General features: G+C 72.0%; 53 protein-coding genes and 1 pseudogene (1 of these 54 cut by a window edge). 37 read left to right on the top strand and 17 right to left on the bottom strand.

Features of this window, described 5'->3' with window-relative positions; translation table 11 throughout:
• On the top strand, positions 1–383 hold the final stretch of the coding sequence (gene holA, locus ABZ854_RS20610; RefSeq protein WP_361212719.1) for a DNA polymerase III subunit delta. It extends 607 nt beyond the left edge of the window; 383 of the gene's 990 nt are visible here — the last part of the coding sequence; its start codon lies beyond the left edge, outside the window; it ends in the stop codon at positions 381–383.
• 374 nt (positions 384–757) lie between these two features.
• Here holA and rpsT read toward each other — a convergent pair whose 3' ends face one another.
• Positions 758–1024, bottom strand: coding sequence for a 30S ribosomal protein S20 (gene rpsT / locus ABZ854_RS20605; protein WP_129309226.1), 267 nt, complete (start codon positions 1022–1024; stop codon positions 758–760).
• A gap of 226 nt (positions 1025–1250) precedes the next feature.
• Here rpsT and lepA point away from each other — a divergent pair, with 226 nt between their 5' ends.
• From lepA to hemW, 4 genes are all read left to right on the top strand, one after another.
• Positions 1251–3125 (top strand): translation elongation factor 4, encoded by a 1875-nt coding sequence (gene lepA / locus ABZ854_RS20600; RefSeq protein ID WP_361212716.1) that lies wholly within the window; start codon positions 1251–1253, stop codon positions 3123–3125.
• 272 nt (positions 3126–3397) lie between these two features.
• Positions 3398–5272, top strand: coding sequence for an AMP-dependent synthetase/ligase (locus ABZ854_RS20595; protein ID WP_361212713.1), 1875 nt, complete (start codon positions 3398–3400; stop codon positions 5270–5272).
• Positions 5273–5488: 216 nt separating this feature from the next.
• Positions 5489–7300, top strand: coding sequence for a SpoIIE family protein phosphatase (locus ABZ854_RS20590; protein ID WP_361212872.1), 1812 nt, complete (start codon positions 5489–5491; stop codon positions 7298–7300).
• Positions 7301–7546: 246 nt separating this feature from the next.
• Positions 7547–8779, top strand: coding sequence for a radical SAM family heme chaperone HemW (gene hemW / locus ABZ854_RS20585; RefSeq protein ID WP_361212710.1), 1233 nt, complete (start codon positions 7547–7549; stop codon positions 8777–8779).
• A 21-nt stretch (positions 8780–8800) separates the two neighbouring features.
• Here the strand turns inward: hemW and ABZ854_RS20580 are convergent, their stop codons facing one another.
• Both ABZ854_RS20580 and ABZ854_RS20575 read right to left on the bottom strand, forming a co-directional pair.
• Positions 8801–9610, bottom strand: coding sequence for a DUF3097 domain-containing protein (locus ABZ854_RS20580; RefSeq protein WP_361212707.1), 810 nt, complete (start codon positions 9608–9610; stop codon positions 8801–8803).
• Between the two features lie 45 nt (positions 9611–9655).
• Positions 9656–10378 (bottom strand): MBL fold metallo-hydrolase, encoded by a 723-nt coding sequence (locus ABZ854_RS20575; RefSeq protein ID WP_361212704.1) that lies wholly within the window; start codon positions 10376–10378, stop codon positions 9656–9658.
• A gap of 161 nt (positions 10379–10539) precedes the next feature.
• Between ABZ854_RS20575 and hrcA the strand changes: the two genes are divergently transcribed.
• The 5 genes from hrcA (at position 10540) to ABZ854_RS20550 (ending at position 15051) form a co-directional block, all read left to right on the top strand.
• Entirely contained in the window at positions 10540–11556 is a 1017-nt protein-coding gene (hrcA, locus tag ABZ854_RS20570; RefSeq protein WP_129309232.1) for a heat-inducible transcriptional repressor HrcA, read from the top strand.
• Positions 11557–12693 carry a molecular chaperone DnaJ gene (dnaJ, locus tag ABZ854_RS20565; RefSeq protein WP_361212700.1) on the top strand — a complete coding sequence of 379 codons (1137 nt, stop codon included), beginning with the start codon at positions 11557–11559 and terminating at the stop codon, positions 12691–12693.
• A 135-nt stretch (positions 12694–12828) separates the two neighbouring features.
• The gene (locus tag ABZ854_RS20560) at positions 12829–13899 is read left to right on the top strand and encodes a nitronate monooxygenase (RefSeq protein ID WP_361212697.1); all 1071 of its coding nucleotides are present in this window, start codon (positions 12829–12831) and stop codon (positions 13897–13899) included.
• Complete coding sequence (locus ABZ854_RS20555; RefSeq protein ID WP_361212694.1) at positions 13896–14639, top strand: 16S rRNA (uracil(1498)-N(3))-methyltransferase; 744 nt, start codon at positions 13896–13898, stop codon at positions 14637–14639. Before ABZ854_RS20560 ends, ABZ854_RS20555 begins: the two co-directional genes overlap by 4 nt.
• Positions 14640–14658: 19 nt before the next feature.
• On the top strand, positions 14659–15051 hold the full coding sequence (locus ABZ854_RS20550) for a VOC family protein (RefSeq protein ID WP_361212692.1): 393 nt from the start codon (positions 14659–14661) through the stop codon (positions 15049–15051).
• Here ABZ854_RS20550 and ABZ854_RS20545 read toward each other — a convergent pair.
• Positions 14993–15370, bottom strand: coding sequence for a hypothetical protein (locus ABZ854_RS20545; RefSeq protein ID WP_361212689.1), 378 nt, complete (start codon positions 15368–15370; stop codon positions 14993–14995). The genes ABZ854_RS20550 and ABZ854_RS20545 overlap by 59 nt on opposite strands.
• Before the next feature lie 92 nt (positions 15371–15462).
• Here ABZ854_RS20545 and ABZ854_RS20540 point away from each other — a divergent pair, with 92 nt between their 5' ends.
• The 5 genes and pseudogenes from ABZ854_RS20540 (at position 15463) to ABZ854_RS20520 (ending at position 21688) form a co-directional block, all read left to right on the top strand.
• Positions 15463–16020, top strand: coding sequence for a hypothetical protein (locus ABZ854_RS20540; protein WP_361212686.1), 558 nt, complete (start codon positions 15463–15465; stop codon positions 16018–16020).
• Between the two features lie 112 nt (positions 16021–16132).
• Positions 16133–19276 carry a S41 family peptidase gene (locus tag ABZ854_RS20535; RefSeq protein WP_361212869.1) on the top strand — a complete coding sequence of 1048 codons (3144 nt, stop codon included), beginning with the start codon at positions 16133–16135 and terminating at the stop codon, positions 19274–19276.
• Positions 19277–19393: 117 nt separating this feature from the next.
• The gene (locus tag ABZ854_RS20530; protein WP_361212683.1) at positions 19394–19747 is read left to right on the top strand and encodes a histidine triad nucleotide-binding protein; all 354 of its coding nucleotides are present in this window, start codon (positions 19394–19396) and stop codon (positions 19745–19747) included.
• Between the two features lie 6 nt (positions 19748–19753).
• A complete protein-coding gene (locus ABZ854_RS20525) occupies positions 19754–20659 on the top strand; it encodes a ribonuclease Z (RefSeq protein ID WP_361212680.1) in 906 nt (301 codons plus the stop codon).
• A 20-nt stretch (positions 20660–20679) separates the two neighbouring features.
• Positions 20680–21688 (top strand): annotated as a pseudogene (locus ABZ854_RS20520) (adenosine deaminase).
• Here the strand turns inward: ABZ854_RS20520 and ABZ854_RS20515 are convergent.
• The gene (locus ABZ854_RS20515; protein WP_361212677.1) at positions 21640–22887 is read right to left on the bottom strand and encodes an MFS transporter; all 1248 of its coding nucleotides are present in this window, start codon (positions 22885–22887) and stop codon (positions 21640–21642) included. The pseudogene ABZ854_RS20520 and the gene ABZ854_RS20515 sit on opposite strands and share 49 nt — an antisense overlap.
• Before the next feature lie 268 nt (positions 22888–23155).
• On the opposite strand from ABZ854_RS20515, the gene ABZ854_RS20510 reads away from it, so the two are divergent.
• The 8 genes from ABZ854_RS20510 to ABZ854_RS20475 all read left to right on the top strand — a co-directional run bounded on the left by ABZ854_RS20510 (position 23156) and on the right by ABZ854_RS20475 (position 31128).
• A complete protein-coding gene (locus ABZ854_RS20510; RefSeq protein ID WP_361212674.1) occupies positions 23156–24112 on the top strand; it encodes a 5-dehydro-4-deoxyglucarate dehydratase in 957 nt (318 codons plus the stop codon).
• The gene (locus tag ABZ854_RS20505) at positions 24109–25401 is read left to right on the top strand and encodes a glucarate dehydratase family protein (RefSeq protein WP_361212671.1); all 1293 of its coding nucleotides are present in this window, start codon (positions 24109–24111) and stop codon (positions 25399–25401) included. The genes ABZ854_RS20510 and ABZ854_RS20505 overlap by 4 nt, the downstream gene beginning before the upstream one ends.
• 66 nt (positions 25402–25467) lie before the next feature.
• Entirely contained in the window at positions 25468–26613 is a 1146-nt protein-coding gene (locus ABZ854_RS20500; RefSeq protein ID WP_361212668.1) for a PfkB family carbohydrate kinase, read from the top strand.
• A gap of 187 nt (positions 26614–26800) precedes the next feature.
• Positions 26801–27883 (top strand): PhoH family protein, encoded by a 1083-nt coding sequence (locus tag ABZ854_RS20495; RefSeq protein ID WP_361212665.1) that lies wholly within the window; start codon positions 26801–26803, stop codon positions 27881–27883.
• A 12-nt stretch (positions 27884–27895) separates the two neighbouring features.
• A complete protein-coding gene (ybeY, locus tag ABZ854_RS20490) occupies positions 27896–28393 on the top strand; it encodes an rRNA maturation RNase YbeY (RefSeq protein ID WP_361212662.1) in 498 nt (165 codons plus the stop codon).
• 9 nt (positions 28394–28402) lie between these two features.
• On the top strand, positions 28403–29710 hold the full coding sequence (locus tag ABZ854_RS20485) for a hemolysin family protein (RefSeq protein ID WP_361212659.1): 1308 nt from the start codon (positions 28403–28405) through the stop codon (positions 29708–29710).
• Positions 29707–30066, top strand: coding sequence for an MmcQ/YjbR family DNA-binding protein (locus tag ABZ854_RS20480; RefSeq protein WP_361212656.1), 360 nt, complete (start codon positions 29707–29709; stop codon positions 30064–30066). The genes ABZ854_RS20485 and ABZ854_RS20480 overlap by 4 nt, the downstream gene beginning before the upstream one ends.
• A 42-nt stretch (positions 30067–30108) precedes the next feature.
• Positions 30109–31128 (top strand): S66 peptidase family protein, encoded by a 1020-nt coding sequence (locus tag ABZ854_RS20475; RefSeq protein ID WP_361212654.1) that lies wholly within the window; start codon positions 30109–30111, stop codon positions 31126–31128.
• An 18-nt stretch (positions 31129–31146) separates the two neighbouring features.
• On the opposite strand, the gene ABZ854_RS20470 is transcribed toward ABZ854_RS20475, so the two are convergent.
• Positions 31147–32610 carry an MFS transporter gene (locus ABZ854_RS20470; protein ID WP_361212651.1) on the bottom strand — a complete coding sequence of 488 codons (1464 nt, stop codon included), beginning with the start codon at positions 32608–32610 and terminating at the stop codon, positions 31147–31149.
• Between the two features lie 90 nt (positions 32611–32700).
• Here ABZ854_RS20470 and ABZ854_RS20465 point away from each other — a divergent pair, with 90 nt between their 5' ends.
• The 5 genes from ABZ854_RS20465 (at position 32701) to ABZ854_RS20445 (ending at position 37307) form a co-directional block, all read left to right on the top strand.
• Positions 32701–33576 (top strand): helix-turn-helix transcriptional regulator, encoded by an 876-nt coding sequence (locus ABZ854_RS20465; RefSeq protein WP_361212648.1) that lies wholly within the window; start codon positions 32701–32703, stop codon positions 33574–33576.
• Positions 33577–33604: 28 nt separating this feature from the next.
• Complete coding sequence (locus ABZ854_RS20460) at positions 33605–33958, top strand: cytidine deaminase (RefSeq protein ID WP_361212645.1); 354 nt, start codon at positions 33605–33607, stop codon at positions 33956–33958.
• A gap of 213 nt (positions 33959–34171) precedes the next feature.
• A complete protein-coding gene (locus tag ABZ854_RS20455) occupies positions 34172–34648 on the top strand; it encodes a hypothetical protein (protein ID WP_361212642.1) in 477 nt (158 codons plus the stop codon).
• A 190-nt stretch (positions 34649–34838) separates the two neighbouring features.
• Positions 34839–36167, top strand: coding sequence for a beta-xylosidase (locus ABZ854_RS20450; RefSeq protein ID WP_361212640.1), 1329 nt, complete (start codon positions 34839–34841; stop codon positions 36165–36167).
• A gap of 111 nt (positions 36168–36278) precedes the next feature.
• Entirely contained in the window at positions 36279–37307 is a 1029-nt protein-coding gene (locus tag ABZ854_RS20445; RefSeq protein WP_361212637.1) for a DUF916 domain-containing protein, read from the top strand.
• On the opposite strand, the gene ABZ854_RS20440 is transcribed toward ABZ854_RS20445, so the two are convergent.
• Together ABZ854_RS20440 and ABZ854_RS20435 are read right to left on the bottom strand one after the other, a co-directional pair.
• Positions 37201–37539 carry a P-II family nitrogen regulator gene (locus tag ABZ854_RS20440; RefSeq protein ID WP_361212634.1) on the bottom strand — a complete coding sequence of 113 codons (339 nt, stop codon included), beginning with the start codon at positions 37537–37539 and terminating at the stop codon, positions 37201–37203. The two genes, ABZ854_RS20445 and ABZ854_RS20440, sit on opposite strands and share 107 nt — an antisense overlap.
• On the bottom strand, positions 37536–38849 hold the full coding sequence (locus ABZ854_RS20435; RefSeq protein WP_361212631.1) for an ammonium transporter: 1314 nt from the start codon (positions 38847–38849) through the stop codon (positions 37536–37538). Before ABZ854_RS20435 ends, ABZ854_RS20440 begins: the two co-directional genes overlap by 4 nt.
• 175 nt (positions 38850–39024) lie before the next feature.
• Between ABZ854_RS20435 and era the strand changes: the two genes are divergently transcribed.
• Complete coding sequence (gene era, locus ABZ854_RS20430; protein ID WP_361212628.1) at positions 39025–39978, top strand: GTPase Era; 954 nt, start codon at positions 39025–39027, stop codon at positions 39976–39978.
• A 48-nt stretch (positions 39979–40026) separates the two neighbouring features.
• Here era and ABZ854_RS20425 read toward each other — a convergent pair whose 3' ends face one another.
• Complete coding sequence (locus tag ABZ854_RS20425) at positions 40027–40917, bottom strand: helix-turn-helix transcriptional regulator (protein ID WP_361212625.1); 891 nt, start codon at positions 40915–40917, stop codon at positions 40027–40029.
• A 152-nt stretch (positions 40918–41069) separates the two neighbouring features.
• Between ABZ854_RS20425 and ABZ854_RS20420 the strand changes: the two genes are divergently transcribed.
• On the top strand, positions 41070–41918 hold the full coding sequence (locus tag ABZ854_RS20420; protein WP_361212622.1) for an NAD(P)-dependent oxidoreductase: 849 nt from the start codon (positions 41070–41072) through the stop codon (positions 41916–41918).
• A gap of 9 nt (positions 41919–41927) precedes the next feature.
• Here ABZ854_RS20420 and ABZ854_RS20415 read toward each other — a convergent pair whose 3' ends face one another.
• Entirely contained in the window at positions 41928–43217 is a 1290-nt protein-coding gene (locus ABZ854_RS20415; RefSeq protein ID WP_361212619.1) for an MFS transporter, read from the bottom strand.
• Entirely contained in the window at positions 43214–44530 is a 1317-nt protein-coding gene (locus ABZ854_RS20410; RefSeq protein WP_361212616.1) for a GH1 family beta-glucosidase, read from the bottom strand. Before ABZ854_RS20410 ends, ABZ854_RS20415 begins: the two co-directional genes overlap by 4 nt.
• 86 nt (positions 44531–44616) lie before the next feature.
• Between ABZ854_RS20410 and ABZ854_RS20405 the strand changes: the two genes are divergently transcribed.
• The gene (locus ABZ854_RS20405; RefSeq protein ID WP_361212613.1) at positions 44617–45219 is read left to right on the top strand and encodes a GNAT family protein; all 603 of its coding nucleotides are present in this window, start codon (positions 44617–44619) and stop codon (positions 45217–45219) included.
• Between the two features lie 7 nt (positions 45220–45226).
• On the opposite strand, the gene ABZ854_RS20400 is transcribed toward ABZ854_RS20405, so the two are convergent.
• Together ABZ854_RS20400 and ABZ854_RS20395 are read right to left on the bottom strand one after the other, a co-directional pair.
• Positions 45227–45493, bottom strand: a complete 267-nt coding sequence (locus ABZ854_RS20400; RefSeq protein WP_361212610.1) for a protealysin inhibitor emfourin — start codon at positions 45491–45493, stop codon at positions 45227–45229.
• 20 nt (positions 45494–45513) lie between these two features.
• Complete coding sequence (locus ABZ854_RS20395) at positions 45514–46584, bottom strand: M4 family metallopeptidase (protein ID WP_361212607.1); 1071 nt, start codon at positions 46582–46584, stop codon at positions 45514–45516.
• 360 nt (positions 46585–46944) lie between these two features.
• Here ABZ854_RS20395 and leuA point away from each other — a divergent pair, with 360 nt between their 5' ends.
• The 5 genes from leuA (at position 46945) to ABZ854_RS20370 (ending at position 51746) form a co-directional block, all read left to right on the top strand.
• Positions 46945–48666 carry a 2-isopropylmalate synthase gene (gene leuA, locus ABZ854_RS20390; RefSeq protein WP_361212604.1) on the top strand — a complete coding sequence of 574 codons (1722 nt, stop codon included), beginning with the start codon at positions 46945–46947 and terminating at the stop codon, positions 48664–48666.
• A 185-nt stretch (positions 48667–48851) separates the two neighbouring features.
• Positions 48852–49547, top strand: a complete 696-nt coding sequence (locus ABZ854_RS20385; RefSeq protein WP_361212601.1) for a TerB family tellurite resistance protein — start codon at positions 48852–48854, stop codon at positions 49545–49547.
• Positions 49548–49654: 107 nt separating this feature from the next.
• Positions 49655–49891 (top strand): hypothetical protein, encoded by a 237-nt coding sequence (locus tag ABZ854_RS20380; protein ID WP_361212885.1) that lies wholly within the window; start codon positions 49655–49657, stop codon positions 49889–49891.
• 239 nt (positions 49892–50130) lie between these two features.
• Positions 50131–50880, top strand: a complete 750-nt coding sequence (gene recO / locus ABZ854_RS20375) for a DNA repair protein RecO (RefSeq protein ID WP_129309267.1) — start codon at positions 50131–50133, stop codon at positions 50878–50880.
• 26 nt (positions 50881–50906) lie between these two features.
• Complete coding sequence (locus ABZ854_RS20370) at positions 50907–51746, top strand: isoprenyl transferase (protein WP_361212597.1); 840 nt, start codon at positions 50907–50909, stop codon at positions 51744–51746.
• Between the two features lie 131 nt (positions 51747–51877).
• On the opposite strand, the gene ABZ854_RS20365 is transcribed toward ABZ854_RS20370, so the two are convergent.
• From ABZ854_RS20365 to ABZ854_RS20350, 4 genes are all read right to left on the bottom strand, one after another.
• A complete protein-coding gene (locus ABZ854_RS20365) occupies positions 51878–52288 on the bottom strand; it encodes a transcriptional repressor (RefSeq protein ID WP_129309269.1) in 411 nt (136 codons plus the stop codon).
• A gap of 104 nt (positions 52289–52392) precedes the next feature.
• Positions 52393–53295: a metal ABC transporter permease gene (locus ABZ854_RS20360; protein WP_361212594.1), complete on the bottom strand. Its 903-nt coding sequence runs from the start codon at positions 53293–53295 to the stop codon at positions 52393–52395.
• Complete coding sequence (locus tag ABZ854_RS20355; protein ID WP_361212591.1) at positions 53295–54074, bottom strand: metal ABC transporter ATP-binding protein; 780 nt, start codon at positions 54072–54074, stop codon at positions 53295–53297. Before ABZ854_RS20355 ends, ABZ854_RS20360 begins: the two co-directional genes overlap by 1 nt.
• A gap of 23 nt (positions 54075–54097) precedes the next feature.
• A complete protein-coding gene (locus ABZ854_RS20350; RefSeq protein ID WP_361212588.1) occupies positions 54098–55066 on the bottom strand; it encodes a metal ABC transporter substrate-binding protein in 969 nt (322 codons plus the stop codon).
• Between the two features lie 171 nt (positions 55067–55237).
• Between ABZ854_RS20350 and ABZ854_RS20345 the strand changes: the two genes are divergently transcribed.
• Positions 55238–56620 carry a glycine--tRNA ligase gene (locus ABZ854_RS20345; RefSeq protein WP_361212586.1) on the top strand — a complete coding sequence of 461 codons (1383 nt, stop codon included), beginning with the start codon at positions 55238–55240 and terminating at the stop codon, positions 56618–56620.
• Positions 56621–56683 lie beyond the last annotated feature (63 nt).

Genomic DNA, 56683 nt, shown 5'->3' with positions numbered 1-56683 from the left:
CGAGCTTCACCGTCGCCGACCGGGCGGTGGAGGGGCGTACGGCGGAGGCGCTGGAGGCCCTGAGGTGGTCGCTGGCGACCGGGGTGGCGCCGGTGCTGATCACCAGCGCGCTGGCGCAGGGGGTCCGGGCGATCGGGAAGCTGGCGTCCGCGCGTGGGGGGCGGCCGGCGGATCTCGCGCGGGAGCTGGGGATGCCGCCGTGGAAGATCGATCGGGTGCGGCAGCAGATGCGGGGATGGACGCCGGACGGGGTGTCCGTGGCGTTGCGGGCGGTCGCCGAGGCGGATGCGGGGGTGAAGGGTGGGGGCGATGATCCTGAGTACGCGTTGGAGAAGGCGGTCGTGGTGATCGCCCGGGCCGCCCGGTCCCGGGGGCGCGGGTAGGCCCGCCGGGGCTCCGCCTCAGGCCCCGCCAGGGGCTCCGCCCCTGGACCCCGCCTCGCCCGCCCACCACCCGACTCGGTGGGTCGAGCCCTGAACGAACGGCCGCGCCCGCTCGGTGAGCTGAGAGGTGGCGGAGGGCCGCGCCCGCTCGGGGGGCGAGACCTGGACCAAGGGTCGCGCCGGCTCGGTGGGGCGGGGAGTGGCCGAAGGCCCCGTCCCTCCCCGGGGAGGGGAGGCGGCGGGGCCTTCGGTTACAGATGGTGGCCTCGCACCCGCGTGGCGAACGCAGGCCGCGTGCGAGGTCGGGGTGCCGGACGGGAGCGGATGAGAGAGGGCCCGCTCTGGGTCCTTCCGGCGGCAGATCAGAAAGGTGTTCAGCCCTTGAGGGTCGCGACCTTGGACGCCAGCGCCGACTTCTTGTTGGCGGCCTGGTTCTTGTGGATGACGCCCTTCGAGACGGCCTTGTCGAGCTGACGCGCGGCAGCGCGCTGGTACTCGGTGGCCTTCTCGACGTCACCCGCGGCAGCGGCCTCACGGGCCTTGCGGATCGCGGTCTTCAGAGAGGACTTGACGGCCTTGTTGCGCAGCCGGGCCTTCTCGTTGGTCTTGTTCCGCTTGATCTGGGACTTGATGTTCGCCACGAAGGAGCCTTTTCAGGTTCGAGTGCGGGGCCGTGAAGGTCCCGTACCGGTGATCCAAAATTTCTCTGACGTGCCTCGCGCTGAGAGGGCATGAGGCACAGCCCCCCACAGTACCAGCGGCCCTCCGGACGGCCCAAAACGGTCCCCGGTCCCTCCGCGTGGGACCATGGAGGCTACGTATCGATCCGACCCGAGGCATAAGGCGCCTCAAGAGACAGGACCCTGCGTGCCCGCGACCCCTAACCATGTGCCCGAGCCGAGCCGTACCGCCCCGGCTCTGATCCGCAATTTCTGCATCATCGCGCACATCGACCACGGCAAGTCCACGCTCGCCGACCGGATGCTCCAGCTGACCGGTGTGGTCGAGCAGCGGCAGATGCGTGCTCAGTACCTCGACCGGATGGACATCGAGCGCGAGCGCGGCATCACGATCAAGTCCCAGGCGGTGCGTCTGCCCTGGGCCCCGACCGAGGGCCCCGACCAGGGCGCGACCCACATCCTCAACATGATCGACACCCCCGGGCACGTCGACTTCACGTACGAGGTCTCGCGGTCGCTGGCCGCCTGCGAGGGCACCATCCTCCTCGTCGACGCCGCCCAGGGCATCGAGGCGCAGACCCTCGCCAACCTCTACCTGGCGATGGAGAACGACCTCACGATCATCCCCGTATTGAACAAGATCGACCTTCCGGCGGCCCAGCCCGAGAAGTTCGCCGAGGAGCTGGCGAACCTGGTCGGCTGCGACCCCGCCGACGTGCTCAAGGTCTCCGCGAAGACCGGTCTCGGCGTGGACGCGCTGCTGAACCGGGTCGTGCAGGAGATCCCGGCCCCGGTCGGTGTCGCCGACGCGCCCGCCCGCGCCATGATCTTCGACTCCGTCTACGACTCCTACCGGGGCGTCGTGACGTACGTCCGTGTCATCGACGGCCAGCTCAACAAGCGCGAGCGCATCAAGATGATGTCCACCGGCGCGACCCACGAGCTGCTGGAGATCGGCACGAACTCCCCGGAGATGCTGCCGGCCGACGGCCTCGGCGTCGGCGAGGTGGGCTATCTGATCACCGGTGTGAAGGACGTCCGCCAGTCCAAGGTCGGTGACACCGTCACCAGCCAGAACAAGGGCGCCACGGAGGCGCTCGGCGGGTACAAGGACCCCAAGCCCATGGTGTTCTCCGGGCTGTACCCGCTGGACGGGTCCGACTACCCGGAGCTGCGTGAGGCGCTGGACAAGCTCCAGCTCAACGACGCCGCCCTGGTCTACGAGCCGGAGACCTCCGCCGCGCTCGGCTTCGGTTTCCGCGTCGGCTTCCTCGGCCTGCTGCACCTGGACGTGATCCGGGAGCGGCTGGAGCGCGAGTTCGGCCTGGACCTGATCGCCACCGCCCCCAACGTGGTCTACCGCGTGGTCATGGAGGACGGCAGCGAGCACACGGTCACCAATCCGAGCGAGTTCCCCGAAGGCAAGATCAACGACGTCTACGAGCCGGTCGTGCGGGCCACCATCCTCGCGCCGACCGAGTTCATCGGCTCGATCATGGAGCTGTGCCAGACCCGGCGCGGCACCCTGCTCGGCATGGACTACCTCTCGGAGGACCGGGTCGAGATCCGCTACACCCTGCCGCTGGCGGAGATCGTCTTCGACTTCTTCGACCAGCTGAAGTCCAAGACGCGCGGCTACGCGTCCCTGGACTACGAGCCCACCGGCGAGCAGACCAGCTCCCTGGTGAAGGTCGACATCCTGCTGCACGGCGACAAGGTGGACGCCTTCTCGGCGATCACGCACAAGGACGCGGCGTACGCCTACGGCGTCCGGCTCGTCGCCAAGCTGCGCGAGCTGATCCCGAGGCAGGCCTTCGAGGTGCCCATCCAGGCAGCCATCGGCTCCCGGGTGATCGCCCGCGAGACCATCCGCGCCATCCGCAAGGACGTCCTCGCCAAGTGCTACGGCGGTGACATCTCCCGCAAGCGGAAGCTGCTGGAGAAGCAGAAGGAAGGCAAGAAGCGGATGAAGATGGTGGGTTCCGTGGAGGTTCCGCAGGAGGCCTTCATCGCCGTCCTCTCCAGCGATGACAGCGCGGGGTCGGGCAAGCCCAAGAAGTAACCGACGGTAAGAGCGGTCGGTGCCCGTAAACCGGGCGCAAACCGGGCGTAAGAGGGGCTCGTCGTGCCAAAGCGCGGCGGGCCCCTACGCGCGCGTAGCGTCGCTCTGAGTGGAAAGTGACAGGCCGAAGCCCCTTACGCAGCGGCCGGTCGCCCCTTACCCTGATGCCTGCTCGATAGTTACTCGCGAGTTAAACAACGAACCCAGCCCCACCCGTGAGTCAACCCCGCCGCACTGAGCCAGCCGCACTGTCGCGGGCCCCGGAGGATGTCGTGAGCGACACACAGACCCTGATCGAGAACCGTCCGCCGTCCGTCGCGGCCCTCTTCCTGGAGCGCGTGGCGGCCACACCGGACGCCGAGGCCTACCGCTATCCGGTGCCTCCGGCTTCCGGCGAGGGCCCCGACGACTGGAAGTCCCTGAACTGGGCCCAGGCCGCCGCACGGGTGTTCGCGATCGCGGCCGGACTCATCGAACTGGGCGTCCAGCCCGAGCAGCGCGTCGCGCTCGCCTCCTCGACGCGCGTCGACTGGATCCTCGCCGACCTCGGCATCATGTGCGCGGGCGGTGCCACCACCACCGTCTACCCGCAGACCAACGCCGACGAGTCCGCGTTCATCCTCTCCGACTCCGAGAGCCGGGTGCTGATCGCCGAGGACGCCGCCCAGCTCGCCAAGGCCGTCGAGAAGCGCGCCGAGCTGCCCGAGCTGACCAAGGTCGTCGTCATCGACGCGGCCGGAGTCGAGTCGGGCGACTGGGTGATCACCCTCGCCGAACTGGAGGAGCGCGGCACCGCCTACCTCCAGACGCACCCCGAGCTGATCAAGGAGCGGGTCGGCGCGATCACCGGCGACCAGCTCGCCACCCTGATCTACACCTCCGGCACCACCGGCCGGCCCAAGGGCGTGCGCCTGCCGCACGACAACTGGTCGTACATGGCGAAGGCGATCGCCGCGACCGGCCTGGTCACCATGGACGACGTGCAGTACCTCTGGCTGCCGCTCGCCCACGTCTTCGGCAAGGTGCTCACCTCCGGGCAGATCGAGGTCGGCCACGTCACCGCCGTCGACGGCCGCGTCGACAAGATCATCGAGAACCTGCCGGTCGTCCAGCCCACCTACATGGCGGCCGTCCCGCGCATCTTCGAGAAGGTCTACAACGGCGTCGCGACCAAGGCCCGCGAGGGCGGCCCGGCCAAGTACAAGATCTTCCAGTGGGCCGCCGAGGTCGCCCGCGAGTACGCCAAGGTCACCCAGGACAACTTCCGGCGCACCGGCGTCCACTCCGCGCCCTTCGGCCTGGCCGCCAAGCACAAGGTCGCCGACACCCTCGTCTACGGCAAGCTCCGCGAGGCCTTCGGCGGCCGGCTGCGCGCCTGCGTCTCGGGCGCCTCCGCGCTCGCCCCGGACATCGGCTACTTCTTCGCCGGCGCCGGCATCCACATCCTGGAGGGCTACGGCCTCACGGAGACCTCCGCCGCCTCCTTCGTCAACCCCGGCGAGGCCTACCGCACCGGCACGGTCGGCAAGCCGCTGCCCGGCACGGAGGTGCGGATCGCGGAGGACGGCGAGATCCTGCTGCGCGGCCCCGGCGTCATGCAGGGGTACCACCAGCTGCCCGAGAAGACGACCGAGGTGCTGGAGTCCGACGGCTGGTTCCACACCGGCGACATCGGCGAGCTGTCCAACGACGGCTATCTGCGCATCACGGACCGCAAGAAGGACCTCATCAAGACCTCCGGCGGCAAGTACGTCGCCCCGGCCGAGGTCGAGGGGCAGTTCAAGGCGGTGTGCCCCTACGTCTCCAACATCCTCGTGCACGGCGCCGACCGTAACTACTGCACCGCCCTCATCGCCCTCGACGAGATCGCGATCCTGCAGTGGGCCAAGGAGAACGGGCTGGACGGCAAGGCCTACGCCGAGGTGGTGGCGGCGCCGCAGACCGTGGAGATGGTCGACGGGTACGTCAGGCAGCTCAACGAGGGCTTGCAGCGGTGGCAGACCATCAAGAAGTTCCGGCTGCTGCCGCGGGACCTCGATGTGGAGCACGGGGAGATCACGCCGTCGCTGAAGCTGAAGAGGCCTGTGGTGGAGCGGGAGTATCGGCATCTGATCGATGAGATGTATTCCGGGGCGCGGGAGGCGTAGCGCCGCTTCGGGAGGGTGGCGGGGAGCGTTGGCGGCTGCGGGTGCGTTGTGGCTTGTCGCGCAGTTCCCCGCGCTCCCATAGGGGGTTTGCGGCCGACCTCGTTCGAATGGTGACTGCTTCTGGTGCTGCCGTAGCACAGTTCGCGGGCATCGGTGTCCGGAATCGTGACTCAACGCTCATGTGTGGGGCCTGTCTGTCACGCTGGCCGCATGGACATGGCTGCCATACCGGTGCAGCGGGAGAGCGGTGCCCCCGGGCGTGAGGTGCGGGGGCACGCCGGGCTGCCCGGCAGTCCTCTCGCGCCGGGGGCCGCCCGGACGCTGGTGCGGGCCGCTCTCGCCGACGCGCCCGGGGTGTCCGGGCGGCTCGTGGACGATGCCATGGCCGTCGTCAGTGAGCTGGTCACCAATGCCGTCGTGCACGCCGGGACCGACGTGGAGGTGGACTGGCGCCTGGAGGGGAGCGGCGCGTTCGTCGTCGAGGTGCGCGACCACCACCCGGCGCGGGCCCCGCGTGACGCCGCCGGCGGCGAGGTGTCGTACGAGACGGCCGAGTACGGGCGGGGGCTGCGGCTGGTCGGCTCCCTCGCGGAGTCCTGGGGGGTCACCTACCGCACCGGTGCCAAGACGGTGTGGGCCAGGATCACCGGCGAGGGCGGCGTGCCCCCCGACGGGGCCGCGCTGGACGTCGCCGAGATCCTCGCCCCGCGCCCGCAGGGCCCCGGACGCGACCGGGACTGGCTCGGCCGGGGCGCGCTGTCCTTCCTCGCCGAGGCCTCCGACCTGCTCGCCGGCCAGCTCGACGAGAACCTCGTCGCCGCCCTCACCGGCCAGCTGCTCGTGCCCCGGCTCGCCGACTGGTGCGCGATCTGGCTGGAGGACGAGGCGACCGCGCGCGGCGGCGACGGCACCGGACCCGCCCGCGTCTGGCACGCCAGCGAGAACCTCATCGAGGAACTGCACCGGGCCCTGGAGAAGGAGCCGCCCCAGCACGGCGACGGTCTGCTCCGCTCGGGCCCGGAGCCGTACGCCTGGCCCGGCGACGCGCTCGGCCCGCAGCACGCCGACGGCACGGCGCTGGCGTACCGGCTGATCGCGGGGGGCCGTCCCCTGGGCACGCTGGTCATCGGCCGCTGTGGGCTGTCCCGCTTCCCCGACGAGGTCACCGGGCTCGTCGAGGACCTCGGCCGCCGGGTGGCCCTCGCCATCGGCGCGGCCCGCCAGTACGCCCGCCAGGCCACCATCAGCGCCGTCCTGCAGCGCGGCCTGCTGCCCGGCGCGGTGGCGGAGATCCCCGGGCTGCGCAGCGCGCTCGTGTACGAGCCGTGTGACAAGGGCGGCCCCAGCGGCGACTTCTACGACCTGTTCCCGGCGGGTGACGGCCGCTGGTGCTTCGCCGTCGGTGACGTGCAGGGAAAGGGACCGGAGGCCGCCGTCGTCATCGGGCTCGCCCGGCCCTGGCTGCGGCTGCTGGCCCGCGAGGGGTACCGGGTCGCCGATGTGCTGGACCGGCTCAACCAGCTCCTCCTCGACGACGCGACCGAGGCGGCCGACGCCGCCGCCCGCGCGCTGGTCACTGCCGGTGGGCGGCCGCTGATCGCCGGGGACGGGCCGCAGACACGGTTCCTGTCGTTGCTGTACGGGGAGCTGACGCCGTACGAGGGCGGGGTGCGCTGCACCCTGGCTTCCGCGGGGCATCCGCTGCCGCTCGTCCTCAGCCCGGACGGGTCCGTCCGTACGGCCGCGCGCCCCCAGACGCTGCTCGGTGTCGTCGAGGACGAGTCGTATACGAGTGAAACCGTCGAACTGCGGTCCGGTGACAGTCTGCTGTGCGTCACCGACGGGGTGACCGAGCGGCGCTCGGGCTCTCGGCAGTTCGACGACGGTGATGGGCTGGCGCGGGCGCTGGCCGGCTGCGCGGGGCTTGGCGCGGAGAGGATCGCTGAGCGGATTCGGCGCCTGGTGCATGACTTCGGCGGGGGTCTGCCGGAGGATGATCTCGCTTTGCTGGTGCTGCAGGCGGAGTGACGCCTCGGGCGCCGGGTCGTGTGCCGTCCGCGGGCGGGTGGGGCTTCTCGCGCAGTTCCCCGCGCCCCTTCGGGGCCCGCCGGGTCGTGTGCCGTCCGCGGGCGGGTGGGGCTTCTCGCGCAGTTCCCCGCGTCCCTTCGGGGCCCGGTCTGAGCCGTTGTTGTCTGCGGCCGGTGGGGGTTCTCGCGTCGTTCCCCGCTTCTCTTTGGGGCACGGGCAGTCCGGGCGTGCTGGACAATGGGGGGTATGCCTTCCGCACTTCCCGATGGTGAGCCTGTTCCCGGTGATGGGGCGCTGCCGGACTCCGCGCTCGCCGGGGCCGGCGGGCGGCCCCTCGGGTTCTATCTGCATGTGCCGTACTGCGCGACCCGCTGCGGCTACTGCGACTTCAACACCTACACGGCGACCGAGCTGCGCGGCACGGGCGGGGTGCTGGCGTCCCGTGACAACTACGCGGACACGCTGATCGAGGAGGTCCGCCTCGCCCGGAAGGTGCTCGGTGACGACCCGCGCGCGGTGCGTACGGTGTTCGTCGGGGGCGGTACGCCGACCCTGCTGGCGGCCGGGGACCTCGTACGGATGCTGGGGGCGATCCGCGACGAGTTCGGACTGGCGCCGGACGCCGAGGTCACCACGGAGGCCAACCCCGAGTCGGTCGACCCGGCGTACCTCGCCACCCTCCGCGAGGGCGGCTTCAACCGGATCTCCTTCGGAATGCAGAGCGCCAGGCAGCACGTGCTGCGCGTGCTCGACCGCACCCACACCCCGGGCCGCCCCGAGGCCTGCGTCGCGGAGGCTCGCGCGGCCGGGTTCGAGCACGTCAACCTCGACCTGATCTACGGCACCCCGGGGGAGAGCGACGACGACTGGCGCGCCTCCCTGGAGGCGGCCCTCGGCGCGGCCCCGGACCACGTCAGCGCCTACGCCCTCATCGTCGAGGAGGGCACCCAGCTCGCCCGCCGCATCCGCCGGGGCGAGGTCCCGATGACCGACGACGACGTCCACGCCGACCGGTACCTGATCGCCGAGGAGGCCCTCGCGGCGGCCGGCTTCGACTGGTACGAGGTGTCCAACTGGGCCACCTCCGAGGCGGGCCGCTGCCTGCACAACGAGCTGTACTGGCGAGGCGCCGACTGGTGGGGCGCCGGACCGGGCGCACACAGCCACGTCGGCGGAGTTCGCTGGTGGAACGTGAAGCACCCGGGGGCGTACGCGGCGGCCCTCGCCTCCGGCCGTTCCCCGGGAGCCGGACGCGAACTGCTCTCGGCGGAGGACCGGCGCGTGGAGCGCATCCTGCTGGAGCTGCGGCTCCGGGAGGGCGCCCCGCTGGACCTGCTACGCCCACAGGGCCTCACCGCGTCCCGCAAGGCCCTCGCGGACGGGCTGCTCCAGCAGGGGCCGTACGACGACGGCCGGGCCGTGCTGACCCTGCGCGGCAGGCTGCTGGCGGACGCGGTGGTGCGGGACCTCGTGGACTGACGGGCCCAGGTCCCGGGCCGTTCAGGGCACGGTCACGAAGTCGATGAGGCGTTCCACCGACCCCAGCAGCTCCGGTTCCAGGTCCCGGTAGGAGTTCACGCGGGCCAGGATCGCCTGCCACACCGCGCCGGTGTTGTCCGACGGCCAGCCCAGGGCCCGGCACACCCCCGTCTTCCAGTCCTGGCCGTGCGGGACACGGGGCCAGCCGGGGATGCCCAGGGACGACGGCTTCACCGCCTCCCAGATGTCGATGTACGGGTGGCCCACGACCAGCGCGTGCTCGCTCGTCACCGACTCGGCGATCCGCCACTCCTTCGTGCCCGGCAGCAGGTGGTCCACGAGAACTCCGAGGCGGGCGTCCGGGCCGGGGGCGAACTCGGCGACGATCATCGGCAGGTCGTCCACGCCCTCCAGGTACTCCACGACCACCCCCTCGATGCGCAGGTCGTCGCCCCACACCTTCTCGACCAGCTCGGCGTCGTGCCGGCCCTCCACGTAGATGCGGCCGGCGCGGGCCACCCGGGCGCGGGCACCGGGCACGGCGACCGAACCGGACGCCGTACGGGTGGGACGCACCGGAGCGGAGGACGACGACGGGCGTACGAGCGTCACCACGCGCCCCTCCAGCAGGAAGCCGCGCGGCTCCAGCGGGAACACCCGGTGCTTGCCGAAGCGGTCCTCCAGGGTCACCGTGCCCGCCTCGCAGCGGATCACCGCCCCGCAGAAGCCGGTGCCGGGCTCCTCCACCACCAGACCGGGCTCCGCCGCGACCTCCCGGACGGGCGTCGGCTTCTTCCAGGGGGGAGTGAGGTCGGCGGAGTACTGGCGCATTCGGATGACGATAGGAGAAGCGGTGCGTCCGTACTCACGACACGCTCACGACACGCCGAAACGCGCCGCCAGCGCGTCCCGTTGACGTCGCACGAAGGCCGCGTCCACCACCGCTCCGTGACCGGGCACGTACAGCGCGTCCGGGCCACCCAGGGCCAGCAGCCGGTCCAGGGCGTCGGGCCAGCGGGACGGTACGGCGTCCGGGCCCGCCTGCGGCTCGCCCGACTCCTCGACCAGGTCGCCGCAGAACACCACCTCCGGGTCGCCCGGCACCAGCACCGCGAGGTCGTGCGCCGTGTGGCCGGGGCCGACGTTGGCCAGCAGCGCCTGCCGGCCCTCGCCGAGATCGAGGGTCCACTCACCGGACACCGGGTGGCGGGGCGCGGCGAGGGCGGTCACCGCCGCGTCGGCGTCCTCGGCCGGCAGGCCCTCCCGGACCGCGTCCGCGCGCAGCTGCCCGCGCCCGGCGGCGAACACCGCGTCCGTGCCGACCGCCGCGTACACCTCCGCTCCCGCGAACGAGGCCGCGCCGAAGACGTGGTCGAAATGGGGATGCGTCAGCGCGAGATGAGTCACACGGCCGCCGGCCAGCACCTCGGCCTGCGCGCGGATCCGCGTGCCCTCGGTGAGGCTCGACCCGGCGTCCACCACGAGCGCCGCGCCCGCCCCGACGACCAGCCCCGCCGTGCAGTCCCAGCCCGGCAGCCGGCACCGCCCGACCCCCGCGCCCAGCCGTTCCCACCCGAGCCCTTCCCAAGTCAAGGTCATACCGCGACGCTAACGGCAGCACTCCCGGAGCAGCACCGACCTTGCCCGGGGACCACCCCACGGCCGTACACTGGGCCCGGGAATGCTGGCACTCGCATGCGCAGAGTGCCAGGCGGAAGACCTGAAGGGCCGCGGGGACGACATGCTGGAGGTGTGCGCGGGTGCTGAGTGAACGCAGGCTGCAGGTGCTGCGCGCCATCGTCCAGGACTATGTCGGCACCGAGGAACCGGTGGGGTCCAAGGCGCTCACCGAGCGGCACAGCCTCGGCGTGTCCCCGGCGACCGTCCGCAACGACATGGCGGTCCTGGAGGACGAGGGGTACATCGCCCAGCCGCACACCAGCGCCGGGCGGATCCCCACGGACAAGGGCTACCGGCTGTTCGTCGACAAGCTCGCGGGCGTCAAGCCGATGACCGGGCCCGAGCGGCGGGCCATCCAGAACTTCCTGGAGGGCGCCGTCGACCTCGACGACGTCGTGGCCCGCACGGTGCGGCTGCTCGCGCAGCTGACCCGGCAGGTCGCCGTCGTGCAGTATCCCTCGCTGACCCGGTCCACCGTGCGGCACGTGGAACTGCTGGCGCTCGCGCCCGCGCGCGTGATGCTCGTGCTGATCACGGACACCGGGCGGGTCGAGCAGCGGATGATCGACTGCCCGGCCCCGTTCGGCGAGGCGTCCCTCGCGGACCTCAGGGCGCGGCTCAACAGCCGGGTCGCCGGCCGCCGGTTCACCGACGTGCCCCGGCTGGTCGAGGACCTGCCGGAGGGCTTCGAGGCCGAGGACCGCGGCACGGTCTCGACGGTGCTCTCCACGCTGCTGGAGGCGCTCGTCGAGGAGAGCGAGGAGCGGCTGATGATCGGCGGTACCGCCAACCTCACCCGCTTCGGGCACGATTTCCCCCTCACGATCCGGCCCGTCCTGGAGGCCCTGGAGGAGCAGGTCGTGCTCCTCAAGCTCCTCGGCGAGGCGAAGGATCCGGGCATGACCGTGCGCATCGGTCACGAGAACGCCCATGAGGGACTCAACTCAACCTCAGTGGTGTCGGTCGGCTACGGTTCGGGCGGCGAGGCAGTAGCCAAGCTCGGCGTGGTCGGACCGACCCGCATGGATTACCCGGGAACGATGGGAGCGGTACGAGCGGTGGCACGGTACGTCGGACAGATCCTGGCGGAGTCGTAAGTGGCCACGGACTACTACGCCGTTCTCGGCGTGCGCCGCGACGCGTCGCAGGATGAGATCAAGAAGGCGTTCCGTCGGCTCGCGCGCGAGCTGCACCCGGACGTCAACCCGGACCCGAAGACCCAGGAGCGGTTCAAGGAGATCAACGCCGCCTACGAGGTGCTGTCGGACCCGCAGAAGAAGCAGGTCTACGACCTCGGCGGCGACCCCCTCTCCCAGTCGGGCGGGGCGGGCGCGGGCGGCTTCGGAGCCGGCGGCTTCGGCAACTTCTCCGACATCATGGACGCGTTCTTCGGTACGGCGTCGCAGCGCGGCCCGCGCTCGCGCACCCGGCGCGGCCAGGACGCGATGATCCGCATCGAGGTCGAGCTGGACGAGGCGGCCTTCGGGACGACCAAGGACATCCAGGTCGACACCGCGGTCGTCTGCAACACCTGCAACGGCGAGGGCGCCGCTCCGGGCACGTCCGCGCAGACGTGTGACATGTGCCGCGGCCGCGGCGAGGTCTCCCAGGTCACCCGGTCGTTCCTGGGCCAGGTCATGACCTCCCGGCCCTGCCCCCAGTGCCAGGGCTTCGGCACGGTCGTGCCCACCCCGTGCCCGGAGTGCGCCGGTGACGGCCGGGTCCGCTCGCGGCGGACGCTGACCGTGAAGATCCCGGCCGGTGTCGACAACGGCACCCGCATCCAGCTCGCCGGCGAGGGCGAGGTCGGTCCGGGCGGCGGTCCGGCCGGCGACCTGTACGTGGAGATCCACGAGCTGCCGCACAGCACCTTCCAGCGGCGCGGCGACGACCTGCACTGCACGGTCACCATTCCGATGACCGCGGCGGCCCTCGGCACGAAGGTGCCGCTGGAGACGCTGGACGGCCTGGAGGAGGTCGACATCCGGCCCGGTACCCAGTCCGGCCAGTCGATCCCGCTGCACGGCCGGGGCGTCACGCACCTGCGCGGCGGCGGGCGCGGCGACCTCATCGTGCACGTCGAGGTGACCACGCCGACCAAGCTGGACCCCGAGCAGGAGCGGGTGCTGCGCGAACTGGCCAAGCTGCGGGGCGAGGAGCGGCCGACGGGGCAGTTCCAGCCGGGCCAGCAGGGCCTGTTCTCCCGGCTGAAGGACGCCTTCAACGGCCGCTGAGGACCGGCCCGAAGCAGTGCGGGGAACCGGCCGGGGGCGGTGCCGCGAAGGCGCCCGCCCCCGCCTGCCTGAGGCGCATGTGCCAGGGGAAAGGCCCGATTCGGACTTGTTCGGAGGACGTGACAACATGCGGTCATGTCCTCCGCACTGACCGATCTCTTCCCCCAGCCGATCGTGCAGGCCCCCATGGCGGGCGGCGTCTCCGTCCCGCTGCTCGCCGCCGCCGTCTGCGAGGCCGGCGGCCTCGGGTTCCTCGCCGCCGGCTACAAGACCGCCGACGGCATGTACCAGGAGATCAAGCAGCTGCGGAGCCTCACCGCCCACCCCTTCGGCGTCAACGTGTTCATGCCCCAGCCCGAGCACGGCGAGTCCGGGGCGGTCGAGGTCTACGCCCACCAACTCGCCGGGGAAGCCGCCTGGTACGAGACGGAACTGGGCGACCCCGAAAGCGGCCGGGACGACGGCTACGACGCCAAGCTCGCCGTCCTCCTCGACAACCCGGTTGCGGTGGTCTCCTTCCACTTCGGCGTGCCTGACCGGGAGGTCCTCGACGCGCTGCGCAGGGCCGGCACCTACACGCTGGTCACCGCCACCACCGCCGAGGAGGCCCGCGCGGTGGAGCGGGCCGGCGCCGACGCGGTCATCGCCCAGGGCGCGGAGGCCGGCGGCCACCAGGGCACCCACCGCGACCTCGCGGAGAACGGCGGCGGCACCGGGCTGCTCTCGCTGATCGCCCAGGTCCGCGAGGCCGTCAGCCTCCCCGTCGTCGCCGCCGGCGGCATCATGCGGGGCAGCCAGATCGCCGCCGCCCTCGCCGCAGGCGCGAGCGCGGCCCAGCTGGGAACGGCCTTCCTCGCCACCCCCGAGTCCGGGGCCCACGCCCTGCACAAACAGGCCCTCACCAACCCCCTGTTCACCCGTACCGAGCCGACCCGCGCCTTCTCCGGCCGGCCCGCCCGCGCCCTGGTCAACCGCTTCCTGCGCGAGCACGGGCCGTACGCCCCGGCCGCCTACCCGGAGGTCCACCACCTGACCGCGCCGCTGCGCAAGGCCGCCGCGAAGGCCCAGGACGCGCAGGGCATGGCGCTGTGGGCCGGACAGGGGCACCGGATGGCCCGCGATCTGCCCGCGGGCCGGCTGGTGGAGACGCTGGCCGCCGAACTCGCCGACGCGCGGACAGCGTTGTCGCGGGGCGGTGCCCGATGACCGCGCCGGTGTTCCGCGTCGACTCCCTGGACGGCGTCGGCCCCGGCTCGGTCGTCGACGTGACCGGCCCCGAGGGGCGGCACGCGGTCTCCGTACGGCGGCTGCAGCCCGGCGAGGAGGTCGTGGTCACCGACGGCCGGGGCCGGGGAGCGGTCGGGGTCGTGCTCAGCGTGTCCGGCAAGGACCACCTGGTCGTCGAGCCGCACACGTTCCCGGTGGAGGCCGAGCCCAGCCCGCGGATCACCGTCGTGCAGGCGCTGCCCAAGGGCGACCGGGGCGAGCTGGCCGTGGAGACGATGACCGAGGTGGGCGTCGACGCGATCGTGCCCTGGCAGGCCGCCCGCTGCATCACCCAGTGGAAGGGCGAGCGCGGCCAGAAGGCCCTCGGCAAGTGGCGGGCCACCGCCCGCGAGGCCGGCAAGCAGTCCCGGCGGCTGCGCTTCCCGGAGGTCGCGGACGCCGCCACCGGCAAACAGGTTGCCTCACTTCTCGCCGAAGCCGACTTCGCCGCCGTGCTCCACGAGAGCGGCGAGGAGCGGCTGGCCACCGCCGAACTCCCCGACCGGGGAAACATCGTGCTGGTCGTCGGCCCCGAAGGCGGCGTCTCACCCGAGGAGTTGACCTTGTTCGCCGAGGCGGGGGCCCGGCCCTACGTCCTGGGACCTACTGTGTTGCGTACATCGACCGCCGGCACCGCCGCCGCGGCCCTGCTCCTGGGCCGCACCGGCCGCTGGTCCTGACAGCACCAGGGGGAACTCCGTGGAACTCGCGCAAGTACGGCTCCTCGTCACCGACTTCGCCGCCTGCTACCGCTTCTACGCCGACGTCCTCGGCCTCAAGCCGCAGTCCGGTGCCACCGAGGGGCCGTACGAGAAGTTCAGCCCGCACGTCGGCTCCGCCGGAATCGCGCTGCAGGACCGCGCGATGATGGCCCAGGTCCTCGGCGAACTCGGCGAGACCGCCACCGGCCACCGCTCCCTGGTCGTCCTGCGCGTCGACGACCTCGACGCCTACACGACCGAGATCGTCTCCCGGGGCGCCTCCCTCGTGCACGGCCCTGCCCCCATGACCGACCGCATGCGCGTCGCCCACCTCAAGGACCCGGAGGGCAACCTGGTGGAACTCCAGGAGTGGCTCCTGCTGCGCAACTGACGGCGACAGCGCACAGCAGCTCCGGATCGTCCACCTCACCGCCCGCCGGCCACCTGCTCGCCAGCTCGTCGACGAACGCCCGGACGACAGCGGGCTCGTGCAGATTGACCATGTGCCCGTGCTCGTCGCAGACCAGTCCGAGGTGCCCGCCCCAGCCGCCGTCGAGGCTGGGCAGCACGATCCGTACCGGGACACTGTCCCGGAACAGCGACAGCACCTCGGAGCAGGCCGTGCCGTCCACCCGGTGCCGGTGCCGGACGGTCCACCGGTAGACGGTCCCGTCCACCACCAGCCGCCTCAGTCTGGGTCGCGTGCTCATCGACTCACCCTAGAACAGGGTGGGTTGCCCGTACGGGTGAGTGGCCGCTTGTGGTCTGTCGCTCGGGGGGCGGGGGTGGGACGCTGCTGTTCATGGGGGTATGGGGACGGTATCGGTGGTGGCCGCGCGGGGCGCGGGTGGTGGCCGTCGCGGGAGTCGTGGTGGTCGGGGCGGGAGTTGTCGCGGGGTGTGATCCCGGTGGGCTGAGCTCCACCACGGCCGCGTACACCACCGACAAGACCGCGACCGCCGAACTGAAGCGGCAGCACGTCAACGTCGCCTGGCTGACCTGTACGGGCCGGTACCAGGGCGGGCAGAAGGCGTACACGCCGGGGAAGACGCCCGCGCCCACGCAGCGCACCGTGATCTCCGTCGACTGCCAGGGCCGCACCAAGGACGGCCGGAAGATCACCGTCACCGGCAAGGTCACCAGGGCCGTCGACGGTGCCTGCGTGCGCGGCGACCTGACCGCCAAGGTCGCCGGCCGGCAGGTCTTCCACGTCAGCGGCCTCGGCGACTGCGGCGCCACCCCCGCCCCGACGCGCCACCAGCCCGGCACGCACGGGCCGGCCCCGGCCGTCACGGTCACCGTCACCCGCACCATCTGGTGCAAGGGCGACCCCACCTGCTGGCCGGTACGGGGCAAGTGATCGAAAACCAGTGCGCGGCGCACGGCCCGCCGCATAAGGTGACCGGGTGACTCAGGGCACTGCCACGGGACCCCTCGGCTACCTCCGACACCCGCACCCGCACGGCGACTTGGTGACCTTCGTCGCCGAGGACGACGTCTGGCTCGCCCCACTCGACGGCGGCCGCGCCTGGCGGGTCAGCGCCGACAACATGCCCGTCACCGTGCCCCGGATCTCACCCGACGGCACCCACCTCGCCTGGACCTCCACCCGCGACGGCGCCCCCGAGGTGGTCCTCGCGCCGGTGGACGGCGGTCCGGCCACCCGGCTCACCCACTGGGGCAACGGGCGCACCGAGACCCGCGGCTGGACCCCCGACGGCCAGGTCCTCGCGGTCAGCGCGCAGGGCCGCCCCAGCAACCGCCACACCTGGGCGCACGCCGTCCCGCTCGACGGCGGCCCCGCGGCCACCCTGCCGTACGGCCCCGTCGGCGACGTCGCGTTCGGCCCCGCCACCGTCCTGCTGTCCGCGCCGATGGGCCGCGAGGCCGCCCACTGGAAGCGCTATCGGGGCGGCACGGCCGGCAAACTGTGGATCGACCGTGCCGGCGACGGCGACTTCACCCGCCTGCACGAAGACCTGGCCGGCAACATCGAGTGCCCGGTGTGGGCCGGCGACCGGCTCGCCTTCCTCTCCGACCACGAAGGCACCGGCGCCCTCTACTCCTCCCTCGCCGACGGCTCCGACCTGCGCCGCCACACCCCCCTCGACGGCTTCTACGCCCGCCACGCCTCCGGCGACGGCACCCGGATCGCCTACACAAGCGGCGGCCGGCTGTGGCTCCTCGACGACCTGGACGGCGCCGAACCCCGGCCCCTCGACATCCGGCTCGGCGGACCCCGCACCGACCTGCGGCCCCACCCGCTGAACGCGGCCCGCTGGCTCGGCGAGGCGTCCCCCGACCACACCGCCCGCGGCAGCGCCGTCTGCGTGCGCGGCGGCGTCCACTGGGTCACCCACCGCTCCGGTCCGGCCCGCGCCCTCGCCGCCACCCCCGGCGTCCGCGCCCGCCTGCCCCGCACCTTCCGCGCGGACGGCGAGGAATGGGCCGTCTGGGTCACCGACGCCGAGGGCGACGACGCCCTCGAATTCGCCCCCGCCACCGGCCTGACCCCCGGCGCCACCCCCCGCCGCCTCGCCGCCGGCCGGCTCGGCCGCGTCCTGGAACTCGCCATGTCCCCCGACGGCAGCCGCGCCGCCGTCGCCGCACACGACGGCCGGCTGCTCCTCGTCGAACGGGAGACCGGCGAGGTCCGCGAGGTCGACCACTGCGACGACGGCGAGGTCTCCGGACTGGCCTTCTCACCCGACTCCGGCTGGCTCGCCTGGTCCCACCCCGGCCCCCGCCCCCTCGCCCAGCTCCGCATCGCCCACACCACCGACCTGACCGTCACGGACGCGACCCCGCTCCGCTTCCACGACCACGCGCCCGCCTTCACCCTCGACGGCAGACACCTCGCCTTCCTGTCCGACCGCGCCTTCGACCCGGTCTACGACGAACACGTCTTCGACCTCGCCTTCGTCGCCGGCACCCGCCCGCACCTGATCACCCTCGCCGCCACCACCCCCTCACCGTTCGGCCCGCAACGCCACGGCCGCCCCGTCGAGGCCCCCGACAAGGACGAGACCCCCGACAGCGAGGGCACCCCCGCCACCCGTGTCGACCTCGAAGGGCTCGCCGACCGGATCCTCCCCTTCCCCGCCGAGGCCGGCCGCTACTCCGGGCTGCGCGCCGCCAAGGACGGCGTCCTCTGGCTGCGTCACCCCGTGCACGGTGTCCTCGGCGCCTCCCGGGCCCACCCCGACGACCCCGACCCGCACACCGAGCTGGAGCGCTACGACCTCACCCAGCGGCGCCTGGAACACCTCGCCTCCGACGCCGGCCACTTCGAGGTCAGCGGCGACGGCAAACGCGTCCTGCTGTGGACCGACGGCCGCCTCCGGGTCGTCCCCAGCGACCGGCGCGCCGGATCCGACGACGACGGCGACACCAGCCTCACCATCGACCTCGCCCGCATCCGGCAGACCGTCGACCCGGCCGCCGAGTGGCGCCAGATGTACGACGAGACCGGCCGCCTCGCCCGCGACCACTTCTGGCGGCCCGACCTCGGCGGCATCGACTGGGACGCGGTCCTCGACCGCTACCGCCCGCTGCTGGACCGCGTCGCCACCCACACCGACCTCCTCGACGTGCTGTGGGAGGTGCACGGCGAACTCGGCACCTCCCACGCGTACGTCATCCCCGGCGGCCCGGCCGGCCACGGCCCCCGGCACGGCCTGCTCGGCGCCGACATCTCCCGTCACGCCGACGGCAGCTGGCGCGTCGACCGCATCCTGCCCGCCGAGACCTCCGACCCCGACGCCCGCTCCCCGCTCGCCGCGCCCGGCGTCGCCGTACGCCCCGGCGACGCGATCGTCGCCGTCGCCGGACACCTCGTCGACCCGGTGACCGGCCCAGGCCCGCTCCTCGCCGGCACCGCCGGACAGCCCGTCGAACTGACCATCTCCCCGGCCGGCGGCGGCGAGCTCCGCCACACGGTCGTCGTCCCCGTGGCCGACGAGGAACCGCTGCGCTACCACGCCTGGATCGCCGGCCTGCGCGCCCGCGTCCACGAGGCGTCCGGCGGCCGGCTCGGCTACCTCCACGTCCCCGACATGCAGGCCCCCGGCTGGGCCCAGATCCACCGCGACCTGCGCGTCGAGGTCGCCCGCGAAGGACTCGTCGTCGACGTCCGGGAGAACCGCGGCGGCCACACCTCCCAACTCGTCGTGGAGAAACTGGCCCGCCGCGTCATCGGCTGGGACCTGCCCCGCGGCATGCGTCCCACCAGCTACCCGATGGACGCACCCCGCGGCCCCGTCGTCGCCGTCGCCAACGAGTTCTCCGGCTCCGACGGCGACATCGTCAACGCCGCGATCCGAGCACTCGGCATCGGCCCCGTCGTCGGCACCCGCACCTGGGGCGGAGTCATCGGCATCGACAGCCGCTACCACCTCGTCGACGGCACCCTCGTCACCCAGCCCAAGTACGCGATGTGGCTGGAGGGCTACGGCTGGGACGTCGAGAACCACGGCGTGGACCCGGACGTCGAGGTAGTCCAACGCCCGCAGGACTGGGCAGCGGGCAGAGACACCCAACTGGAAGCAGCGATCCAGCTGGCTCTGGAGACATTGGAGAACAGTCCCTCCAAGACTCCGCCGGCCCTACCCACCTGAGGGCCGCGGGGCTGTGTCGATATGCGGCCTCCGCCGCATGGGCGCGATCGACCGCCACCGGCTCGCAGCCGAACGACTACGATGCCCCCATTGATCACCTGCAAAGAGGAGCGCCGCATGACAGGCGAACCGCAGGACGACTGCCTGTTCTGCAAGATCGTCGCGGGCCAGATCCCCGCGACCATCGTCCGCGAGACGGAAACCACCCTCGCCTTCCGGGACATAAACCCCCAGGCCCCCACCCACGTCCTGGTGATTCCCAAGGCCCACTACAAGAACGGGGCCGAGCTGGCCGCAGGCGCCCCGCAGATCGCCGCCGACGTCCTCGCCGCCACCCAGGCCGTCGCCGACGACGAGAAGCTGGACAGCTACCGCACCGTCTTCAACACCGGCGCCGGCGCCGGACAGACCGTGTGGCACGCCCACGCGCACGTCCTCGGCGGCCGTGGCCTCGAATGGCCTCCCGGGTAACGAGCCGTGTCCGTCCGCGAACTGGTGGTCCTGGGCACCGCCAGCCAGGTGCCCACCCGGCACCGCAATCACAACGGCTACCTGCTCCGCTGGGACGGCGAGGGCATCCTCTTCGACCCCGGCGAGGGCACCCAGCGGCAGATGCTGCGCGCCGGGGTCGCCGCCCACGACCTGAACCGGATCTGTGTCACGCACTTCCACGGCGACCACTCCCTCGGCCTCGCCGGAGTGATCCAGCGGATCAACCTCGACCAGGTGCCGCACGAGGTCACCGCGCACTACCCGCGCTCCGGGCAGCGCTTCTTCGACCGGCTGCGGTACGCGACGGCCTACCGGGAGACGGTCCGCCTCACGGAGGCACCGGCCGACCGTGACGGCGTCCTCGCGGCGACATCGTCGTACACGCTCGAAGCCCGCAAGCTGTCCCACCCCGTCGAGTCCTACGGCTACCGGCTCACCGAACCCGACGGCCGCCGCATGCTGCCCGAGCGGCTCGCCGCGTACGGCGTCAAGGGACCCGACGTCGGCCGCATCCAGCGCGAGGGACGGCTCGGGGACGTCACGCTGGAGCAGGTCAGCGAGGTGCGGCGCGGGCAGCGGTTCGCGTTCGTCATGGACACCCGGCTGTGCGAGGGCGTGCACGCCCTCGCCGAGGACTGCGACCTCCTCGTCATCGAGTCCACCTTCCTCGACGAGGACGCGCGACTCGCCGCCGACCACGGTCACCTGACGGCCGGACAGGCGGCCGGCGTGGCCCGGGACGCGGGCGTACGGCACCTCGTGCTCACCCACTTCAGCCAGCGCTACGCCGACCCCGTGGAGTTCGAGCGGCAGGCGCGCGCCGCCGGCTTCGAGGGGGAGCTGACGGTGGCCCGCGACCTGGACCGCGTTCCTGTACCGAAGCGCAGGTGACACGGCCGTACGATGCTTTGATGCCTCTCCCGAAAGCCGAACTGCACCTCCACATCGAAGGCACCCTGGAGCCCGAGCTGGCGTTCGAGCTGGCCGCGCGCAACGGCATCGACCTGCCGTACGGGGACACCGACGACCTGCGCAAGGCGTACCAGTTCGAGGACCTGCAGTCCTTCCTGAACCTGTACTACGAGCTGATGGCCGTCCTGCGCACCGAGCAGGACTTCGCGGACCTCGCCGACGCCTACCTCGCCCGGGCCGCCGCGCAGGGCGTCCGGCACGCCGAGATCTTCTTCGACCCGCAGGCGCACCTCGCCCGGGGCGTCTCCATGGCCACCGTCGTGGAGGGGCTGTGGCGGGCGCTGGGGCGGTGGGGGAGAGGAGAACCACGGTGTCTCCACCCGGCTGATCCTCTGTTTCCTGCGCGACGAGTCCGCCGAGGCGGCCCTGCGCACCCTGGCCGCCGCCGAGCCCTACCTGGACCGGATCACCGGGGTCGGCCTGGACTCGGCCGAGGTGGGGCATCCGCCGGTGAAGTTCCGCGAGGTGTACGAGCGTGCCGCCGAACTCGGGCTGCGGCGCGTGGCGCACGCCGGTGAGGAGGGTCCGCCGGAGTACATCACCGAGGCCCTGGACGTGCTAGGCGTGGAGCGCGTCGACCACGGGCTGCGCTGCGTGGAGGACCCGGCGCTGGTCGAGCGGCTGGTCCGGGAGCGGATCCCGCTGACCCTGTGCCCGCTGTCCAACGTCCGGCTGCGGGCCGTGGACGGCCTGGCCGCCCACCCGCTGCCGGCCATGCTCGACGCCGGCCTGCTCTGCACGGTCAACTCCGACGACCCGGCCTACTTCGGCGGCTACGCGGGCGACAACTTCACCGCCGTCCGCGACACGCTGGGCCTGACCGAGGAGCGGCTGCGCGAGCTGGCCCGCAACTCCTTCCTCGCCTCCTTCCTGGAGGACGACGAGGAGCGGCGGGCGCGCTACCTCGCCGAGGTGGAGGCGTACGAGTTCGCGGAGCCGGCCTCGTAGACGCCCGGGCCGGCGGTGCCGTAGGCCTGCGGCCGGGGCACGGGGTTCTCCACCGGGACGTCGATCACCGGCAGCGTCCGCCGGGCCGTGCGCAGGGCGACCGCGGTCATCGGCACCGCCAGCGCGAGCAGTCCGGCCGCCAGGACGGCGCCCATCCCGGCGAAGCCCGCCCGCGCGGCCAGGACGCTGCCGGTGAGCGGTCCGGCCGCCGTGCCCAGCGAGGACGCCGAGCCGACCAGCACCGCCCAGCGGCCGCGCGGGTCCAGGTCGGAGGCGAGCCCGATGACGTACGACAGCACGACCGGGTACAGCAGGTTCCAGGCGACCTCCCCGCCCGCGAACGACCGCAGGCCGGTCGCCGACGCGCTGAGCGCGATACAGCCCGCGATCAGCGCCGTGCCGCCGCCGATGGGCACCGCCAGGCCCAGCCGGGGCCCGAGCGCGCCCGCACCCACCACTCCGAGCAGTCCGGCACCCAGCGCGACGGCGAACACCACGCCGACCGTGACCTCGCTGAGGTGCGCCTGCGCGAGACCGATCCGGCCGCTCACCCCCCACAGGGAGTTCTGCGCCAGTGACCAGCAGGTCATCGCGGCGGCCAGCAGCAGCCCGGCCCGCCGGTGGGGGAGCCGGCCGCTCTCGGCGAGCGTGCGCACGGGCGCCGTACGGCCGTCGAGACGGCCGGTGAACGGCCACACGGCGACCGCCGTGAGGGCGAGCGCGGCCAGGGGCATGGCGTGGCCGGGACCGAGGTGGGGGATCGTCAGGTAGAGCGCCCCGGCGAGGGCGGAGACGCCGAGCAGACCCAGGGTCGTGACGCGGTGCGGGTCCCGCTGGGCGGCGATGCCGCCGGCGGCGACCGCCGTGACCGTACCGGAGCCGAAGCCGCCGACGACCGCGCCCGCGACGACGGCCGGGACCGCGCCGGTGAGGGCGGCGCCGCCGTAGCCGAGCACGGCGAGGAGGAGGCCGAGGCGGGCGAGCCGGCGGCCGCCGAGCCGCTCGACGCGGGAGGCCAGCAGGAAGCCCGCCGCCGCCGAAGCCAGCAGCAGCGCACTGCCGACGGCGCCCGCCTGGGTCGCGGTGAGCGGCAGGCCCCGGTCCAGTCTGCCGATGGTGGTCGGCAGCAGGTACGGCGCGAGGTAGCCGGCCGTGAAAAGGGCGACGAGGGGCCACGGAGTGGCGCGGGAGGCGGGCACGGGCGTTCCTGGGCAGGCTGAAGGGGGCGTCACGGCGGACGCGGCAGGAGGTGAGGGGCGACGGGCCGTCGACGGACAGGCGGCGTGCGAGCAAGTTGTACCAAGCACGGAGTCCCGCGAAGAAGCCCGCCAGGAGTGATCTGGACCACTTTTTGTTTCGCGTCAGGGAGGCGGGGTAATGAGGCGCTTTCATTTCGGGATGATGTTGACGTTGGCGGTTCGCGTACCTAATCTCTGTTCTCATACATAGACAGACGTCATAGGGGAGATGGTCAGGGTGAGCGGCGACTCCAGCCCGCGCGATGTGGCGCGGCGGCTGCGCGAGGGCATGGCGCGGGGCGTGCTGTCCTTCCCGCTGACGGCGTTCCACGACGACGGCTCCCTCGACGCCGACGGATTCAGGTCCCACGTGGCCGACCGGCTCGCGGCCGGACCCGGCGCCCTCTTCCCGGCCTGCGGCACCGGCGAGTTCTTCTCGCTGGACGAGGACGAGTACCGGCGGGTCGTCACGGTCGCCGTCGAGGAGACGGCCGGCCGGGTGCCCGTCGTGGCCGGGACCGGGTACGGCTGGGCGCAGGCCGCCCGGTTCGCCCGCATCGCCGAGGAGGCCGGTGCCGACGCCCTCCTGGTCATGCCGCACTACCTCGTCGCCGCCCCGCAGGACGGACTCGCCGCCCAGCTGGAGCAGCTCGCCGCCCGCACCCGGCTGCCGATCGTCGCCTACCAGCGCGGACAGGTCGCCTACACCCCGGCCACGCTGCGGCGCATCGCGCGCGTGGAGAACGTCATCGGGCTCAAGGACGGCCACAGCGACCTCGACCGGCTCCAGCGGCTCACCCTCGCCGCGCCCGAGGGCTTCCTGTTCTTCAACGGCGCCTCCACCGCCGAGATGCAGGCCCGCGCCTACGCCACCGTCGGCGTCCCCGCCTACTCCTCCGCCGTGCACGCCTTCGCCCCCGAGATCGCCGGCGCCTTCTTCACCGCCCTGCGCGACGGCGACCACGGCACCACCGACAAGCTCCTGCGCGACTTCTACGTCCCCTTCGTCGAACTCCGCGACCGGGTACCGGGCTACGCCGTGTCCCTGGTCAAGGCGGCGGCCCGGCTGCGCGGGCAGCGCGTCGGACCCGTGCGCGCCCCGCTCACCGACCCCTCGCCCGCCGACCTCGCCGAGCTGCGGACCCTCCTCGCCGCCGGCCTCGACCTCGTGGGAGCCGCCCTGTGAACCTGACCGTCACGGACGTGCGGCTGACGCCGATCCTGGTCGCGGACCCGCCGCTGCTCAATGCCCAGGGCGTGCACCAGCCCTACACGCCCCGGCTGATCGTGGAGGTCGAGACCGCCGACGGCGTCACCGGGCTCGGCGAGACCTACGGCGACACGAAGTACCTGGAACTGGCGCGCCCGCTCGCCGAACGGCTCACCGGCCGCCCGGTCACGGATGTGAACATCCTCTTCGGTGCCGGACTCGCCGACCTCGCCGTCGACGCGAACCAGGTCGCCGCCGAGGTCGACGCCGGCGGTCTGCGGGGCGCGCAGACCGCCGACAAGCTGCGCCTGTCCGTGCTGTCCGCGTTCGAGGTGGCCTGCCTGGACGCCCAGGGCAAGGCGTTCGGCGTGCCCGTGCACGCCCTGCTCGGCGGCAAGGTCCGCGACTCGGTCGAGTACAGCGCCTACCTGTTCTACAAGTGGGCCGCCCATCCGGCGGGCGTGACCGCCGAACCCGACGACTGGGGCGCCGCGCTCGACCCCGCCGGAGTCGTCGCGCAGGCACGGGCGTTCACCGAGCGGTACGGATTCCGGTCCTTCAAGCTCAAGGGTGGTGTGTTCCCGCCCGACGAGGAGATCGCCGCCGTCCGCGCCCTCGCCGAGGCCTTCCCCGGACACCCCCTCCGGCTCGACCCCAACGGGGCCTGGTCGGTCGAGACCTCGCTGAAGGTGGCGAAGGAACTCGGCGACGTCCTCGAATACCTGGAGGACCCCACCCTCGGCACCCCCGCCATGGCCGAGGTGTCCGCGAGGACGGACATCCCCCTCGCCACCAACATGTGCGTCACCACCTTCGGCGAGATCCGGGAGGCGTTCACGCGCGACGCCGTGCAGGTCGTCCTCAGCGACCACCACTACTGGGGCGGCCTTCGCGCAACCCGTCACCTCGCCGCGCTGTGCGACGCCTTCGGCGTCGGGGTGTCCATGCACTCCAACACCCACCTAGGGATCAGCCTCGCCGCAATGACCCATGTGGCGGCCACCGTCCCCCACCTGCACCACGCCTGCGACTCCCACTACCCCTGGCAGTCCGAGGACGTCCTCACCGAGCGCCTCGCCTTCACCGACGGCCGCGTCACCGTCTCCGACGCACCCGGCCTCGGCGTGGCACTCGACCCGGAGAAGCTGGACCGGCTGCACCGCCGCTGGGCCGAGGACGACGGCGCCCTGCGCGACCGGGACGACGCGGCGGCGATGCGGGCGGCCGAGCCGGAATGGCGGACACCGGTGATGCCGCGCTGGTAGACGGCCTTGTCAGGGGCGCGATCTGGTGCACACTGGCCAGATCCGCACCATGCCAGGGAGCGCACCGTGACCACGCCGTCCCGTCCGTCCACCGGAGAGGAACCCGAGCACCTCACGCAGGCGGCGCGTGGCCGGACCGGGGTCGACCCGCTCGCCGCCCGCCGCACACCCGGCGACCCGCCCTGGGACGTCTACCTCACGGGCACCGTCTTCCTCGACATCATCTTCACCGGCCTGGACTCGGCGCCCGTGCGCGGCACCGAGTCCTGGGCCCGCGGCATGGGCTCCAGCCCCGGCGGGGTCGCCAACATGGCCGCCGCGCTGGCCCGGCTCGGCCTGCGCACCTCCCTCGCCGCCGCCTTCGGCGACGACCACTACGGCGAGTACTGCTGGGACGCCCTCGAACAGGGCGAGGGCATCGACCTCTCCGCCTCCCGCACGGTCCCCGGCTGGCACTCCCCGGTCACCGTCTCCATGGCCTACGAGGGCGAGCGGACGATGGTCTCCCACGGCCACGAACCGCCCCCCGAGGAACCCGCGCCCGACTGCCCGCCCCGAGCCGTCGCCGCCGTCGCCTCCCTCACCCCGGGCCGCGGCGCGCCCTGGGTCGCCCAGGCCGCCCGCCGGGGCACCCGCATCTTCGCCGACGTCGGCTGGGACGACACCGGCGCCTGGGACCTGGCCGGCCTCACCGACCTGCGGCACTGCGAGGCGTTCCTGCCCAACGCCGAGGAGGCCATGCGCTACACCCGCTCCGACTGCCCGCGCGCCGCCGCCCACGCCCTGACCCGGCACGTCCCGGTGGCCGTCGTGACCCTGGGCGCCGAAGGGGCGTACGCCGTGGACCGGCGCACCGGGGAGGACGCCGAGGTACCCGCCATCGCCGTGGAGGCCCTCGACCCGACCGGCGCCGGCGACGTCTTCGTGGCCGGCTTCGTCACCGGCAGCCTCGCCGGCTGGCCCCTCGCCGACCGGCTGGCCTTCGCCGGCCTCACCGCCGCCCTGTCCGTCCAGGAGTTCGGCGGCTCCCTGTCCGCCCCCGGCTGGGCGGAGATCGGCGCCTGGTGGCGCGAGGTCCAGTCGGTCGACGCCCAGGACCCGGCCGCCCTGGACCGGTACGCGTTCCTCGAACACCTGATGCCCGAGGAACCCGTCCGCCCCTGGCCCCTGCGCCGCGCGGTCCCGACGATCGGCTTCCGGCACGCGGTGTGACGGGTACGCGGTGTGACGGGCCCTCGCCCTCCGGAGCGGTGGGCGAGGCGGGGCCGGCCGGGCCCATCGCTCCGGTGCGAAAACCCCTACGGCGTTGTCAGTCCACCGTCGTACTCTGGACAGTGCGAGGCCGCCCTCAGCTATGCGGCCGTGACGAGGAGGAACCGCAGGCGTTGAGCGCCGGCCCATGACTGAGACACCCACAGCTCCCACCCCCGCGCAGGAGCAGGCGAGAGCACAGATCAGCGTCCCCGCGCAGCACCCCATGGTGACCGTGCTGGGATCGGGCGACTCCCTTCTGCGCGTGATCGAGAAGGCCTTCCCGGCGGCCGACATCCACGTCCGGGGCAACGAGATCAGCGCGGTCGGCGATCCGGCGGAAGTCGCCCTGATCCAGCGCGTGTTCGATGAGATGATGCTGGTGCTCCGCACCGGTCAGCCGATGACGGAGGACGCAGTGGAACGCTCGATCGCCATGCTCAAGGCGAGCGAGAACGGGGAGAGCGACGGCCAGGAGACCCCGGCCCAGGTGCTCACGCAGAACATCCTGTCCTCGCGCGGCCGCACGATCCGACCCAAGACGCTCAACCAGAAGCGGTACGTGGACGCGATCGACAAGCACACCATCGTCTTCGGCATCGGCCCCGCCGGCACCGGCAAGACCTACCTCGCCATGGCGAAGGCGGTGCAGGCCCTGCAGTCCAAACAGGTCAACCGCATCATCCTGACCCGTCCGGCGGTGGAGGCGGGCGAGCGGCTCGGCTTCCTGCCCGGCACGCTCTACGAGAAGATCGACCCCTACCTGCGCCCGCTGTACGACGCGCTGCACGACATGCTCGACCCCGACTCGATCCCCCGTCTGATGGCGGCGGGCACGATCGAGGTAGCGCCCCTGGCGTATATGCGTGGTAGGACCCTTAATGATGCTTTTATCATCCTGGACGAGGCCCAGAACACGAGCCCCGAGCAGATGAAGATGTTCCTCACCCGGCTCGGCTTCGACTCCAAGATCGTGATCACGGGTGACGTCACCCAGGTCGACCTGCCCGGCGGCACCAAGTCCGGACTGCGGCAGGTGCAGGACATCCTGGAGGGCGTCGACGACGTCCACTTCTCCCGGCTCACGTCCCACGATGTCGTACGGCACAAGCTGGTCGGCCGTATCGTCGACGCGTACGAGAAGTACGACAGCAGACACGTCACCGAGAACGGCGGCGCCGCCAAGGGTGGCCGAGGCAGAGCCGCCGGGCACGGGCACAAGGGGAAGTAGACCAGCACGACCATGTCGATCGACGTCAACAACGAGTCCGGAACCGAGGTCGACGAGCAGGCGATCCTCGACATCGCCCGCTACGCGCTCACGCGGATGCGTATCCACCCGCTCTCCGAGCTCTCGGTGATCGTCGTGGACGCCGACGCCATGGAGCAGCTCCACATCCAGTGGATGGACCTGCCCGGCCCCACGGACGTCATGTCCTTCCCGATGGACGAGCTGCGCCCGCCCACGAAGGACGACGACGAGCCCCCGCAGGGCCTCCTCGGGGACATCGTGCTCTGCCCGGAGGTCGCCAAGAAGCAGGGCGAGGACGCGCCGACCCAGCACTCCATGGACGAGGAGCTGCAACTGCTCACCGTCCACGGAGTGCTGCACCTCCTCGGCTACGACCACGAGGAGCCGGACGAGAAGGCCGAGATGTTCGGCCTCCAGGCCGCCATCGTCGACGGCTGGCGCGCCGAGCACGGGCTGACCGGGCCGTCCCCGGCGCCGACCGTCTCGTAAGCGGGCCGCATGTCTCCGCAGATCGTCATGGGTGCGATCGCGCTGATCGTGGTCGCCTGGCTCGCCGCGTGCGCGGAGGCCGGCCTCGCGCGGGTCTCCGCCTTCCGCGCCGAGGAGGCCGTGAAGTCCGGCCGGCGCGGCGGCGCCAAGCTGGCCCAGATCGCCGCCGACCCCACCCGCTACCTCAACCTGGCCCTGCTGGTCCGCGTCACCTGCGAGATGGCGGCCGCCGCCATGGTCACCTACGCCTGCCTGGAGGAGTGGGACTCGACCGTCCAGGCCCTGCTGGTCGCCATCGGCGTCATGGTCCTCGTGTCGTACGTCGCCGTCGGGGTCTCCCCGCGCACCATCGGCCGCCAGCACCCGCTGAACACGGCGACGGCGGCGGCGTACGTGCTGCTGCCGCTCGCCCGGGTCATGGGCCCGATCCCGTCGCTGCTGATCCTCATCGGCAACGCCCTCACCCCCGGCAAGGGCTTCAGGCGCGGCCCGTTCGCCTCCGAGGCCGAGCTGCGCGCCCTGGTGGACCTCGCCGAGCAGGAGTCGCTGATCGAGGACGAGGAGCGCCGCATGGTGCACTCCGTGTTCGAGCTGGGCGACACCCTGGTGCGCGAGGTGATGGTGCCGCGCACGGACCTCGTCGTCATCGAGCGGTACAAGACCATCCGGCAGGCCCTCACCCTCGCCCTGCGCTCCGGCTTCTCCCGGATACCGGTCACCGGCGAGAGCGAGGACGACATCGTCGGCATCGTCTACCTCAAGGACCTGGTCAGGAAGACGCACATCAGCCGGGACGCCGAGAACGACCTGGTGTCCACGGCCATGCGGCCCGCCGCGTTCGTGCCCGACACCAAGAACGCGGGCGACCTGCTGCGCGAGATGCAGAAGGACCGCACGCACGTCGCCGTCGTCATCGACGAGTACGGCGGCACGGCCGGGATCGTCACCATCGAGGACATCCTGGAGGAGATCGTCGGCGAGATCACCGACGAGTACGACCGTGAGCTGCCGCCCGTGGAGGACCTCGGCGACGACCGCTTCCGGGTCACCGCCCGCCTGGACATCACCGACCTCGGCGAGCTGTACGGGCTGGAGGAGTACGACGACGAGGACGTCGAGACCGTCGGGGGCCTCCTCGCCAAGGCGCTCGGACGGGTGCCCATCGCGGGCGCGTCCGCCGAGGTCGAACTGCCCGACGAGCGCAGACTGAAGCTGACGGCGGAGGCCGCGGCCGGCCGCCGGAACAAGATCGTGACCGTGCTGGTGGAGCCGGTGGCCCCCGCGACCGGGCCGGCCGGGGAGGAGAGAGCCGAGTGACCCCTCAGCAACTGCGCGCGCTCTGCCTGTCGTTCAACGCGGCCGAGGAGGACTTCCCGTTCAGCCCGGAGGCCTCGGTCTTCAAGGTGCTGGGCAAGATGTTCGCCCTGTCGGCGCTGGACGCCCGCCCGCTGACGGTCAACCTCAAGTGCGACCCCGAGGACGCGATGCGGCTGCGTGCCGAGCACGAGGGGCTGATCGTCCCCGGGTACCACATGAACAAGCGGCACTGGAACACCGTGACCGTCGACGGCGGCCTCCCGGACCGGCTGGTGAAGGAGCTGGTCGAGGACTCGTACGACCTCGTCGTCGCGGGCCTGCCGAGGGCCGAGCGGCTGCGCCTCGACCGGTCTTAGTCGCTTTACAGCCCCGTCTGACCCCGTGCCAGAATCCGCCGCATGACTGTGCGATACCCGCGCCCCCTGCGCCCCGGTGACCGTGTCGGTGTGACCTCGCCCTCCAGCGGGGTGGCCAAGGAGCTGCGCGGGCGGCTCGACGTGGCGGTCCGTGACCTTCAGGAGCGCGGCTACGAGGTCGTCGTCGGCCGGTGCATGGACGGCTCGACGCACCTCAGCGCCCCGGCCGCCGAACGGGCCGCCGAGTTCACCGAGATGCTGACCGACCCCTCCATCCGGGCCGTGGTGCCTCCGTGGGGCGGGGAGACCGCGATCGACCTGATACCGCTGCTGGACTTCGAGCGGATCGGGGCGGCCGAGCCGACCTGGGTCGTCGGCTACTCCGACATGTCGACGCTCATCACCCCCCTGACGCTGCTGACCGGTGTGGCGACGGTGCACGGCAACAACCTCATGGACACCCCCTACCGGACGCCCGAGGGGCTGCTGTCCTGGCTGGACATCGTGGCCGCTCCGCAGGGCGAGCCGTTCGGCCAGACCCCGCCCGGCCGGTTCCGCTCCGGGGGCTGGGACGACTGGGCGAAGAACCCGGAGGTCCGCGGCCTCACGCTGGACGCCGAGGGGGCCTGGATCCGGCTGGACGACACCGGCGACGTGGACGTCGAGGGGCGGCTGATCGGCGGCTGCGTCGAGACGCTCGCCAACCTCGCGGGGACGCGGTACCTGGACACCGTCGGCTTCGCGGGGGACGACGACCTGCTGGTGTACGTGGAGGCCTGCGAGGACAACGCGTTCACCATCTGCCGCAACCTGCACGGCATGCGCCTCGCCGGGTTCTTCGACCGCGCGGCCGCCGTGCTCGTCGGCCGGACGCACGCCCCGGACAGCCGGACCCTCAGCCAGCACGAGGCCGTGCTGGACGCGCTCGGCCCGCTCGGTGTGCCGATCGTCGCCGATGTCGAGTGCGGGCACCCGGCGCCGTATCTGCCACTGGTCAACGGCGCGCGCGGCCGTGTGGTGCACACGGCCGCGCGGAGCGAGATCGTTCAGACCCTGGACTGAGCGGGGTCGGGGGGCGGTTCAGGCCCGGCTCCGGGTTCCGTTGCGGCGCAGGCCCAGGCCGACCAGGACGGCGGCGGCGAGGACGATCGCCGCGTCCAGGGCGAGGACGGTGTGGACGCCGGCCAGCAGGTCGTCGGAGGTCGTCGCCAGCACGCCCAGCAGCGGGATGCCGACGGTGATGCCGACCTGCTGGGTGGAGGTGACCAGGCCGGTGGCCAGGCCCTGCTCCTCGTCCGGGACGCCCGAGGTGACGGTGAGGCCGTACGAGATGATCGCGCCCAGGTGGCACATGCTCGCCAGGGACACCCCGGCCACCGCGACCCACACCGACCAGGTGTGGGCGTTCAGCAGGAGCAGGCTCGCGATCAGCGCGCCCTGTCCGGCCAGCGAGCCGACGAGGGTGCGGCGGGCGCCGAAGCGGCCGATGACCTTCGGCGCGAGGGTGCCGGCGACGGCCGACAGCACACCCTGGACGCCGAAGACCAGGCCGGTCTCGAACGCGGACAGGCGCAGGGTCTCCTGGAGGTACAGGGTCAGGACGAAGATGACCGTCGACATCATCGAGAAGGTGACCAGACCGCCCACGTTGCCCCACGCGACCGTGCGTCGGCGCAGCATCGGCAGGGAGACCAGGGGAGCGGCCGAACGGGACTCGACGACGGTGAACACCGCGAGCAGGGCGAGGCCGGCGACGAGCGTGGTGATGACGTCGGCGCGGCCGAAGCCGTGGTCGGCGGCGGTGGACAGGGCGTAGATCAGGGCGAGCAGACCGCCGGTGACGGAGACGGCTCCGGGCACGTCCAGCCGGGGGCGCTCCGGGATGGGGGCACCTCCCATGCCCTTAAGGCTATGGGGGAGGGACTCGGGCAGCAGACCGGGGGCCAGCGGCAGCACGATCAGGGCGAACACCGACAGCAGGGCCATCGTGGAGCGCCAGCCGAGCGCGTCGGTCAGGACGCCGCCCGCGACCATGCCGACGGTGAAGCCCAGCGACAGCAGCGTGCCCGAGATGCCGAGGGCGCGGTCACGGGCCGGGCCCTCCGGGAAGGTGGTGGTCAGCAGGGACATGCCGGTCGGCACGATCGCCGCCGCGCCCAGGCCCTGCAGCGCGCGGCCGGTGAGGAAGGACGCCGGGTCCCAGGCCAGGGTGGACAGCACCGAGGCGGCGCCGAACAGGGCGAGCCCGGCCAGGAACAGCTTGCGGCGGCCGTACAGGTCGCCGATCCGGCCGAACAGCAGCAGGAAGCCGCCGGAGGGCAGCGCGAACGCGGTGACCGCCCACTGCAGCGCGGAACGGCTCATGCCGAGGTCCGAACCGAGGTCGGGCAGGGCCACGTTCAGGACGGAGAAGTCCAGCGCGACCATGAACTGGGCCGCGCACAGGACGAAGAGGACGAGCTTGTCACGCGTCGACAGCCGGGGGTCGTCGAGCGGTTGGACTTCGGGGACGGTGGTGGGCCGGGTGGAGGTGTCGATCGCCATGGCAAGAGCATCCGGCGCCCGGAACAATGGTGGGGAGTCGGAACTTATGGTGGTGGTGGCACCACCAGACACGACGGGGGGAGCGGTCACGTGGCTCAGGACGAGCTGAAGAGCCGCCGGCTGCGGGAGCTGAGGGAGTTCCTGATGAGCCGGCGGGCCCGGGTGAGCCCGGAGGAGGCGGGCCTGCCGAGCGGCGGGGCCCGGCGCCGTACGCCCGGCCTGCGGCGTGAGGAGGTGGCCGTGCTCGCCGGGGTGGGCGCCTCCTGGTACCAGTGGCTGGAGCAGGGGCGGGACATCTCCGTCTCCCCCCAGGTCCTGGACTCGGTGGCCCGGGTGCTGCGGCTCAGCGACGCCGAGCGCCGGCATCTGTACGTGCTGGCCGGGCTCAACCCGCCCGCGCCCGAAGTGGCGCCCGGGAAGCGGGACATGAGCGACGGGCTGCGGCGGCTGATCGACACCTGGATGCCGTACCCGGCGCACATCATGGACGCGTACTACAACTGCGTGATGTACAACGACGCCGCCGCGCTGGTGCTCGGCATGCGGCCCGGCATCACGCAGAACTGCCTCGTCGACTTCTTCACCGACCCGCTGTACCGGTCGCGGAGCAAGAGCTGGGAGCGGAACGCGCGCACGGTCGTCGCGCAGTTCCGGGCGGCCACGGCGGCGCACCCGGGGGACGACGGCTACCAGGCGGTGCTGGACGAGCTGAGCGCCGCGAGCCCCGAGTTCGTGGCGCTGTGGGCCGAGCGGGACATCGAGGACCAGGGGCAGGTGCGCAAGGAGCTGGACCATCCGGTGGTCGGGCTGCTGGTCGTGGAGTCGACGGCGATGAAGGTGCCGGCGCGGCCCGACCTGTCGATCGTGCTGCACACGCCGCTGGAGGAGGCGAACACCGCCGCGAAGCTGGAGTGGCTCGCCTCTCCGGAGGGCAGGCGCGGCACGATGTACCCCGTGGCTGGGTGAGGGCGTCCGGGCTTCGTATGCTCTGTCCATGACCGAGAGCAGCGCGCTTGACCCCGAGGACCGCAAGATCGTGACCCTGGCCCGTTCCGCGCGGGCCCGCAACGGTGTGCCGGAGGGGGCGGCCGTACGGGACGAGACCGGGCGGACGTATGTCGCCGGATCGGTCTCGCTCGCCTCGCTGGAGCTGAGCGCGCTGCGTACGGCCGTCGCCATGGCGGTGGCGTCGGGCGCGAAGTCCCTGGAGGCGGCCGTGGTGGTCAGCGACGCGGCGGAGGTCGCCGCCGAGGACCGGGCCGCCGTGGCGGACCTGGGTGGCGCCGCGACGCCGGTGCTGCTGGCGGGGCCCGACGGCACGGTCCGGGTGACGGTCAGCGCCGGCTGAGTAGTTCCGCCGACCGAACGAAAGGTCGGCTGGAATTCAACCTTGTGGGGGTCCGGGGCGTACGGGTCAATGAAGGCGTAGTGTCCGACGACCCGTCAGATCCGCATCGCCGTGCCGTGTGTCCGCACCCGCCCGCACGGCCTGCCGTTCGTCGGAGCGTGTTCCCGTCCATCCCCACATGGCATTCCCACAAGGGAAGGGAAGCGGATCCCCATGAGAGGCAAGCGAACAGTCACAGGTGCGGCAGTGGCGGCCGGGGCCCTTGCGGTCGCCGGACTCGCCTTCGCACCCACCGCGGCCGCCGTCACCCCACAGACGGCGACCATATCGGCGAGCTGCGGCATCTTCGGCGGCGGCTCGGCCACCCTCACCGCCACCCAGAGCGGCACCTCGGCGACCATGACCCTCACGTCCAGTGCCATCAGCGCGCCCGTCCCGGTGGCGCAGGACTCGATCAGTTCCACCCTCACCCTGGTGAAGGCCGGCGGCGGCACCACCGCCTTCAGCGGGACGAAGAACCCGGCCATGGCCAGTGGCGACCCGGTCAGCGTCGGACCCCTCAGCGGCACCGTCGCCTCCGGGGACAGTCTGGAGGCCTACGGCGGCTCGCTGAAGATGGTGATCTTCGGGATCACCGTCACCTGCACGGCCACCGCCCCGCAGTCGCCCGGTCCGTTCGTCTTCGACTGAGCGGGACCAGAGCGCGGGAGGGGTGAGTGATCTGTTCCGGTTCCTGCCGGAACTCCCCCGGATGCCGCGGAAACTGATGCTCCGTCAGTTTTCTGCGGCATCTCCATTGACTTCTCACGCCCGCTCCACATCAATGCCCCCTGTCGGCGCAGACGAGCCGCTGCGCCAGCAACCCTCAGGAGGGGGCCCCATGGGTTCGACACCCCGAAGATCCCGACGGTGGCGCTGGGCGTCACTGTTCGGGGCGACCGCGCTCGCGGTCACCGCGGGCGGCGCGCTGGCCTGCCCGGCCGGTGCCGCCGGCACGAACGTGGACTTCGCCACGCACTGCATCCCGCCCGCCATCGCGGGCCTGCCGCCGATCGACGGCACCACCACCGCGAACGTGGCGGTGGACAACACCAGCCCGAAGGTCGGCGACACGGTGACCGTGACGTACACCGTGGTCACGGCCGCCGCGAGCAACCCCACCGACCTGGCGCTGCCGGCCGACATCATGACGCCGACCGGCAAGGTCACCCTCGGTGGCGCGCAGACCGGGGACGTGACCGTCGCCGGTCCGAAGAAGAACCCGCCGGTGCCGGGGAAGGCGGCGTTCCCGTCGTTCTCCATGACCGGCACGTTCACCGTGACCAAGGCCGGCCAGATCACCCTCGCGCCGGGCGACTACAACATCCACACCAGCTACATCATGGAGCTGGACACCCCGTGCACCGTCACGAACCCGCCCGCCCCGGCGTCCGGGACGATCACGGCGACCGACGGCACCCCGGCCAACACCCGGGCGATCTCACTGAGTTCGGCCTCCGGTGACCCGGGCGCCAGTGTCACCGTGAGCGGCAGCAACTTCACGCCGGGCGCGAGCGTCACGCTGGCCGGGCGGGCCGGGGACACCCAGACAGCGGACACCGCGACCGTGACCGCGAACGACCAGGGCTCCTTCAGCGGTTCCCTCACCGTCAACGACAAGACGACGACCGGGATCGTGGCGTACGAGGGCGCCTCCTGGAACTCGGACACGGGCGCGGGCCCCGCTGCCTACGTCGTCAACGACAACACGCCCGTGCCGCCCGGCAGCCAGAAGCTGACCACCACCGTCAAGGCGGGCACCCTGTCGATGACCCAGGCCGGGGACGCCGTGGCCCTCTCGGCCGTCGACTTCGGCAAGGGCGGCGCCTCGACCGGCTCCCTCCAGTCGGTGACCGTCAAGGACTTCCGCGGCGGGCCCGCGGGCTGGTCCCTGACCGGCAAGGTCACCGACTTCACCGGTCCCGGCGCCAAGATCGACGCGAGCAGACTGAGCTGGACGCCGGCCTGCGCCACCAAGGCGGGCAGCCCCAGCACCTGCAACGCCGGCTCGGCGGGCACCGTGGGCCTGACGGGAGCGACCCTGGCGTCGACCCCGGACGGCACGGTCACCGGCGGTGAGTTCACCGTCGACGCCGGACTCTCCCTGGACGTACCGGCGTTCACGCCTCCGGGCTCGTACTCCGGCGTCCTCACCCTCACCCTCACCTGACCCACCGGCCGGGCGCCCCGCCGTACGGCACACGCAACGCCGCCGTACCACCGACGCGGGGTCCGCACCCGCCCGACCGCCCGCCATCCGAGCCCGTGGGGGTCCGCACCCATGCGCAAGCCGCACGCCCTCCTCCTGAGCGTTCTGAGCCTGCTCGGCCTGCTCCTCGCCGGCACCGCCGCACCCGCCCACGCCGCGGACAACGGCAGTTGGTCCGTCTACCCGGTGGCCTCCAGGATCGCCGCGCGCCCCTACTTCTACCTCTCCGCCGACCCCGGGCAGACCGTCACCGACAAGGTGGCCGTCGCCAACAAGACGGGCCGGCCGCTCACCTTCCGGCTGTACGCCGCCGACGCCTACAACACCGCCCGCGACGGCGGTTTCGCCGTGCGCACGGTGAAGGAGACGATGCACGGGGTGGGCGCCTGGGCCCGGACCGCGAAGACCCGGATCACCGTGCCCGCGCACAAGACCGTCACCGTGCCGTTCACGCTGCGCGTCCCCGAGGGCGCCGAACCCGGCGACCACCCCGGCGCGATCGTCGCCCTGGACGAACACGTCGACCCGGGCAGCGGCAGGGTCGCGCTCGGCGTGCAGCGGGCCGTCGGCGCCCGCGTCTACCTCCGGGTCGACGGCCCCACACTGCCCGCCCTGTCCGTCGAACACGTGCACATCGGTCACCACCAGCCCCTCGTCCCGGGCCTCGGCGACAGCACGGCGACGATCACCTACACGCTGCGCAACACCGGGAACGTCACGCTGCACCCGAAGGTGGACCTCAGGGCGCGCGGACTGTTCGGGCGCACGCTGCTCGACCGCGACCTGACCCGGGTCCCCTCCGAGCTGCTGCCGGGCCAGCACGTCACGCTCACCGAGTCCTGGCACGGCGCGCCCCAGCTGAACCGGGCCGCCCTCACGCTCACGGCGAGCGCGCCGGGCACCCGCCAGTCGGCGAGCGCGTCCTTCCTGGCGCTGCCCTGGCTCGTGGCGGCCCTGGTGTTCGCCACCGGAGTGGTGACGGGCGCCCTGCTGGTCAGAGCGCGTCGGGACCGCGCTCGCCGGTCCGCACCCGTACGACCGTCTCGACGGGCAGCGCCCACACCTTCCCGTCCCCGATCTTCCCCGTCTGCGCGGCCCTGACGATCGCGTCGATCGCATCGTCGGCGACCAGGTCGTCGACGACCACCTCGATGCGGACCTTCGGCACCAGGTCGACCCGGTACTCCGCCCCGCGGTACACCTCGGTGTGGCCGCGCTGCCGGCCGTAGCCGCTGGCCTCGGTCACGGTCATGCCGTGCACGCCCAGCTCCTGCAGGGCGGTCTTGACCTCGTCGAGGCGGTACGGCTTGACGATCGCGGTGATGAGCTTCATGCCTGGGACTTGACCTTCTGCGCGGAGGAGACGACGGGGGACGCGCCGACCGGGGCGCCGTGCCCCAGGACCCCGTGATCGTAGGCGCTCTCGGCGTGCACCGTAAGGTCCAGTCCGGTGTACTCGTGCTCCTCGCTCGCCCGGAAGCCCAGCGTTCTGTCGAGCAGTTTGCCGAGCCCGTACGTCACCGCGAACGCGTACGCGGCCACGGCGAGGATCCCCACCAGCTGCCGGCCGAGCGGGGCGAGCCCGCCGCCGTAGAACAGGCCCTCCACACGGCCGGTCATCGCCTTCTCGGCGAACAGGCCGATCAGCAGGGTGCCGATGATCCCGCCGACCAGGTGGACGCCGACGACGTCCAGGGAGTCGTCGTAGTTCAGCTTGAACTTCCAGCTCACCGCGTAACTGCACACGACACCGGCGGCCAGGCCCACGACGAGCGCGCCGAGCAGCGAGACCGTGCCGCACGACGGGGTGATCGCGACCAGGCCGGCGACGGCACCGGACGCCGCGCCCAGCGTCGTCGGGTGGCCGTCGCGCCGCTGCTCGACGAAGAGCCAGCCGAGCAGGCCGGTGCAGCCGGCCGCGAGCGTGTTGAGGAAGGCCGCCGCGGCGAGGCCGTTGGCGCCGAGCGCGGAGCCCGCGTTGAACCCGAACCAGCCGAACCAGAGCAGACCGGCGCCGAGGACCACCATGGGCAGGTTGTGCGGGCGCATGGCGTCCTTCTTGAAGCCCAGGCGCGGCCCGAGGACCAGGCACAGCGCGAGCCCGGACGCACCCGACGCGATCTCCACCGGCATGCCGCCCGCGAAGTCCAGCGCCCCCAGTTTCGCGCCGATCCAGCCTCCCGGGCCCCACACCCAGTGGGCGATCGGAACGTATACGAGCAGCGTCCACACCGGCACGAACACCAGCCACGCCGAGAACCTGGTGCGGTCGGCGACGGCGCCGCTGATCAGGGCGGCCGTGACGATGGCGAACGTCAGCTGGAAGGTGGCGAAGAGAAGGGTTGGCACCGAGCCGTGGACGCTGCCCGGCCCGAGGTGCGCCATGCCCGCCTCGCCGAGGCCGCCGATCAGTCCGCCGCCGATGTCGTCGCCGAACGCCAGGGAGTAGCCGCCGGCCAGCCAGACCACCGTGACCAGGGCGATCGACACGAAGCTCATCATCAGCATGTTGAGGACGCTCTTCGTGCGGACCATGCCGCCGTAGAACAGGGCCAGGCCGGGCGTCATCAGCAGGACGAGGGCGGTCGAGGCGAGCAGCCAGGCGGTGTCGCCGGTGTCGAGGTGAGCGGCTGCGAGGGTCACGGGCGTCTCCAGCGGTGTGGGGGCTCGTCGGAAGCGTCACCGGCGTGCGTTTCCGGTCGCGTACGGGTGTGTTTCCGTGACGTTTCGTTGCGTGCGGGTTTCGTCAAGCTCACACCAAGAGCCGGTGGGGACCGCCGGTGCGGCGCGGTCCGGTGGATCAGGGAGAATGGGCGCCATGAGCGTGCGTACCCAGTCATCCGAGCAGCCGGCCGAGGCCCCCCACCGTGCCGGCTTCGCCTGCTTCGTGGGCCGCCCCAACGCGGGCAAGTCCACCCTCACGAACGCTCTGGTCGGGCAGAAGGTGGCGATCACCGCCAACCAGCCGCAGACCACCCGGCACACCGTGCGGGGCATCGTGCACCGCCCCGACGCCCAGCTGATCCTGGTCGACACCCCCGGCCTGCACAAGCCGCGCACCCTGCTCGGCGAGCGCCTCAACGACGTCGTCCGCACGACGTGGGCCGAGGTCGACGTGATCGGCTTCTGCCTGCCGGCGAACGAAAAGATCGGCCCCGGCGACCGCTTCATCGCCAAGGAACTGGCCGGGATCAGGAAGACCCCGAAGATCGCCGTCGTCACCAAGACCGACCTGGTGGACTCCAAGACCCTCGCCGAGCAGCTGATCGCGATCGACGCCCTGGGCAAGGAGCTGGGCTTCGAGTGGGCGGAGATCGTGCCGGTGTCGGCGGTCGGCGACAAGCAGGTGAGCCTGCTGGCCGACCTGATCGTCCCGCTGCTGCCGGAGGGCCCGGCCCTCTACCCCGAGGGCGACCTCACGGACGAGCCCGAACAGGTCATGATCGCGGAACTCATCCGGGAGGCGGCCCTGGAGGGCGTCCGCGACGAGCTGCCGCACTCCATCGCGGTGGTCGTGGAGGAGATGCTGCCGCGCGAGGACCGTCCTGCCGACCGGCCGCTCCTCGACATCCACGCCAACCTCTACATCGAGCGCCCAAGCCAGAAGGGGATCATCATCGGCCCCAAGGGCAAGCGGCTGAAGGACGTCGGCATCAAGTCCCGCAAGCAGATCGAGGCGCTGCTGGGGACGCCGGTCTTCCTCGATCTGCACGTGAAGGTCGCGAAGGACTGGCAGCGGGATCCGAAGCAGTTGCGGCGACTGGGGTTCTGAGTTTCCCGCCCACCCGCCCACCCGACTCGCTTGGTCGGGTGGTGGCCGTCACGGGGCTTCGCCCCGGACCCCGGGTTTTCCACCGCCCGCCCGGCTCGGGTGGCCGGACATGTTCTGGAGGCCCACCACTCTCAGGAGCTGGAGTTTCTCGTGGGACTCCGTACCCGGGCGGGCCGTGTGGATGATGAGGTGGGTGCGGTGGCCGTTGCTGAGGAGGGCCTCGCAGTCCAGCTCCAGCAGCCCCACCACGGGGTGCCGGAAACGTTTGGTGCCGGGACGGCGCAGCGACACCTCGTGCTCGTCCCAGAGGCGGGCGAACTCCGTGCTGGCCGACCGGAGTTCGGCCGCCAGGGCGGCCGGCTCGGGGTCGTCGGGGTGGGCCGCCGCCACTGCCCGGAGGCTCGCCACGTGAACGCGGGCGTGCCCCGGCAGATCCTCCGGCGGGAACAGCGTGCGGGCAGTCGGGTCCAAGAAGAAGCGCCGGGTCAGGTTCCGCTCCCGGGCCGGGCGGGCGGACGCGTCGCCGACGAGCGCCTTCGCCAGGGCGTTCTGCGCCAGCACCTCCCCGCAGTCCGTGACCACCTGCGCCGCCGCGTCGTGGAGCCGGTCCAGGACCAGCAGCAGCCCCGGCCGGACGTGGGACGACGGCGTGTCCCGGCGCGGCGGTTCCTCACCGGCCAGGTGGAACAGGTGGTCCCGTTCGTCGGCGGTCAGCCGCAGGGCGCGGGCCAGTGCGGCGAGCATCTGGCGGGAGGGGCGCGGACCCCGGGACTGTTCCAGCCGGGTGTAGTAGTCCACCGACATGCCGGCCAGCGACGCGACCTCCTCCCGGCGCAGGCCCGGTGTGCGGCGCCGGGCGCCGGGGGCGAGGCCCACGTCCAAGGGGTCGAGGCGGGCCCGGCCGCGGCGCAGGAAGTCGGCGAGTTCGGCTCGGTTCACACCTCCAGGGTCGTCCAGTGGACGTCGGTTATCCAGGGACTGCCGATCCCCTGATCGAAAGGTCTCTCCCGGCCGGGACGACGCGGCCGGAGGGTGGGAGCAGCCCACGGAGGATCCACCAGCGATCCACCGCATCCCACCGGGAGGAACCCATGCTCACACTCGTCACCGGTGTCACCGGCCAGGTCGGACGCGGCTTCGCGCAGCGGCTGCTGGCCCGGCGGGCGCCGGCGGAGCAGGTGCGCGTACTCGTCCGTGACGCCGGCCGGGCCGGCCCACTGGCCGACCTCGGTGCCGAGGTCGTCGTCGGCGACCTGCGGGACACCGAGGTCCTCGGCAAGGCCCTCGCCGGCGCCGACGCCGTCGTCAACATCGCCGCCGCCTTCCGGGGCGTGCCCGACGAGGAGGTGTGGGCCGTCAACCGGGACGCCGCCCTCGAACTGGGCCGCGCGGCCGTCGCCTCCGGCGTACGGCGGTTCGTGCAGACGAGCACCGGCCTGGTGTACGGCGTCGGACGCGGCCGGCCGCACGTCGAGGACGACGAGACCGTGCCCGGCGGGGCCATGTGGATGACGTACCCGGAGTCGAAGGTGGCGGCCGAGCGCGGCCTGCTGGCCCTCGACGGCCTCGACCTCCGCATCGGCCGCCTCGGCTTCGTCTACGGCGACGGCGACCCGCACCTGCCGAACATCACCCGCTGGACCGCCCACCAGCCCGCCACGAAGCGGCACCATCTCGTGCACGTCGCCGACGTGGCGCAGGGCCTGCTGCGCCTGCTGTACGCCCCCGGCGCCGACGGCCGCGCCTACAACATCGCCGACGACGCCCCCGTCACCGCCCTGGAACTCCACCAGCTGCTCGGCGCCCCGCTCCCGGACTCCGAGGAGACCGACCCCGACCCCTGGCACGGGATCCTCTCCACCGACCGCATCCGCCGCGAACTCGGCTATCGGCCGTACTACCCGACCGTGTGGGCCGCCCGCGACGCCGGAGCGCTCTGACGTACCGGCTCACCGCACGCCGCGGATCCGATTCACCAGCATCGCCCCCGCCAGCCCGGTCACCGCGGCCACCAGGTACAGGGTGCGGTAGCCGCCCAGGTCGTTCACCAGGGGCGCGGCGAGGGCGGGCGCCGCGACCTGGGGGAGGGCGTTGGCCACGTTGATCACGCCCAGGTCCTTGCCCCGGTCAGCGGCCTTCGGCAGGACGTCCGTCATCAGCGCGAAGTCGACGGAGGTGAACACGCCGAAGCCGAGGCCGAGGACGGCCGCGGCGACGATCGCGCCCGGCCAGGTCTGCCACGCGGACAGGGCCGCGGTCGCGACCGCCATCAGCACCCCGGACCACACCACGAACGGCTTGCGCCGCCCCACCCGGTCCGACCACACCCCGCCCACCACGACGGTCGCCACCAGCGTCAGGCTGTTGACGGCCGTCAGCACCAGCACGCCCCGCTCGGGGTCGCCGATGGGGGTCCCCCCGCTCGAGCGAAGCCGAGAGTGGGGGAGGACGCGGTCGCGCAGGTAGTAGAGGAGGTACAGCAGGACCAGGGAGTTGCTCAGGTTGATCAGGAACCGGGTCAGCCACGCCCAGCCCAGGTCCGGGTGGCGGCGCGGACTCAGCCAGAATCCCGCCACGAAGGCCCGCCAGGACCAGGGCGGCCGGTCCTGGGGCGCGAGCCGCAGGTCGTCGTAGCGCAGCACGTACGGCAGCACGCCCAGCAGCGTGAACACCGCGCAGGCCACGTACCCGGCCGTGATCCCGCCGGCCGCCGTCGCCAGGCCCGTGCCGCCGACCACGCCGAGGATCTGCGCCGCCCCCAGCCAGCCGCCCACCGCGCCCCGTTGGAGCCGGGGCACCTGGTCGGGGACGGCCGCCGTGACGGCCGCGAACGCCGCGTTGAGGGTGAGCTGCGCCAGGCACCAGCCGGCCGCCATCGACCACGGCCCGCCGGCGCCCGCGAGCAGCAGCAGCGACAGCGCGCCGCCCGCCGTCCCGGCCACGATCCACGGCGTACGGCGGCCACGGCGGGCCGTGGTCCGGTCCGACAGCGCGCCGAACACCGGGTTGGCGACCAGCGAGACGACTGCGCCGGCACCGGTCACCCAGGCCAGGAGGGACTCCTTCGACATCCCGGCACCGGGCGCGAAGTCCTTCGCCTGGGAGGCGAGCAGGATCTGCAACGGGCCGAACCAGCCGACCCAGATCGCCCCGTTGGCCAGCGACAGCGCCGCCGTCCAGCCCCGGCCGACCGGCAGCACCGGCTCGGCCGGCGCGCACGGGGCCCGGACGGTGTTCATCCCCGCGCCGCCCGCAGCACGTCCCGGAACCAGTGGTAGGAGGCCTTCGGGGTGCGCTTGAGCGTCTGGTAGTCGACGTGGACCAGACCGAAGCGGCGCGCGTAGCCCTCCGCCCACTCGAAGTTGTCCATCAGGGACCACACGAAGTAGCCGCGCACGTCCACACAGGCCTCCGACGCGGCGTGCAGCGCCCGGACGTGGCCGTCCAGGTAGGCGATCCGGTCCTGGTCGTCGACACCCTCGTAGGAGCAGCCGTTCTCGGTGATGACGATCGGGGGCAGCCGGTCGCCGTAGCGCTCCCGGAAGCCGGTGAGCAGCTCGGTCAGCGCCTCCGGTACGACGGGCCAGCCGAAGTCCGTCACCGGGCGCCCCTCGATCTCCCGCACCGAGAAGGGGAGTTCGGCGGGCAGCGGCAGCCCGCCGTACTCGGTGTCGGTGCCCTGGGGTGCGCCCACCAGGGTCGGGGCGTAGTAGTTGACGCCGTACCAGTCGACGGGCTCGGCGATGACCTTCAGGTCGGCTGCGACGTCCCCCGGCATCAGCTCGCCGAGGCCGTCGGGGTACTCGCCCAGGATGACCGGCTCGGCGAACAGGCGGTTGAGCAGGGTGTCGTAGAACCCGGCGGCCGCCACGTCCTCGTCCTTCTGCGACGCGGCCCAGGCGGGGCCGTGGGAGTTGGCGATGCCGATGTCGCGGGCGCCGGCCGCGCGCAGGGCCCGTACCGCGAGCCCGTGGGCGAGGAGCTGGTGGTGGGCGACCGGCAGCGCGTCGAACAGCAGCCGCCTGCCGGGGGCGTGCGCGCCCAGGGCGTGCCCCAGCAGGGTGTGCTCGGCGGGCTCGTTGAGGGTGATCCACTTGCCCACGCGGTCGCCGAGCCGCTCGGCCACCACCGACACGTACGCGGCGAAACGCTCCGCCGTGTCCCGCTCCAGCCAGTCCAGCGAGGCGGGCAGGTCCCAGTGGAACAGGGTCGGCACGGGCGCCACCCCGGCCGCGCACAGCTCGTCCACCAGCCGGTCGTAGAAGTCCAGCCCGCCGGGGGAGTTCACCCGCGGCCAGGAGACCGAGAAACGGTACGCGTCCACCCCGAGACCGGCCAGCAGGGCCACGTCCTCGCGGTAGCGGTGGTAGTGGTCGCAGGCCACCTCCGCCGTGGAGCCGTCCTTCACCCGCCCCGGCTCGCCGGTGAACACGTCCCACACGGACGGCTCCCGCTCGTCCGCCGCCCCCTCGATCTGATGCGCCGACGTCGACACACCCCACACGAAACCGTCCGGAAACCGCGGTATCGGATTGCCCGCATCAGTCGCCATGCGCGGATCATCCTTACCCGGGGTAACAGAAGTCAACGCCCAAGAAAGGAAAGGCGCTCACGGAAGAAGATCCCTATCCTCACCGGATGATCGAAGGAAAGCTCGTACGACTCCGCGCCCTGCGCGCCGAGGACCTGGAAGCCCACCTGGGCTGGCGCAACGACCCCGAGGTGGTGCACTGGGCCACCGGCGGCCACCCGAACTTCGGCCCCATCAGCCGGGAGGCACTGGAAGGCTTCCACGAGGCCCAGCTGCGCCAGGACCCGCGCGAAACGGCGACGTTCACCGTCGAGGAACGCGACGGCGGCCGCGTGATCGGCATGGCCGACTACCGGGACCTCGACACGTTCGCGGGCCGCGCCACCGCCGGCATCACCATCGGCGAACGCGACCACTGGAACGGCGGCTACGGCACCGAGGCCCTGAGCCTCCTCCTGGACCACCTCTTCGGCCCCTGCCGCCTCCACCGCGTCGACCTGGACACCTGGAGCGGCAACGACCGCGCCGTCCGAGCCTTCACCAACCTCGGCTTCACCGAGGAGGGCCGCCGCCGCAAGGCGATACGCGTAGGCACGGAATGGCACGACGAGGTGATCTTCGGAATGCTCCAAGAGGAGTGGGTGAGTACCGCGCTCCAAAGGGGCGCGGGGAACTGTGCGACCAGCCACGACGGCGCCGCAGCCGACTGATGGCCCGTCACGCCCCTTCCTTCAGCAGTCGCGACACCAACTCCCTTTGCTCTTCGGTCAGATGAGGATCCGCCGCGTACACAGTCCGCTCACCCACCGTGATCTCGTAGTGGAACCCGTCGGGCACACCCCGCCCAGGCTCACCCCGGCCGGAGGCCACCGCCCGCTCGGCCAGGGCCTCCCACTCCTCCGCGTCGCCCCGCCCGGCGGTATCCACCTCGGCCCGCCGCTCGATCCCGGCGAAGCCGCCGGTGCGTCGTACTCGAATCCGCATGGCCCTTGTCTAGTACGGATCTACAGCGTCCGCACCCCGACCTGCTCCCAGCCCTTCTGCACGGCCTGGAGTTCGTCGCCCGCGCCGTACCGCTCCCGCGCCGCCTTCACGGTCAGCGTGGCGAAGTCGGCGAACAGGGCGTCCTGGTGCAGCTCGCCGCCGGTCAGCACGTCGTACCAGATCTGCCCGGCCTTCTCCCAGGCGTTGCCGCCGATCGCCGTCGCCACCAGGTAGAACGCGTGGTTCGGGATGCCCGAGTTGATGTGCACGCCTCCGTTGTCCTGGCCGGTGCGGACGTAGTCCTCCATGGTGGCGGGCTGCGGGTCCTTGCCGAGGACGTCGTCGTCGTACGCCGTGCCCGGCGCCTTCATCGAGCGCAGGGCCTTGCCGGTGACGCGCGGGGCGAGGAGTCCCGCGCCGATCAGCCAGTCGGCCTCGGCGGCGGTCTGCCCGAGGGAGTACTGCTTGATCAGGGAGCCGAAGACGTCGGAGACGGACTCGTTGAGGGCGCCGGACTGCCCGTAGTAGTCCAGGTTGGCGGTGTGCTGGGTGACGCCGTGGGTCAGTTCGTGCCCGATGACGTCGACCGGGATGGTGAAGTCCAGGAAGATCTCGTTGTCGCCGTCGCCGAACACCATCTGTTCGCCGTTCCAGAAGGCGTTGTCGTAGTTCTCGCCGAAGTGCACGCTGGCGTCCAGCGGCAGGCCGTCGCCGTCGATGGAGTGGCGGCCGTAGACCTTCAGATAGAGGTCGAAGGTGGCGCCGAGGCCCGCGTAGGCACGGTTGACGGTGGCGTCCGCGCCGGGTTCGGAGCCCTCCTCGCGGACCTTGGTGCCGGGCAGGTCCTGCTGGTGCTGCGCGTCGTAGATGGTGCGGTGCGGCCGGTCCGCTGCGGCCCCGGCCGGCGGGGCGACGGCGGGCGCGCCGATCACGGTGGTCAGCCGGCGCTTGGTGCGCTGGTACGCGTCGTGCTCCAGGGACCGGCGGGCCGGTCCGGACAGCGCGGAGTCCCCGTGCCGGGCGAGCTTGTCGAGGACGTGCGGCGGCACGATCGTGCAGAAGACGGGCTCAAAGCCCCCGTTGGTGGTCATGCCCGCACCATTGCACTGTGTGACGCGACTGTCACTACTCGCAACCATGATTGGTGAAATACGGGGACATTCGTGGTCGCGCAGCGTCACGGAGTGGTATGCCGCCGTGAGGGCGACGTGGCGTACCGCACTTTTCGTCCCTTTTGCCCGCCGCGTTCCGCATACTGATACAGGACCGCCGCACCCGGTACGACTCGGCTACGCTGCGGAGCATCATGCGTTTCGGGCTGCTTCTCCTTAGCTGCCGCGGCGAGGGCCTGTAGACACGGCCGACTCCCTCCCCGCGGTGCTCTGGCGTTGCGTCGTCGGCCGGCCACCCGGATCTCCGGACCACCGGACACCCTGAGGAGCCCACGCATCATGGCGAACCGCCAGCAGCCCACCTCCATGCCGATCCACAAGTACGGCCGCTACGACCAGGTCGACATCCCCGACCGCACCTGGCCGGAGCAGCGCGTCACCACCGCTCCCCGCTGGCTCTCCACCGACCTGCGCGACGGCAACCAGGCCCTGATCGACCCGATGTCGCCCGAGCGCAAGCGCCGGATGTTCGACCAGCTGGTCAAGATGGGCTACAAGGAGATCGAGGTCGGCTTCCCCGCCTCGGGCCAGACCGACTTCGACTTCGTGCGCTCCATCATCGAGGAGGAGGGCGCGATCCCCGAGGACGTGACCATCTCCGTCCTGACCCAGGCCCGCGAGGACCTGATCGAGCGGACCGTGGAGTCCCTGAAGGGCGCCCGGCGCGCCAACGTCCACCTGTACAACGCCACCGCCCCCGTCTTCCGCCGGGTGGTGTTCCGCGGCTCCAAGGACGACATCAAGCAGATCGCCGTCGACGGCACCCGCCTGGTGATCGAGTACGCCGAGAAACTGCTGGGCCCCGAGACCGAGTTCGGCTACCAGTACTCCCCGGAGATCTTCACCGACACCGAGCTGGAGTTCGCGCTGGAGGTCTGCGAGGCGGTCATGGACGTCTACCAGCCGGGTCCGGGCCGCGAGATCATCCTCAACCTGCCCGCCACCGTGGAGCGTTCCACCCCGTCCACGCACGCGGACCGCTTCGAGTGGATGCACCGCAACCTGTCCCGCCGCGAGCACGTCTGCCTGTCCGTCCACCCGCACAACGACCGCGGTACGGCGGTGGCGGCGGCCGAGCTGGCGCTGATGGCCGGTGCCGACCGCGTCGAGGGCTGCCTGTTCGGGCAGGGCGAGCGCACCGGCAACGTCGACCTGGTCACCCTGGGCATGAACCTGTTCTCGCAGGGCGTCGACCCGCAGATCGACTTCTCCGACATCGACGAGATCCGTCGTACGTGGGAGTACTGCAACCAGATGGAGGTCCACCCGCGCCACCCGTACGTGGGCGACCTGGTCTACACGTCCTTCTCCGGCTCCCACCAGGACGCCATCAAGAAGGGCTTCGACGCCATGGAGGCCGACGCGAAGGCCAAGGGCGTCACGGTCGACGACATCGAGTGGGCGGTGCCGTACCTGCCCATCGACCCCAAGGACGTCGGCCGCTCCTACGAGGCCGTCATCCGCGTCAACTCGCAGTCCGGCAAGGGCGGAATCTCCTACGTCCTGAAGAACGACCACAAGCTGGAACTGCCGCGCCGGATGCAGATCGAGTTCTCCAAGCTGATCCAGGCCAAGACGGACGCCGAGGGCGGCGAGATCACGCCGAAGGACATCTGGGCGGTCTTCCAGGACGAGTACCTGCCCAACCCGGACAACCCCTGGGGCCGTATCCAGGTCAGGACCGGCCAGTCGACCACCGACACCGACGGCGTGGACACCCTGACCGTCGAGGCCACCGTCGACGGCGAGGACACGGTGCTGACCGGTTCCGGCAACGGTCCGATCTCGGCCTTCTTCGACGCCCTGGAGTCCATCGGCATCGACGTACGCCTGCTGGACTACCAGGAGCACACGATGAGCGAGGGCGCCTCCGCGCAGGCCGCCTCCTACATCGAATGCGCGATCGACGGCAAGGTTCTGTGGGGGATCGGCATCGACGCGAACACGACGCGTGCGTCGCTGAAGGCGGTCGTCTCCGCGGTGAACCGCGCGGCCCGCTGACCCCGCCCGACCGGGCCTTTTCGGGGCCCCGGCCGCCTCGCACGGCGGCCGGGGCCCCGTCTCTTTCGGCCACCGCGCCCCCGAGGTCACGGAAAGGTCTCGTACGAGGTACTGACTCAGCCTCCGTGATGTGGCTAACATCACGCCAGCACGGCGATGTTGCCGTGCGGTTATGGAGGTGCGACGTGCTGCCAGTACGGGGACGAGACGACCGTGCCACCAGGGCTGTGCACATCCTGGGCACCCGCACCGCCTGGACGCCCGTCGGCGACGGCGAGTTCTACTGCCCCGGCTGCGGAGGCGACCGCAACTACCAGCGGCTGACCGGCCGTCGCCGCTTCACCCTCCTCGGGGTGCCCCTGCTGCCCCGCGGGGTGACCGGACCCGTCGTGGAGTGCGCGGCCTGCCGCCACCACTTCGGCACCGACGTCCTGGACCACCCCACCACCCGCCGCTTCTCCGTGATGCTCCGCGACGCCGTGCACACCGTCGCCCTCGCCGTGCTCGCGGCGGGCGGCACCGGCTCGCGCACGGCCCTGGAGACGGCCGCGTGCACGGTCCGCGCGGTCGGCTTCGACGACTGCACCGAGGAACAGCTGGCCGCCCTCGTCGACGCCGTCGCCGCCGACACCGGCCGGGTCCTCGGCGAGCCCTGCGGCGCGAGCCTGGTGATAGAGCTGCACGAGGCCCTGGACCCCCTCGCCCCGCACCTCGCCCCGGCCGGCCGCGAGTCCCTGCTGCTCCAGGCCGCCCGCATCGCGCTGGCCGACGGCCCCTACACGCCCGCCGAACGCGACGCCCTCACCACGATCGGTGCGGCCCTGACCATCGGCACGACGGAGGTGACCCGCCTCCTGGCCGCGGCCCGCACCCCGTCCTGAGGCTCCGGCGCCCGGGCTCGCGGACAGACTCCGGCCGAGTGTAGACGCGGTGAGTCACCCGGGGGACGCGAAGAGTGAAATTGCCGGGGGCAGGGGATCGACGGGACGTGGACGCGAAGAAACTCCCGGTCGGCTCCAGCGCCGTCGACACCCGCACCGGCCGCATCGGTATCGTCATGGGCCACGAGGGCCCCTACGTCCAGCTGCGGCCCTACGGCGGAGGCCGCGAATGGGACGCCGGCCCCGACGCCGTCCGCCGGGCCACCCAGGCGGAACGAAGGAGCGCTGCGGCGGCCCCCACCGAGCCCCGGGCACATGCCGGCGGCGCGGACGAGGCGCCCTGAACCACCGTCCCCGGCCCCGAACGCCCGCGCGGACGGGCAGAATGGAGACATGACCCCGCCCCGCCCCGCCGCCCACGCGCCGCACCCCCAGAACCAGAAACCGGGTGCACCGTGAGCCTGTTCCGCGACGACGGCCTCGTCCTGCGCACCCAGAGGCTGGGTGAGGCAGATCGAATCATGCCGCGGTTTTCCGGGGGACAACCCCCGTACCCCCGGCCGGCGGTCCGCGGGGGCCGGTCATGAGCCTGTTCCGGGACGACGGCATCGTCCTGCGCACCCAGAAGCTGGGTGAGGCAGATCGAATCATCACGTTGCTCACGCGGGGGCACGGGCGGGTGCGGGCCGTGGCGCGCGGGGTGCGGCGGACCAAGTCGAAGTTCGGCGCCCGGCTGGAGCCCTTCTCCCACGTCGACGTGCAGTTCTTCGCGCGCGGCAGCGAACTGGTCGGACGCGGGCTCCCGCTGTGCACGCAGAGCGAGACCATCGCCCCGTACGGCGGCGGCATCGTCGCCGACTACGCCCGCTACACCGCCGGCACGGCCATGCTGGAGACCGCCGAGCGGTTCACCGACCACGAGGGCGAACCGGCCGTCCAGCAGTACCTCCTCCTGGTCGGCGCCCTGCGCACCCTCGCCCGCGGCGAGCACGCCCCCCACCTCGTCCTCGACGCCTTCCTGCTGCGCTCCCTCGCCGTCAACGGCTACGCCCCCAGCTTCGGCGACTGCGCCAAGTGCGGAATGCCCGGACCGAACCGGTTCTTCTCGGTCGGCTCCGGCGGTTCCGTCTGCGTCGACTGCCGGGTGCCCGGCAGCGTCGTACCCTCGCCGCAGACCCTGGTTCTGCTCGGCGCGCTGCTTACGGGAGACTGGGAGACGGCGGACGCGTGCGAGGCGCGCTACGTCCGGGAGGGCAGCGGCCTCGTGTCCGCCTACCTGCACTGGCATCTGGAGCGCGGACTGCGTTCCCTTCGGTACGTCGAGAAGTCCTAGAAGTCGCAGAGGGAGACGAGAAGCACATGGTCGTACGCGGGATCCTGGGCCGGCAGCGCCGCGAGTACAGGGCGCCGGAGCCGCACCCGTCCGGCGCCCGTGCGCCGAAGCTCCCCGGCGAACTGGTCCCGGGCCACGTGGCGATCGTCATGGACGGCAACGGCCGCTGGGCGAAGGACCGCGGGCTGCCCCGCACCGAGGGCCACAAGGTCGGCGCCGAGCGTGTACTGGACGTACTGCAGGGCTCCATCGAGATCGGCGTCCGCAACATCTCCCTGTACGCCTTCTCCACCGAGAACTGGAAGCGCTCGCCCGACGAGGTCCGCTTCCTGATGAACTTCAACCGCGACTTCATCCGCAAGACCCGCGACCAGCTCGACGCCCTCGGCATCCGGGTGCGCTGGGTCGGCCGCATGCCCAGGCTGTGGAAGTCCGTCGCCAAGGAACTCCAGGTCGCCCAGGAGCAGACCAAGGACAACGACCTGCTCACCCTGTACTTCTGCATGAACTACGGCGGCCGTGCCGAACTCGCCGACGCGGCCAAGGCGTTGGCCGAGGACGTCAGGGCCGGCCGGCTCGACCCGGCGAAGGTCACCGAGAAGACCATCCAGAAGTACCTGTACTACCCGGACATGCCGGACGTCGACCTCTTCCTCAGGCCCAGCGGCGAACAGCGCACCTCCAACTACCTCCTCTGGCAGAGCGCCTACGCCGAGATGGTCTTCCAGGACGTCCTCTGGCCCGACTTCGACCGCCGCGACCTCTGGCGAGCCTGCGTCGAATACGCCTCCCGGGACCGCCGCTTCGGCGGCGCCATCCCCAACGAGGAACTAGAGGCCATGCAGGGCCGCCCCGACAGCAACTGACGACCGACGGCACGCCCGTGCCCCGTAAGGGGCGCGGGGCCGTATCCGATATGCGGCTCCGTCGCGCGGGCGCGACAAGCCACAACGCACCCGCACCCGAAAACGCACCGCACCCGGCGTTTTTTCCCGGCCTACCCCGCGGAGCACTCCGCACAGGTGCCGAAGATCTCCACCGTATGCGCCACATTCACATACCCGTGCTCCGCGGCGACGGCCTCCGCCCACTTCTCCACCGCCGGCCCCTCCACCTCCACCGCCTTGCCGCAGGAACGGCAGACCAGGTGATGGTGGTGCTCCCCGGTGGAGCAGCGCCGGTACACCGACTCCCCCTCCGACGTGCGCAGCACATCGACCTCGCCGGCGTCCGCGAGGGACTGCAGCGTGCGGTAGACCGTCGTCAGCCCGACGGAGTCGCCCTTGTGCTTGAGCATGTCGTGCAGATCCTGCGCGCTGCGGAACTCGTCGACCTCGTCCAGGGCCGCCGCCACTGCTGCCCGCTGCCGGGTCGCGCGGCCCTTCACGGGCGGTCCAGCGGTCGTCACGGGGTTGCCTCCTTCGATGGCTCGCGAGGGCTCCCGTGCCCATCGGGTGTCGTGAGCCGTCGCGCGTCTGCCCGGGCCATTGTGCCAGCCCGGACGGCCGGCGGTCAGACGCCGACCTCGTCGCCGGCCGCCCGTCCCGCCGGAATCGAGCACTCCGCGGGATCACCGGCGGACCGTCCCGCCGCGGCCGAGCGGGCGCGCCGCCGGGCCAGCGGTGTGGCGGCGACGGTGAGCGCGACGAACGCGGCGATGGTCAGCAGGACGATCGTCGCGCCGGGCGGCACGTCCTGGTAGTAGGAGGTGACGGTGCCGCTGACGGTCACGGCCACCCCGAGCACGACGGCGATCACGAACGTGGCGGTGAAGCTCCGGGTGAGCTGCTGCGCCGCCGCCACCGGCACGACCATCAGCGCGGACACCAGCAGCAGCCCGACCACGCGCATGGCGACCGTCACCGTCACCGCCGCCGTGACCGCCGTCAGCAGGTTCAGGGCGCGCACGGGCAGGCCGGTGACCCGCGCGAACTCCTCGTCCTGGCTGACCGCGAACAGTTGGCGGCGCAGGCCCAGTGTGACCAGCAGAACGAACGCGGCGAGCACGCAGATCGCCGTCACGTCGGACCGGGCCACCGTCGACAGCGAGCCGAACAGGTAGGAGGTCAGGTTGGCGTTGGAGCCGCCCGGCGCCAGGTTGATCAGCATCACTCCGCCGGCCATGCCGCCGTAGAAGAGCATCGCGAGGGCGATGTCGCCGCGCGTGCGGCCGTACCAGCGGATGAGTTCCATCAGGACGGCGCCGAGCACGGAGACGGCCGTGGCCATCCACACCGGGGAGGTGGACAGCAGGAAGCCGAGGCCGACGCCGGTCATGGCCACGTGCCCGATGCCGTCGCCCATCAGGGCCTGCCGGCGCTGGACCAGGTAGATGCCGACGGCGGGCGCGGTGATGCCGACCAGGACGGCCGCGATCAGCGCTCGCTGCATGAAGGCGTAGTTCAGCAAGTCCATCAGACCGGCCATCCCGTACGGGTCGATGCGGTGCCCGCGGAAACGTGCGGGTGGACGTGGTCGTGGCCCGGAAGGGCATGCTGCCCGACGGCCTTCGGGGGCGGCCCGTCGTGCAGGACGCAGCCGTCGCGCAGGACGACCGCCCGGTCGATCAGGGGCTCCAGGGGGCCCAGTTCGTGCAGGACGAGCAGGACGGTCGTACCGGCGGCGACCTGTTCGCGCAGGGTCGCGGCCAGCACCTCCTGGCTGGCCAGATCGACGCCGGCCATCGGCTCGTCCATGATCAGCAGCTCGGGTTCGGACGCGAGCGCGCGGGCGATCAGCACCCGCTGGTGCTGGCCGCCGGAGAGCGCGGTGACGGAGTCCCCGGCACGGTCGTCCATGCCGACCCGTTCCAGGGCGCGGTGGACGGCCTCCCGGTCGGACCGGCGGAAGACGCCGAAGCGGGTGCGGGACAGGCGGCCGGCCGAGACGATCTCGGTGACGGTGGCGGGGACTCCGCCGGCGGCCGTGGTGCGCTGGGGCACGTAGCCCACGCGCGCCCAGTCGCGGAAGGCGCGGTGCGGGGTGCCGAACAGTTCGATCGTGCCGCTGTGGACGGGCAGCTGCCCGATGAGGCTGCGGACGGCCGTCGACTTGCCCGAGCCGTTCGCACCGAGCAGGGCGACGACCTCGCCGCGCCGCACGGTGAGGTCGATGCCGCGCAGGACGGGACGGGAGCCGAGGTCGGCGCGCACCCCGCGCAGGGCTACGACGGGTTCGTCCGAGGTGAGGGTCATGGTCCGGTCCTCCTCCATGCCGGTCATGAGGCGCCCAGGGCCTTTCGGAGCGCCGTGAGGTTGGCGTCCTGGACGGAGAAGTAGTCGGTGCCGCGCGACTTCCCGGTGATGCCTTCGAGGGGGTCGAGGACGTCGGTCCTCAGGCCGGCGTCGCCGGCGATGGTCCTGGCGGTCTTGTCGCTGACGAGGGTCTCGTAGAAGACGGTGGTGACGCCGTCGGCCCGGGCCATGTGCTCCAGGTCGCGCACCCGGGCGGCGCTGGGCTCCGACTCGGGGTCGAGGCCGTTGACCGCCTCCTCGGTGAGGCCGTAGCGCTCGGCGAGGTAGCCGAAGGCGGCGTGCGTGGTGATGAAGACCTTGCTCTTCGTGTGCGCGAGGCCGGTCCTGAACCGGGTGTCGAGGTCGTTCAGCTGCCTCACCAGGGCGGCGGTGTTCTCGCGGTAGTCGGCCGCGTGGTCCGGGTCGGCCTTCTCGAAGGCCCTGCCGACACCGGCGGCGACCTGGGCGTAGCGCACCGGGTCGAGCCAGATGTGCGGGTCCTTCGCAGCGCCCTCGGGGTGCGTGCCGCTGTCGTGGGCGGCGGCGTGTCCGCCGACCTCGTTGCCGTGTTCCTCCAGGGTGGTGAGGGAGGCCGCGTCGATCTTCGTCCGCACGGTGGACTGGGCCACCGCGTCGTCGACGGAGGGCTGGAGGTTCTTCAGGTAGAGGACGGCGTCGGAGTCCTGGAGGGAGGCGATCTGCCGCGGGCTCAGCTCCAGGTCGTGGGGTTCCTGGCCGGGGGAGGTGAGGCTGGTGACGTGGACGTGGCTGCCGCCGATCCGCTCGGCGAGGAAGGCCATCGGATAGAAGGAGGCGACGACGTCGAACCTGCCGGTGTCACCCGCGGCCGCGCTGTCGGTGGAGCAGGCGGAGAGGGTGCCGAGGCCGAGCGCGGTGACGGCGGTGACCGAGGTGAGGGCGGCGAAGCGTTTGAGCCGTCGACTTCTGTTCATGACAGTCATTTTCAACTGACATGGAAATCATTGTCAACAAGTCCGGTCGCCGGGCCCCGATCCGCACATGATCGGTACCGATTTGGTTGAGGGGGAGCCCCCGCCGGTACCCTGAAGCATTCGCTGGAAGCATCTCGCTTCAACGCCCGTCGTCGTAATGAAGAGAGCACCGTGGCCGCCGACAAGATCGACACCATCGTCAGCCTGAGCAAGCGCCGTGGCTTCGTTTTCCCGTGCAGTGAGATCTACGGCGGACAGCGTGCCGCCTGGGACTACGGACCGCTGGGTGTCGAGCTCAAGGAGAACCTCAAGCGCCAGTGGTGGCGCTACATGGTGACGTCGCGCGAGGACGTGGTCGGTATCGACTCGTCCGTGATCCTGGCCTCCGAGGTGTGGGTCGCCTCCGGCCACGTCGCCACCTTCACGGACCCGCTTACCGAGTGCACCTCCTGCCACAAGCGGTTCCGTGCCGACCACCTGGAAGAGGCGTACGAGGCGAAGCACGGCCGCCTCCCCGAGCACGGCCTCGCCGACGTCAACTGCCCGAACTGCGGCAACAAGGGCCAGTTCACCGAGCCCAAGCAGTTCTCCGGGCTCCTCTCCACCCACCTCGGCCCGACCCAGGACTCCGGCTCCGTCGCCTACCTGCGCCCCGAGACCGCCCAGGGCATCTTCACCAACTTCGCCCAGGTGCAGACCACCTCGCGCCGCAAGCCGCCGTTCGGCATCGCCCAGATGGGCAAGTCGTTCCGCAACGAGATCACGCCGGGCAACTTCATCTTCCGTACCCGCGAGTTCGAGCAGATGGAGATGGAGTTCTTCGTCAAGCCGGGCGAGGACGAGAAGTGGCAGGAGTACTGGATGGAGCAGCGCTGGAACTGGTACACCGGCCTGGGCCTGCGCGAGGAGAACATGCGCTGGTACGAGCACCCGAAGGAGAAGCTCTCCCACTACTCCAAGCGCACTGCGGACATCGAGTACCGCTTCCAGTTCGGCGGCAACGAGTGGGGTGAGCTGGAGGGCGTCGCCAACCGCACCGACTACGACCTCTCCTCCCACTCCAAGGCCTCCGGCCAGGACCTCGCCTACTTCGACCAGGAGGCCGGCGAGCGCTGGACGCCGTACGTCATCGAGCCGGCGGCCGGTGTGGGCCGGGCGATGCTCGCCTTCTTGCTCGACGCCTACGTCGAGGACGAGGCGCCCAACGCCAAGGGCAAGATGGAGAAGCGGACCGTGCTGCGGCTCGACCACCGCCTGGCCCCGGTGAAGGTCGCCGTCCTCCCGCTGTCCCGCAACCCCGAGCTGTCGCCGAAGGCCAAGGGCCTCGCCCAGGCGCTGCGCCAGCACTGGAACATCGAGTTCGACGACGCCGGTGCCATCGGCCGCCGCTACCGCCGCCAGGACGAGATCGGCACGCCGTACTGCGTGACCGTCGACTTCGACACCCTGGAGGACAACGCGGTCACCGTCCGCGAGCGCGACTCCATGAAGCAGGAGCGGGTGTCCCTGGACCAGATCGAGGGCTACCTGGCCAGCCGCCTGCTGGGCTGCTGACGCCGCTGTAACACGGGTATGCGCCGGACGGCCGCCGAGTCAAAGAAAAGGCGGAGATAGGGA

The sequence above is a fragment of the Streptomyces sp. NPDC047028 genome (assembly GCF_040644095.1).
Classification (GTDB): Bacteria; Actinomycetota; Actinomycetes; order Streptomycetales; family Streptomycetaceae; genus Streptomyces.
Note: the sequence above shows the minus strand (reverse complement) of the source record. Positions and strands in the feature narration are given on the sequence as shown.

Excerpts from the sequence above, each read along its gene's own strand:
- ABZ854_RS20590 (WP_361212872.1), top strand. The coding sequence starts at position 5,489 with ATGGCTGCCATACCGGTGCAGCGGGAGAGCGGTGCCCCCGGGCGTGAG.
- hemW (WP_361212710.1), top strand. The coding sequence starts at position 7,547 with ATGCCTTCCGCACTTCCCGATGGTGAGCCTGTTCCCGGTGATGGGGCG.
- ABZ854_RS20580 (WP_361212707.1), bottom strand. The coding sequence starts at position 9,610 with ATGCGCCAGTACTCCGCCGACCTCACTCCCCCCTGGAAGAAGCCGACG.
- ABZ854_RS20575 (WP_361212704.1), bottom strand. The coding sequence starts at position 10,378 with ATGACCTTGACTTGGGAAGGGCTCGGGTGGGAACGGCTGGGCGCGGGG.
- ABZ854_RS20560 (WP_361212697.1), top strand. The coding sequence starts at position 12,829 with ATGTCCTCCGCACTGACCGATCTCTTCCCCCAGCCGATCGTGCAGGCC.
- ABZ854_RS20555 (WP_361212694.1), top strand. The coding sequence starts at position 13,896 with ATGACCGCGCCGGTGTTCCGCGTCGACTCCCTGGACGGCGTCGGCCCC.
- ABZ854_RS20545 (WP_361212689.1), bottom strand. The coding sequence starts at position 15,370 with ATGAGCACGCGACCCAGACTGAGGCGGCTGGTGGTGGACGGGACCGTC.
- ABZ854_RS20540 (WP_361212686.1), top strand. The coding sequence starts at position 15,463 with ATGGGGGTATGGGGACGGTATCGGTGGTGGCCGCGCGGGGCGCGGGTG.
- ABZ854_RS20530 (WP_361212683.1), top strand. The coding sequence starts at position 19,394 with ATGACAGGCGAACCGCAGGACGACTGCCTGTTCTGCAAGATCGTCGCG.
- ABZ854_RS20510 (WP_361212674.1), top strand. The coding sequence starts at position 23,156 with ATGGTCAGGGTGAGCGGCGACTCCAGCCCGCGCGATGTGGCGCGGCGG.
- ABZ854_RS20495 (WP_361212665.1), top strand. The coding sequence starts at position 26,801 with ATGACTGAGACACCCACAGCTCCCACCCCCGCGCAGGAGCAGGCGAGA.
- ybeY (WP_361212662.1), top strand. The coding sequence starts at position 27,896 with ATGTCGATCGACGTCAACAACGAGTCCGGAACCGAGGTCGACGAGCAG.
- ABZ854_RS20485 (WP_361212659.1), top strand. The coding sequence starts at position 28,403 with ATGTCTCCGCAGATCGTCATGGGTGCGATCGCGCTGATCGTGGTCGCC.
- ABZ854_RS20475 (WP_361212654.1), top strand. The coding sequence starts at position 30,109 with ATGACTGTGCGATACCCGCGCCCCCTGCGCCCCGGTGACCGTGTCGGT.
- ABZ854_RS20470 (WP_361212651.1), bottom strand. The coding sequence starts at position 32,610 with ATGGCGATCGACACCTCCACCCGGCCCACCACCGTCCCCGAAGTCCAA.
- ABZ854_RS20460 (WP_361212645.1), top strand. The coding sequence starts at position 33,605 with ATGACCGAGAGCAGCGCGCTTGACCCCGAGGACCGCAAGATCGTGACC.
- ABZ854_RS20455 (WP_361212642.1), top strand. The coding sequence starts at position 34,172 with ATGAGAGGCAAGCGAACAGTCACAGGTGCGGCAGTGGCGGCCGGGGCC.
- ABZ854_RS20450 (WP_361212640.1), top strand. The coding sequence starts at position 34,839 with ATGGGTTCGACACCCCGAAGATCCCGACGGTGGCGCTGGGCGTCACTG.
- ABZ854_RS20445 (WP_361212637.1), top strand. The coding sequence starts at position 36,279 with ATGCGCAAGCCGCACGCCCTCCTCCTGAGCGTTCTGAGCCTGCTCGGC.
- ABZ854_RS20440 (WP_361212634.1), bottom strand. The coding sequence starts at position 37,539 with ATGAAGCTCATCACCGCGATCGTCAAGCCGTACCGCCTCGACGAGGTC.
- era (WP_361212628.1), top strand. The coding sequence starts at position 39,025 with ATGAGCGTGCGTACCCAGTCATCCGAGCAGCCGGCCGAGGCCCCCCAC.
- ABZ854_RS20420 (WP_361212622.1), top strand. The coding sequence starts at position 41,070 with ATGCTCACACTCGTCACCGGTGTCACCGGCCAGGTCGGACGCGGCTTC.
- ABZ854_RS20415 (WP_361212619.1), bottom strand. The coding sequence starts at position 43,217 with ATGAACACCGTCCGGGCCCCGTGCGCGCCGGCCGAGCCGGTGCTGCCG.
- ABZ854_RS20410 (WP_361212616.1), bottom strand. The coding sequence starts at position 44,530 with ATGGCGACTGATGCGGGCAATCCGATACCGCGGTTTCCGGACGGTTTC.
- ABZ854_RS20405 (WP_361212613.1), top strand. The coding sequence starts at position 44,617 with ATGATCGAAGGAAAGCTCGTACGACTCCGCGCCCTGCGCGCCGAGGAC.
- ABZ854_RS20400 (WP_361212610.1), bottom strand. The coding sequence starts at position 45,493 with ATGCGGATTCGAGTACGACGCACCGGCGGCTTCGCCGGGATCGAGCGG.
- ABZ854_RS20395 (WP_361212607.1), bottom strand. The coding sequence starts at position 46,584 with ATGACCACCAACGGGGGCTTTGAGCCCGTCTTCTGCACGATCGTGCCG.
- leuA (WP_361212604.1), top strand. The coding sequence starts at position 46,945 with ATGGCGAACCGCCAGCAGCCCACCTCCATGCCGATCCACAAGTACGGC.
- recO (WP_129309267.1), top strand. The coding sequence starts at position 50,131 with ATGAGCCTGTTCCGGGACGACGGCATCGTCCTGCGCACCCAGAAGCTG.
- ABZ854_RS20370 (WP_361212597.1), top strand. The coding sequence starts at position 50,907 with ATGGTCGTACGCGGGATCCTGGGCCGGCAGCGCCGCGAGTACAGGGCG.
- ABZ854_RS20360 (WP_361212594.1), bottom strand. The coding sequence starts at position 53,295 with ATGGACTTGCTGAACTACGCCTTCATGCAGCGAGCGCTGATCGCGGCC.
- ABZ854_RS20355 (WP_361212591.1), bottom strand. The coding sequence starts at position 54,074 with ATGACCCTCACCTCGGACGAACCCGTCGTAGCCCTGCGCGGGGTGCGC.
- ABZ854_RS20350 (WP_361212588.1), bottom strand. The coding sequence starts at position 55,066 with ATGAACAGAAGTCGACGGCTCAAACGCTTCGCCGCCCTCACCTCGGTC.